Raw genomic sequence first — 57,671 nt, 5'->3', positions numbered from 1 at the left:
AAAATGTTATAGTGTTTCTCAGAAATGAATTTTGTTGTATAATACAGAAATGACGTTATGCTTATGAGTAACACAAGAAACTAAAAGGGTATGCATAGTTATAGTCGTATATGGGTGAATATAGAACCTCTAATTATGGCCAAGAAAACTATGTATTTTTTATTTTAGCATTTTTCGCTCCAAAATCGACCAAGCCTGATAGAGAAAGGGTGGAAATGAATGAAAGAAACCTTGAAATCACAATTTCAAAATGTGCGTTTCACTGCATTCGTAGCTTTAGCCTTATGGTTGAAGACATATCTTATTACACGCACAAGCTTTGATTTAAAACTTGAATCTTTCATGCAAGAATTCATTTTATTCCTTAGCCCATTAGCAGCATCATTACTGCTTGTTGGTCTTGCATTATTTGCAAAAGGGAAAAAACGTAACTATATAGCACTTGGAATTAATTTTGTCTTAACAATCGTTCTTGTTGGTAACGTAATGTTCTACGGATTCTACAATGACTTCGTTACTTTACCAGTACTAGGACAAACATCTAACTTCGGAAGTTTAGGTTCTAGTGTAAAAGAATTGTTTAACTACAAAATTATCCTCGCATTTGCTGATATTATCGTATTCTTCATTTTATTGAAGAAGATGAAGAATTTTGCACCGACAGAACGTGTAGCACGCCCAATGCGCTCCCTATACTTCGTGTCAACAATTGCTATTTTCTTCGCAAACTTAGGATTGGCAGAAGCTGAGCGTCCAGAACTATTAACACGTTCATTCGACCGCGTTATGCTTGTTAAAAACTTAGGTTTATATGTACACCAAGTATATGATCTTGGCTTACAAGCAAAATCAAGTTCACAAAAAGCATTTGCTGACGGTAGTAAGTTACAGGAAACAGAGAACTACGTAAAAACAACGCAAAGCAAACCAGATCCAAATATGTTTGGTACTGCAAAAGGGAAGAACGTAATCGTTGTCTCTCTTGAGTCATTACAAACATTCTTAATCGGTGCAACAGTTAACGGACAAGAAGTTACACCATTCTTAAACCAATTTACGAAAGAAAGTTATTACTTTGATAACTTCTTCCATCAAACTGGGCAAGGAAAAACATCTGATGCTGAATTCTTAGTAGATACTTCAATGTATCCACTAGACCGTGGTGCTGTATTCTTCACACACGGTAACAACGAATACACAGCAACTCCAGAAATTTTACGTCAGCAAGGATACTACACTGCAGTATTCCACGCAAACAACGCAACATTCTGGAACCGTAACATTATGTATCCGGCACTTGGTTATGATCGTTACTACAACGAGCTTGACTATAAGATTACGCCAGAAACGAAATTAAACTGGGGATTAAAAGATATCGAGTACTTTGATCAATCTATCGATATGTTAAAACAAGTGAAGCAACCGTTCTATACTCGCTTCCTTACTTTAACAAACCATTACCCATTCACTTATGATGACAATACAAAATTAATTGATGAATACAATTCTGGTGATGGCGTATTTGACCGTTACATGGTAACAGCTCGCTACTTAGATGAAGCAATGAAACACTTTATTGAACGTCTAAAAGCAGAAGGTATTTACGACAACTCAGTTATCGTATTCTACGGTGACCACTACGGTATTTCTGAAAACCATAACCGTGCAATGGCACAGTTCTTAGGAAAAGAAGAAATTACTGCGTTTGACCATATGAACTTACAAAAAACACCAATGTTTATTCACGTTCCAGGTCAAAAAGAAGGTAAAACAATTTCAAAACCAACTGGTGAAATTGACATTAAACCAACTATTCTAAACTTACTTGGTGTAGATTCTACGAATGACGTTCGATTCGGTCATGACGTATTCTCACCTGACAATAAAGGATTCGTTGTTCTTCGTGATGGTAGCTTCGTTACAGATAAGTACATGTACACGAACAGTACATTCTACGACCGTGCTACTGGCGAAGTTGTACAACTACCAAAAGAAGAATCTCAACCACTTATTGATCGTGCCCAAAATGAATTGAGCATGTCTGACAAAATCATTGAGGGTGACTTACTTCGCTTCTCTGAAAGCAACAAGATCAAAACTGGTGAAGTAAAGACAGCTATTAAAGAAGAAAAGAAGAGCGCTGAGTAATCTCAGCCTCTTTTTTTATATTCCTCCATACAATTACTTATATTCATTAACTTTAACATTACATAACCTTTACCAAATATTCATATAAAATTAATGAAGTATCTCTATAATAAAATATGTAAACGAGGTTCTATATATTTCTTATCTCTCATCTGTAATAAGATCCCTTAAAGAAATATGTGAATCGTTTATTTCTACTTTCTTATAATTGTCTTTCAATATGTTTTGTTTCCATACACAAAACATTCAATAAGACGATGTCCCTATGAAAGATAGCTACCCTCCTTGTGCAGCATTCCATAAGAATGTTGCTTTTTTTTATTTAAAAGCAGGATTCTTATTTCTTATTTTCGAATTTGTATATACGAAATGCTGTAAATCACTACCACTTCTCCACCATTTACAAATACATATACGTCATATGTAAAGAATTACTCACATAAAAATTACTGTAGTGATTTTTATTCCAAATGAATGAAAACTTCACTTTACTTATGCACTTACGAAAGGATGGGACGAAAATTGGCATATGAAAGATTTGTACTTTGGAATGATGCAGTTATTAATACAACGAAACAAAAAACGTACATAGACCTTGAGGAAAGAGGCTTGCAGTTTGGGGATGGTGTCTACGAGGTTATTCGTCTATATAAAGGGAACTTTCACTTATTAGATCCGCATATCACAAGATTATATCGCTCCATGGAAGAAATAGAATTAACACTCCCTTTCTCAAAAGCGGAACTGATTACCCTACTTTATAAACTAATCGAAAATAATAATTTCCACGAAGATGGAACGATTTATTTGCAAGTATCTCGTGGTGTACAAGCTCGTACCCATACGTTCTCATATGACGTCCCTCCAACAATCTATGCCTATATTACAAAGAAAGAAAGACCAGCGTTATGGATTGAATATGGTGTACGTGCCATATCAGAACCGGATACGCGCTGGCTACGCTGTGATATTAAATCATTAAACTTATTACCGAATATATTAGCTACTACGAAAGCGGAACGAAAAGGTTGTAAAGAGGCCCTTTTCGTACGAAATGGTACTGTAACTGAGGGCAGCCACTCTAACTTCTTTCTCATTAAAAACGGAACTCTTTACACACATCCAGCTAATCACCTTATTTTAAATGGCATTATTCGTCAATATGTTCTTTCTTTAGCGAAAACCCTTCGTATTCCAGTACAAGAAGAGCTTTTCAGCGTTCGTGATGTTTATCAAGCGGATGAATGCTTTTTTACAGGAACGACGATTGAAATTTTGCCGATGACTCATCTTGATGGAACCGCAATCCGAGATGGTCAAGTTGGCCCTATCACGAAAATGCTGCAACGATCATTTTCTCAGAGTTTGTTACAATCCAATATGTCATCTTCTTAAACACGAATAATTTCTATCCTTTCTACATTCAATATATGTATTTAAATGGAAATCAAGGTATAGATTTATGCCTTGATTTTTTCTTGTAATCTTTTTGTCATATTCAGATTCCCGCATAAGTCTTGACAGTAATCGACATGCTCTTTAGAATTTTTAACAGTTGGTAAATATTTCTTCACTACATTACAGACAGAAAGGAATCGACAAATTATGAAAAAATACCTTGCCGGTCTTGCGGCAGTGTCTGTAGCAGGAGGAGCAGCACCTACACTTGATAGTGTTCAAGCTGCGCCTGAACAAAATACACAAAAAGCTGCTACAACTGTCCAAGCTTCTGCATCAAACAGCTCATCTTATACGGTAAACGCTGACGTATTACATGTTCGTGCAGGATCAAGTACTTCTCACGACATCATCTCGCGCGTTTATAACGGTCAATCACTAAACGTGATTGGCGAAGAAAATGGTTGGTACAAAATTAACATTAATGGAAAAACAGGCTTTGTTAGTGGTGAATTTGTATCAAAAAATGGTGCAAGCAATTCCACTGTAAGTACAACAGGTGGAAAGAATAAAGTTACTGCTGATGTATTACGTGTACGTACCGCTCCTAACACTTCTAGTTCTGTTTCAGGACGTGTATATGAAGGACAAACATTAAACGTAATTGGTCAAGAAAATGGTTGGGTAAAAATCAACCATAATGGACAAGTAGGTTATGTAAGTGGTGAATTTGTATCTGGCGTTTCTGCTAATACAGGTTCTTCAAACAACAATACGAATAATAACAACCAAGAATCTGTAAAACCAGCAAGCGGAAACTATACAGTAAATGTATCTTCCCTTCGTGTTCGTACAGGTCCTAGCACTTCTCACACAACTGTAGGTTCTGTTACAAAAGGACAAGTCGTACAAGTTGTTGGCGAAGTTCAAGATTGGTTCAAAATCAATTATGCAGGCCAAACAGCTTACGTAAGCAAAGACTACGTAACAAAAGGCGGTTCTAGCGATAACGCTACACAAGGAAACAACCAAAATAATAACCAAAACAATAATGTAACTGTTCAAACTGGTGGTACTTACGTTGTTAACGCAACATCTCTACGCGTTCGCACAGGCCCTGCTACTTACCATAGCGTAATTGGTGGCGTATTAAATGGTACGACATTAAACGTAATTGGCTCTGAAGGTAGCTGGTTTAAAGTTAACTATCAAGGAAAAACAGGCTACGTTAGTAGCGAATTCATGAAATTCGTTAAAGGTGGCACTACTACTCCTGAGCAACCAAAACAACCTGAACAACCTAATCAAGGTGCAATTGGTGACTACTACATTAATGCTTCTGCCTTAAATGTACGTAGTGGTGAAGGTACAAATTATAGAATCATAGGCGCACTCCCACAAGGACAGAAGGTTCAAGTAATCTCTGAAAACTCTGGATGGAGCAAAATTAACTACAACGGTCAAACTGGTTATATCGGAACACGTTACCTTTCTAAAACACCAGTTGGCGGCGCAGTAGATAATAAGCCTAACAACAATCAAAATAACAATCAAAACAATAACAACAATACAGGTAATAATAGCGGCAACAGTTCTTCTATACTTGCATATGCAAAAGGAATGCAAGGCGTACCATACGTTTGGGGCGGAACTTCTGCTAACGGTGTGGACTGCAGTGGCTACATCTACCACGTATTTAAGAAATTTGGTCATAACATTAGCCGTCAAAGTGTTGCGGGATATTGGGGTAGCCTACCACAAACTTCAAATCCACAACCAGGCGACTTAATTTATTTCCAAAACACTTATAAATCGGGTCCTTCTCACATGGGTATTTACCTTGGGGGCGGATCATTTATCCAAGCCGGAGATAAAGGTGTAGCAATCGCTTCATTAAGCAATTCTTATTGGAGTAAGCACTTCTTAGGTTATACGAAAGCACCTTAAGTTATATTTTTAGAGCCTTCTAGATTACTAGAAGGCTCTTTTTAATGTGTATAACCTATTTCCCTAAAAAAATAATGTATCTATTTTCCTATTTCATACACTATATTCTACAATAATGATCCATAACGTTATCATAATGTATATTTTCACATAAAAAACATAACCTATTTCATGTCTAATCATTTTATATGTGTTTTTTTGAAGAATTTTCTTTTTATTTAAACTTTTCGTTAGACGTTTGACCTCTGATGTCCATTATGATAAGTTACTTAAGATGTTATATTTGCAGAAGTATAGACAACTGTTTTATACATTTTTTTACTATGAGGAAGGAGCATACACTGCATGAATCTTTTATGGGGAATTGGCGGCGTGATTGGAGTATTAGCAATCGCTTTCTTACTATCTTCCAACCGCAAAGCTATTAATTGGCGCACGATTTTAATCGCGCTAGCATTACAAATGTCATTTTCATTTATCGTATTACGATGGGATGCCGGAAAAGCAGGTTTAAAACACGCTGCAGATGGCGTTCAAGGATTAATTAATTTTTCTTACGAGGGAATTAAGTTCGTTGCTGGGGATTTAGTCAACGCAAAAGGACCTTGGGGATTTGTATTCGTTATTCAAGCACTACTTCCAATCGTATTTATTAGTTCATTAGTAGCAATCTTATATCATTTCGGTATTATGCAGAAATTTGTTAGTATCATTGGTGGCGGGTTAAGTAAACTTCTTGGAACTTCTAAAGCAGAAAGTTTAAACTCAGTAACAACTGTATTTTTAGGACAAACTGAAGCTCCAATCTTAATCAAACCTTACTTAGCACGTTTAACAAATAGTGAATTCTTCGCTATTATGGTAAGCGGTATGACAGCTGTTGCTGGATCGGTTCTTGTCGGCTATGCAGCAATGGGTATTCCGTTAGAACACTTATTAGCAGCAGCAATTATGGCAGCTCCATCAAGTCTATTAATTGCAAAACTAATTATGCCAGAAACAGAAAAAGTAGATAATAACGTTGAACTTTCTACAGAGCGTGAAGATGCAAACGTTATTGATGCAGCAGCACGTGGTGCATCAGAAGGTATGCAACTTGTTATTAACGTAGCAGCAATGTTAATGGCTTTCATCGCATTAATCGCTTTATTAAATGGCCTATTAGGATGGATTGGCTCTTGGTTCGATATTAAACTTAGCCTTGATTTAATCTTCGGTTACTTACTATCACCATTTGCAATTTTAATCGGGGTTTCTCCTGGTGAAGCTGTACAAGCAGCAAGCTTTATCGGTCAAAAACTTGCAATCAACGAATTCGTTGCATACGCAAACTTAGGACCACATATGGCAGAGTTCTCTGCAAAAACAAATCTAATTTTAACATTCGCAATCTGTGGATTCGCAAACTTCTCTTCTATCGCAATTCAATTAGGTGTAACAGGAACATTAGCTCCTACTCGCCGTAAACAAATTGCACAATTAGGGATTAAAGCAGTTATCGCTGGTACACTAGCTAACTTCTTAAACGCAGCAGTTGCAGGTATGATGTTCCTATAAAATAAAGCAAGTCCCCTCTTTCTAAAGAGGGGACTTTTTATTTTCTTAGTATATATTAAATACTTTATGCTGAAATATAAAAACATTATGATACAATAATTATCAAGTCTGTTTATTTTTTCTTACAAAAGAGGGATACTACTTATTGTTGCTCTCTCAAAAAGAATATAGTCATCCGGTCTATTTCTTAATAATTGCGCATACTACAAGTATCCTTGTATGAATTATCTTTAAGGAGGAAAGTTTTGTGAAAGATAACTTCTATAAAGTCCTCTCTATGTGGATTTTACAAATTTTATTTTATTTTACAACTGTACATGTAACGCAATATGAGCATGCTCTCATTTTTACAATTATATATGTAATTGTTAATGTACTATTTCTATTTTTGCCTGATAAAACTGCATTTGTTTTCTTCATATTAGGAACCATTATTTCGGTATTCTACCTGTTCTACCAAGCATGGCTTTACTTATGGAGTACATCAGAACAATGGGAATACATTATTACTCACTTCCTAATGGCAGCAAATTTCTTCATTGTATATATCTCCACTCATCTATTAAAGAAGGTTATTCATGAAAATAAAGCATTAACCGAACGTGTGAGAACGTTAGAACAATACATCGGAGAATCGAAATTATTAACAAGACAAGAATTTGAGAGACGACAAGCATTATTAATCAATGCAATGAATCGTCGTAATGAAACAGGCGTTATGATTTATTTTGATTTCACTTCCTTTAGTAAATATACGAAGGAAAGTGTTATGGACCGTGTAGCTTCCTTGTTAGTTGAAACGGTAAGAGCTGACTTTGACCTTGTTGCTAAATATGATAATAATACGCTCGTTATTTTATTACAAAATACAAATGAAGCCGGTGCTGACATTGTAATGAACCGCCTAAAGCCAAAAATGGAGCAATGGCTTGCTGCTGAAGCGATCCAAGATATAAAAATTTCACGCGAGCAAATTGGGAACAAAGGACAGACGTTATTATGATGACACTCGTTATACTTCTTTTATTCCTCCTGTTTTGCGTACTTGTTTTTTGGATTAGCATCACATTTTCGATTAAGTATGTACTTATTTTTACAGCCTTTCTATTCTCTGGCTTACTCGTTTACTATTCTTTCTTAACACTCGCAGGTTTAGTTCACCGAAGTAGGAAACGAAAAGATCGTACGCTAGAACATTACCCAAGCGTCGATATTTTAATACCAGCTCACAATGAAGGCGTCGTTATTAAAGATACTTTAGAGGCGATGGCAAAGATTGAATATCCAGGCAAACTAACTGTTTATTTATTAAACGATAACTCGCAAGATGAGACACCTGAAATTGGTGACGATTTTGACAAAGCTTATGCTCATATTCGTCACATTCGCGTTCCCCCTGGTGAACCAAAAGGAAAATCACGTGTATTAAACTATGGCCTTAGTATTTCAGATGGTGAATACTTCTGTGTTTATGATGCAGATAACCAGCCTGAACCACATGCATTGCGAATGCTTGTAGAACACGCTGAAACAACCGAGGATGCTGTTGGAGCTGTTGGGCATGTTCGTACTGTAAATGAAAAAAGAAACTGGCTAACACGAATGATTTCGTTAGAATTTCAAATCTTCCAGCTCCTTATGCAATCCGGACGCTGGTTACTATTCCAAACAGGTTCACTAACAGGAACAAACATGCTTCTTCGTCGCGCTGCATTAGAAGAGCTTGGCGGCTATGACCCTTATGCAATTGCTGAAGATGCTGAATTAACATTACGAATTACACAAAAAGGTTATCTCCTGCCAATCGTTCCAGAGTCAATTACATGGGAACAAGAACCTGAGCATTTAAAAATCCTTATTAAGCAGCGTACACGTTGGCTTCAAGGGAACTTGTACATTTTAGAAAAAATGTTTTCTTCATTCAGTTTCTTTAAAGGAAAACTGCTCGTCCATTCTTTACAACAAGTTTTAGTGTATGTTGTATTTTGGTTATTCTTAATCATTTCGAACGTTTGGTTTGTAATTGGGTTACTCGGGATATTCCAAATTCAATATAGCATTCCGCTACTATTCATGTGGTATGTCGCATACATTACATATGTTTCTCAATTATTTAGTGCCCAGAGTGTGGAACGAACCTTTACACCAACTAATATTTTTATTAGTGTGATCATGTACTTTACGTACGCACAGCTCTTTACGTACTTATTCATTCGTAGCTTAATTTTATACTTACGTGCAAAGAGCAAGAAACAAGTCATTGGCTGGGATAAAACTGTTCGATTCAAAAAAGATAAATAATAAAAATAAGCACAGAGCGCCGTATGCTCTGTGCTTATTTATTGCCGTATAAAATATATATCAGACAATACCCCTTAGCTGAAAGTAATTTCACGTCCATCCCCCAACGAACGATCGACCTTCATTTATATACGAAAAAGTGATTGCTATTTTTGTAGAACCAATTGCTTCTCTTGTTGCTCTTTACGCGTTTCAGTCTTAGGTTCCGTGCTTTCTTGGACACTACGATGTGCCACACGTTTCAAACAAATATGCTTCCACTTTCTTTCGTAACGTTTCATTATTCTAGATGTCCCCCTTGAATACGCTTTAAAACTATTTGAAATCGCTTACAGGAAATAATATAGCACATATATATAAACGTGACAACACATTTCCGACAATTTTTTGTCAAAAATACGAATAGAATTTGCAAAACATCGAACATTGTCGAAATATATCGATTTTCATTCGTATAAAAGGCATACTACTAATATAGTATGCCTTTTATTTCCCTTACTTGCAGTTCAAGTTCCTTCTATATAAAAAGAGCTGATACATAATCAGCTCTTTTTCCTTCTATTATTTATGACGCTTCATACGTCCTTCTTTTTGTAACTCTTTAAATAATGCTGCCATCATAAAGAAAATAACGAAGACGAATGGGAATGCTGCAATGATAGCTGCCGTTTGTAAGGCCTCTAAGCCACCTACATATAATAAAATAGAAGCTAAGGCTGCTAAAACGATACCCCAGATCATTTTAATGCGGTTTGGCGGATTTAAACTACCATGTGTTGTTAACATTCCTAAAACGAATGTCGCTGAATCTGCAGATGTAATAAAGAATGTAGAAATAAGAAGAATAGCTAGAACAGATAAAGCCGATCCAAAGCTTCCCATCTGGTCAAACATAGCGAATAACCCTACTTCTGTTCCCATCTCTTTCACTTTTTCAAAAATATGTGCATCACCGAACAGCTCCATATGAATACCAGTTCCACCGAAAACAGAGAACCAAAGGGCCCCAATTACGGTCGGTACGAGTAACACACCGATAACAAACTCACGAATGGTACGTCCTCGTGAAACACGAGCAATAAATGTACCTACGAATGGTGACCATGCAATCCACCATGCCCAATAGAAAATTGTCCACGATTGAATCCATTGGTTTCCACCTTCATCTAATGGACTTAATCGGAAACTCATGCTTGGTAATTCCTGAATGTAAGCACCAATTGTTGAGGTGAAGTAATTCATAATAAAGTTTGTTGGACCTGCAAATAATACAATAATCATAAGTGCAAATGCCAAAATAATATTCGTATTACTTAAATATTTAATTCCTTTATCAAGACCTGTTTGCGCAGATAACATAAATAACACTGTTACGATTGCAATAATAACTAACTGAGTCGTTAATGAATTCGGGATGGATGTTAAATAACTAACACCACCGGCAATTTGTTTTGCACCAAGACCTAATGATGTTGCCACGCCAAACACAGTCGCGAAAACAGCTAACACATCAAATAAATGAGCAATACGTCCATGGTCCCCGCCTTTAAATAACGGTCCTACTGTCGCACTAATTGTACTTGCTTTTCCTTTTCTAAAAGTAAAGTAAGCAATACAAAGCGCTACAAATGCATATAGTCCCCAAGGATGTAATCCCCAATGGAAAAATGAAAAACGCAGTGCAAGACGTGCACTTTCCTCAGTTGCACTCTCTCCAAACGGAGGTGCATACAAATGGTTTAATGGTTCCGCAACGCCCCAGAAGACTAAACCGATACCCATACCAGCACTAAATAACATAGCAAACCATGTCATATAACTATAATCAGGCTCGTCATCATCTTTACCTAAACGAATAGAACCGTATTTCGAAACAATTAAAAAGATAGACACACCTAAAATAATAGAAACAGAAATAATATAGAACCATCCAAACTTACTAACTAATGCAGTTTGAATTGCGGTTGTTACATTTCCTAGGCTACCTTTTCCAATAATAGATTCGGGAATAATCCCCCAAAGTGTAAATGCAATACATAATGTTAATGAAACGATGAATGTTTTTGTCAGTTTCCTCATCAAATCCCCCTTCGTAGGTTTCACTTTTGTAAATAACATAAATTCCGATATGTAAAATCGGATAGAAAACTATGATTTTTGTGGTGACTTTCTTACTTTCACCTTCACCAATTCGAATTCTTATGGACAGCCTTACCTTCCGTATAACCTTTTTCACTCTGCAAGAGCTATAAGATCGAAATACTGCTGTCAAATTGTGCGAGAAAAATGCGGATGGGAATGTATTTCCCCAAAAAAGGTGTGTTACAGATGTAAAAAAGGGCATTTTTCTTCCTTGCAACCCTTTCTCTTTGTAACAATTATGCGGTTTTTTTGCTAGTATATAGCACGTGTTTATAGTTTCACAAACGAAATGTTTATGTTTATATAACTATATTACCCATAAAACGGTAAAATACTCAAGGAATGTAATCGTTTAGTAAACATCATGTAACACTCCTGTAATATTTTTATTTACGACGAAAACAATATGTTGTATTAAATATTTTGAATATAAGTAGAAACCTACTAATCATATAGAATGAAAAACGCTTTCCTATATTTTTTGTTATATTACAGCATGTTAACGACTTATTACGAATGGTTTGTAATTGTGTGTTTTCCCCAAATCCGAAAAAATCTGTTGCTATAATGAGGACACGAAAACAAACGCAATGGAGGCTATCATGAAAAAATTAATTGGTATAGCAACAGCAGCAGTTTTTGGTCTTGGGATTTTCACATCATCTGCTAATGCAGAAACTGTTGTAACAACAGACGTACTAAATGTACGCGAAAACCCTACTACTGAATCAAAAGTTGTCGGTAAATTACTAAACGGTAATAAAATAGATGTTCAAAATACAGAAAACGGATGGTCAAAAATCACTTTAGATGGTAAAGACGCATTCGTAAGTGCAGAGTTCACTAAAAGCATCTACTACGTAACAGCTAACGTATTAAACGTACGTGCTGAAGCGAACACAAACTCAGAAATTCTTGGGACGCTTAAGAAAGATGATATGATTGAAACAACGAACCAAGTACAAAATGAGTGGTTACAATTCGAATATAACGGAAAAACAGCTTATGTTCACGTTCCTTTCTTAACAGGTACAGCACCTGTTATTGAGAAACAAGAACAACCTGCTCCTGCTAAAGCTGTAGCACCAGCTAAAGCACCTGCAGCACAAGCAAAACAAGCTGCTAAGCCTGCTGTAAAAGCTGCTAACACTAGCGCACCTGCTGGTGGTCGTGAGTTAACAGTTGTAGCTACAGCATATACAGCTCATCCGAGCGAAAACGGTGGCACATATGGCGGCCGTGTATTAACTGCAATGGGTCATGACTTAACAGCGAACCCAAACATGAAAATGATCGCTGTTGATCCGAAAGTAATCCCATTAGGATCTAAAGTATGGGTAGAAGGTTACGGAGAAGCTATCGCTGGAGATACTGGCGGTGCAATTAAAGGTAACCGTATCGACATCCTACTTGGATCAGATAGTGCTGCTCAAAAATGGGGCCGCAAAACTGTTAAAGTGAAAATTTTAAAATAACCAATGACTGCTAAAGCCAGTTCTCTTTGTTGAGAGCTGGCTTTTATTTTTTTATAATAGTTATAAGGAGGCTATACTCATGAATGTACAAGCAAAAGTAGACTGGATCGGTACACCAAAACCGTATATATATAAAGATGAAGTAACATATGACGCTACTTCTATTGATTTTTCACTCGCTGGCGACGACAATCGCTATAAATTAATTGTGCTCAAGTCTGAAGAAAATACACATTACAAATTTGTCCAATATGGAGTCAAACCCGGCTCACAAAAGCCATTCCCTATCGACATTCCATTTGAACAAAACATGTTACCAATTATAGAGCAAATATTACATGATCCATATGTACAAGCGATATTAAAAGAAACGCGCTTCTAATCGAAAAAAGACTATCTCAATCATGAGATAGTCTTTTGCATTAATGAGTTGGACCAGATACTTCCTCTGATTTCAACGTATTATTCGCTCCAAGAGAATGGTACAATATCTTTCCATTTCCATTCACAGTAACGATATGATCATTATTAAAGCTTTTGAACTTCACAGAGCCATCACCGTAACGAATATGATACTCTTCATATGTCGTTACTTTATATTTCGTAGCACTTTGACGCTCTACATTACGAATTTCCATTGTTAATAAATCTTCTGTAATTCCTTTTTTGTGTAAATACTGTATATAATCACGGTCTTCCTTGTACGATTTCCCGCTCTTATCATAATTATTTTCAATTAGGCTAAAATCATTTAATGAAATCGCACGCACATTATCATAAAGATGATTTCGTACAAAGTCGCCGACAGCCGAACTTGATGTTTCTTTCGGGAATTTTAAGTAATACGTGCTCTGGTCTCCGATTTTAACACTTTCAGATTTCATCACACCAAAATCAGTAGTTTTCTCTAAATGTACTTCTACTGTTTCATCTGTGGATACAGGACCAAGCTTATAACTTCCATAGCTTAATTTTCCACGTTTTTTTCCATTCACAAATACAGTTGCATCATTTTCATCAGAAGAAATGGTTACATAATTTCCTTCTAATGATAATGTCACATCCACTTTCGCCTCTTTTTCATCTGCCAAGTCCACTTCTTTTTCTGTTTCTAACTCAGTTAGTTCCGTCTTCGCTTTTGCCTTTACAACGTAAGAACCAGGGAAATATGGACCAACTTCTTTTGAAGTTTTATCACTCGATAACTCTGTCTCTTTCTTATCATTCACATATATTTCAGCGCTTTTCGCAGTTGTGCTTACATTCATATAATAAGATTTTATATTAAATTTATATTTCGGATATAAGAACCATTCTTTACCGTCTTCTATAATTTGACCATCTTTAAATGATGCTTTATCACTTGCTAGTTTTTGATCTACTGTCTCTCTTTGTAAATAAGATAGCAGTTCTTTATTATAAGAAGGATTTTCTTTTAAATAACGGATATATCCTTTAATATCGTCAACTTTCACTTTCAAACTCGGATCATCTACTTTTACAAATTCATCAATTGCATTCGCATCTTTCTTTTGGAATGCTTCAATCATAGCATTGACCTGCTTTTCTTTCGAAAACTTGCTTGCTCCAAATTTATACGCACCAAACAATATAGCAAAGATAACAACAAAGCCTATAAGTAACATTATATTTTTCTTACTTTTCACTGGCTTTATTTCTCGTTGTACTTCTGAACGAGAAGAAGTTGCCTGATCAGCAATTACATCTACCTTACTTCCACACTCGGAACAAAAGTTCAAATGATCTGCAACTTGTTTATTACATTTCCCACAAAACTTCAAATGGCTCTCCCCCTTATTTTTTCCCTAACTTCATACCGGCGAATGTTAATGCGTAAGAAAGAAGAAAACTACCTACTATTAAATACAGTGCGCTACTTTGAATAGAAAACAATGGACCGGAAATCCCAGCAAATTCTTTCATCACTTCTTTACTCCCTGAGGCCTCAACATGAATTTTGGCCAATCCATTTACACAAAGCATCATCACAGTATACACCACACTAAACACAGCGATAGTTACGTACATATTTTTCATCGGATATTGAGCCAATTTCATTCCAGCTCTAAATAGTAAAATACATGGTAATAAAATTAATAACCCCCACCAGTGCATATAGGAATTAAAGTCATCAATTTCTTTTACTCGTTGAAGATTAGCTCCGTTAGCAATTTCCAAATCTTTTAATGACGTACCATTTATTGATATTCCTGACGTATAAGATAAATGCAATGGCCCTTTTTCCATTGCGTATCTTCTCATTTCTCTATCCATATCTCCCCATTCAATTGCTGTTGGAGCAAAGTGAGCCATATTCCACATGTATGGTGTTGCTTCTAATGAAATGAATGTTTTATATGTTTTCTCTGGAAAATCAATTGGTCCCACTGACTTTGAACTGCTAAATAAAATTGTAATAAGTATAATACCAAATGTAATAAGCAATCCTTTTAATACAGTTACCACACTATAATAAATAGATGTTGCATATGGAATACTTCGACTCATAGAAGATAATAGACGGTGTGGTCCTGCCTGAATACACATACCAATAAAGGTAAATAATAAACCAAATATAATGCCATACAATAAACTACTAACATGTGAATAACCAATACTGATTGTCATGGTTTTATAGAATTGAGAAATTGTCGTAGAAGAACCTGCAATAAAGCTAACAATACACAAGAAAATTCCATATACGATACCGATAACACTCGATGTTAGTAACTTCTCACGCCAAATAGCAGAAGGGTTGCTTTTCTCTACAAAGAATCCAATTCCACCTAATATAAGTGCCGGAATTGCTAACAAGATGAACAATGGGAAATGAAGGATAAATGAAATCGTATATGCTCCGCTCCCACTAACTTCAAGGCCTATTAAATGATACATTAAAATTAATGGTGCTATGCCAATGAAAGATTGATTAACAGTAGTCTCATTCAACATACCGTCCATCTTTGTGAGCATCGTTCTCACTAGATCGTTAATCGCCGCATCGACAACTAAGCTACCAATCCAACCGGCTATAAACATACATGCAATTGCAAGCCCACCACCAAGTAAACCCTTTTTCAAAGTGCTTCCAGATGGACTTACATGCAATTGTAACCCTTCGTCTGGTAATCTTGTTTTCATTTCTTTTTTTATAATACCTAATAAGGAATCCCCGCATTTCTCACAATATGTAGCGGTCCCTTTACTTTCCACTCCACAAGTTCGGCAATACTTTGAGTCTTTCGGTGCTAACGTAACTTCACTTTCTACACTACCTGTACTTGATCCATCATGTGTACAATAATTCGCTACATCCGATTGTTCTAAACCACAAGTTTTACAATACATGTTCCTCACTCCTTACTTTTCTTCATACCACAAACTGGACAGAATGTAGCCTCTGTTGCAATTTGTTCACCACATGAAGTACATGATTCATTTTCATCATTTTTTGATTGAAGGAGTAACTCATTTTCTTTCCCACACTGTCCACAAAACTTATCATTTACTGATAAGGGACCGCCACAGCTACATTGCCCTTTCTGTCCTTGATTCTGTAAATTAGCTATTTGCTTACGTGTGTTATAAATAGCTACATCCAGCTCTTGTACTGGTTCTATAATATTTTTTAACACATCTACTCGAACTTCATCATTGCGGAGTTGCATATAGGCCATTTGACCAAGTTCCAGCAAAATTTCCGTTTTCGCCTGTAGTTTCTCTTGCGTAATTTTCTTTAATTGCGCAACCTCTTGAGCTACTTGTAATTTCATCTTCCCTTGCTCGATTCCCTCTTGCAATTTGTTCATACCGCTACCAAACTTCGATTGTAAATCTGACAAAACCTAATCCCTCCATAAATATATAGTAATATACAAAATTAACATTTTATATATTACCATGATTTTCAAGTAATGTAATCTAAATTTCATTTTTTCTGTTTTGAGCATTTTTTGTTTATAATGGTAAAGGAAAGAAATATGTGTACGGAGGAATATTATGCTGCAACACTCAATTACGAAAGATGAAATTATGATGATTGCGAATGAGTTCGTTCAAGGACTAGATCCACAGCAAACAGCTGATCAGGAACATGTCGCTACAGCTCGGCACCTATATCGTAGTGGTGTTGTCTACAACGTTGACTTTGATGGCTATACGCTATCAGGAACTGTAGATGCTGAAGGCAGCGTATATAGCGTCCATATCCCGATTCGTAACGTCGCTGAAAGCTATTGCGATTGCTTCGCACCAACGCAGTGTGAGCATATGCTCGCTGTGTTACTATCGGCAGCATCTAGTTTCGGGCAAGTAGGAGATGTATTAACTTTATTCAAAAATAATACGAAACCTTCCCTTCCTCCTATTCGAACTGCAAGACAAGTATTGCAATCATCAGCTTTTGAAGAAACGGATTATAAAAGTTGGCAATCATATTTTGATAACGAATATGAATCATTTAAAAAAGAACAAGCTCGGCTTACTTATAAACAAATGTATTTTCTTATGAGTATTTTTACGGACTTCTATACGAAACTCGAGCGGAAAGCTCCGCGTATCATTGTGATACATGAATTGTTCAGGTTACATGCAGCGCTTTATTGCTTTCAAAAATTATTAGAAGAAATTCAGGACTTTGAAGCAAATAAAACGTATTCTTATCATCAGCCTGTTAACGTCGTTCGCCTATTTGTAGATAAGGTGGAATCCATCGTTCGGGACTTACAATCAGAAGCGATTCCTTCAGAGTCCGAAGCAATTTTGCAAGAAACAGCTCGTCTCGTTCACGAAGTATTTTTCTCCACCGATGCCTATACGCAAGAGAGGTTCTTTATTTATCGTCACATATGGAGTGAACTGTTACACAATAACGAGCAACTACAAGAAGAGGAAAAACGAATCGATACGAAAATGAATCCACTTTCCAAAGCATTAGCATCTTCTCATCTACTCTTTTTAAATGACGAAGATCGATTAGCGATGGACTTACTAAAAAAACAGCCTGCTTCTGTTGTAAGTCTGTACTTCTATTGGTTAGAGGAGCTATTAAATGCAATGAAATGGGATCGTGCGAAAAACTGGCTTTCCTTTACGTATAAACAAGTGAAGACAACGATACATGAGCACGAAAATACAATTTTCATAAAAGATATCGTTCGCTTATTCGTCATCATGTATGAAACGTATGCAACCCATACAAATGAACAAGCAGGACTCGAAATGATTTTGCAAGAGCTATTACCATATAGTTTCGCAAACTATGAACAATACGTACTGGCGAAAAAGCAGTATCGCACATGGGCAGAACTTCAGCTCTTACACGGTTTTGAAGCAATTGAACTTTTGAAAGAGCCGCTGAAAGATATTGAAAAGGAAGCACCAGAAGCAGCACTTCCTCTTTATCACCTTGCTGCTACCGAAGCTATTGAAGAGCGAAATCGCAAATCATATAGACGTGCAGTTCGTTACTTAAAGAAATTACGTACATTATATAAACGATTAAAGCGTACCGATGAATGGGATGCTTTCATTATTCACATCGCAAACTTACATTCACGTCTACGTGCACTACAAGAGGAATTACGGAAAGGAAAATTAATCGATGATCAATCAAACTGAAGTAACAATTAGGCTCCAGCACGTTAGTCACGGTTGGTTCCTTTGGGGAGAAGATGATAGCGGTACTCCATTATCCGTAACAAGTTGGAAACGAAATGCATTTACATGGCACTCCACTTCCTTCTACGGCACGTTTCTAAAAGAAGCAAGCTTTGAAGGAAGACAAGGTGTTATGCTAACAAACGCACAAGCATTTGAATACATCGCGAATAAACCGATGAACTCCTTTGCCCGTATTCAAATGAACGGCCCTATTACAGCACTTACGGAAGATGCGAACGAATTGTGGGATGCCTTCACAAGCGGTAGCTTCGTACCTGATATGGAGCGCTGGCCTAAACAACCATCTTGGAAAGTTCAACATACTCCAATCGAAGATGAAACATTGGCATCTCTTTTCTCGGCTGCAGTAAATGAAAGCATATTACAAGATAACCGTTCGAACGATGGATGGGAAGATGCAAAGAGACTTTATGAACATTACGACTTTACGAAAAGACAATTAGACGCAGCACTACATGAAGAAGATTGGCTTCGAAAAATTGGTTACATTGAAGATGACCTTCCCTTTACAATCGGACTACGACTACAAGAGCCGCAAGAAGAATTTGAAATGTGGAAGCTTGAAACAATTGTTACACCAAAGCGCGGGGCACATCGCATATATGTATATGAAAGTATCGATTCTTTACCAAAACGATGGCACGATTATGAAGAACGTATTCTTGAAACACAAGAAAGCTTCAGTAAGCTCGTACCTTGGTTAAAAGAAGGGGATACATTCCGAAGTGAACTCTTTGAAACAGAAGCGTGGAACTTCTTAACAGAAGCAAGTAACGAATTACTCGCCGCAGGTATTACAATCTTATTACCATCGTGGTGGCAAAATTTAAAAGCGACAAAACCAAAATTACGTGTGCAACTGAAGCAAAATGCTACGCAAACGCAATCTTTCTTCGGCATGAATACACTCGTTAATTTTGACTGGCGCATTTCAACGAACGGCATTGATTTATCAGAAAGCGAATTTTTTGAACTCGTTGAACAAAACAAACGGTTATTCAATATAAATGGTCAATGGATGCGACTAGATCCAGCCTTTATTGAAGAAGTACGAAAGCTCATGAATCGTGCTGATAAGTATGGACTTGAAATGAAAGATGTCCTTCAGCAACATTTATCAAACACCGCTGAAACAGAAATTGTAGAAGAGGATAGTCCATTTAACGATATTGAAATTGAACTAGATGGATATTATGAAGAGCTATTCCAAAAATTATTGCACATTGGAGATATTCCGAAAGTAGATGTCCCTTCTTCACTAAACGCTACACTCCGCCCGTATCAACAACATGGCATTGAGTGGTTATTATATTTAAGAAAGCTTGGATTCGGCGCATTGTTAGCTGACGACATGGGACTTGGAAAGAGTATTCAAACGATTACTTACTTACTATATATAATAGAGAATAATCTTCAAACAGGTCCTGCCTTAATCGTGGCACCGACATCTGTTCTTGGAAATTGGCAAAAAGAATTTGAACGGTTCGCACCGAATTTACGTGTTCAGTTACATTATGGAAGTAATAGGGCGAAAGGCGAATCCTTTAAAGACTTCCTTCAATCAGCAGATGTTGTATTAACGTCTTATGCATTAGCTCAGCTTGATGAGGAAGAACTTAGTACGTTATGCTGGGATGCTGTTATTTTGGATGAAGCACAAAATATTAAAAACCCACATACGAAACAGTCTAAAGCAGTGCGAAACTTACAAGCAAATCACAAAATCGCATTAACTGGAACACCGATGGAAAACCGCCTTGCCGAGCTTTGGTCTATTTTCGACTTCATTAATCATGGATATCTTGGCAGCTTAGGACAATTCCAGCGCCGCTTCGTCTCACCGATTGAAAAGGACCGTGACGAAGGAAAAATCCAACAAGTTCAACGTTTTATCTCGCCGTTTTTACTGCGTCGTACGAAGAAAGATCAAACAGTCGCATTAAACTTACCAGATAAACAAGAACAGAAAGCTTACTGTCCACTAACTGGTGAACAAGCTTCCTTATATGAACAACTTGTTCAAGATACATTGCAAAATGTAGAAGGATTAAGCGGAATTGAACGACGCGGATTTATATTACTCATGCTGAACAAACTTAAACAAATTTGTAATCACCCTGCTCTTTATTTAAAAGAAACAGAACCGAAAGACATCATCGAACGTTCCATGAAAACGAGCACGCTCATGGAACTCATTGAAAATATAAAAGATCAAAATGAAAGTTGTTTAATCTTCACGCAATACATCGGTATGGGGAACATGCTAAAAGATGTGTTAGAAAAACATTTCGGTCAGCGCGTCCTCTTCTTAAACGGTAGTGTACCGAAGAAAGAACGTGACAAAATGATCGAACAGTTCCAAAACGGAACGTATGACATCTTCATTTTATCGTTAAAAGCAGGTGGTACAGGGTTAAACTTAACAGCTGCCAACCATGTCATTCACTACGATCGTTGGTGGAATCCAGCGGTAGAAAATCAAGCAACAGATCGTGCATATCGCATTGGTCAAAAGCGTTTCGTTCACGTTCATAAACTGATTACAACGGGGACACTTGAAGAGAAAATCGATGAAATGTTAGAAAGAAAACAGTCATTAAACAACGCCGTCATTACAAGCGATAGTTGGATGACCGAACTATCTACAGATGAGCTAAAAGAATTACTTGGTGTATAAACAAAAGGAGCTAATCTTTTCGAGATTAGCTCCTTTTTCTATTCCAAAACCAATTACTTATTATAATCCCTGTTAATCCGCCGCACGTATCTAGCAATGAATCTTGCCACATCGGTGTACGATCTCCCGTAAACCATTGATGAATTTCATCAAATGTTGCGTATCCCGCAACGAAAAGGAGAGCGTATATAAAACACCTTTTTCTCGAACAACCTGATCGATGAAAAGCGTAATACGTCAATGAACCGAGCATAAAGAACACCATAAAATGAGCACCTTTACGAAGGAAAAACTCAATAAATCCACCTACACCTTTATTTGCAATACTAACAGGTGTACCACCGCCGTAATCGATAGATACCCATGAAAAATGCTCTTTCACAAACTCCACATTTACATATTGTTCAATATCCGAACGCATATCCTGCTTTTTATATGGTTGTGCCGAGGAATAGAAAATCAGCCCCATCCATAGTAAAACAGGAATCCAAAATAACCATTTACGATTCATTCTTCCGAAACCCCTCTCTTATTCTTTTAAGAGTACCAAAAAAAAGAATAAATTTCACGCCAAAACATGACATTTGCATCCTATTTATATAGTGAAAGGGGGTGATAAACATGGCAGTCGAAACAATCGTAATGGATTTAACTTTACGTCTCGTCTTAAACAATGGATTAGATAAGAATGGAAAAACAGTTTTTAAGAACAAACAATTTAAGCGCGTAAAAACAAACGCAAACTTAGAGAAAGTACAAACCGTAGCTCGTGCTCTAGCTTCTCTACAAGCATCACCACTTCACGCTGTACAACTTGTTAGCACATCAGATCTTTCTAGCCTTTAAGGTGGCAATGTAATCAGTGGGGATGTCCCCACTGATTACAAGATAAATAAAAAGGAGGAAATAACGTATGCAAGTACTAGAATTAATTTTCGCGAAAGAAGATGGAAAAACAGTTGTCTTTTCTATCGAGAAGCCGATCACACCTATTGATGCACAAGTCGTAAATCAAGTAATGGATACGATCCTTGCCTCATCTGTATTTTCATCAATTAATGAAAATACCCGAAAAAAAGGAGCTCGTCTCGTAGAAAGGACTGTATCTGAAGTTCCTATTACCTTATAGACAAAAAGACGAATCTGCATCATTTTGCAGATTCGTCTTTTTTCTTCGGCATTTCAATTGGAATAAAGATTTTTGAAAAACCGACGCATACATATTTATAATGTTCTCCGCCGATATCAAATTCCGTCTTATATGTTGAGAAGAATATATAATCATCTCGCTTCGTATAATGATCGATTAATAATCCAACTTGTGGCTCAACATATTTTTTCGCCAACTTCTTACCAGCCGATGCTAAATCGCCAAGGAGACCCTCTTCATTTTCCTTTTGAACTTCATCTAGCTTCTTACTTACATCATTACGTTTCATAAACTGCTTCGCTGCCCAATCCGTATATTCACCTTTACTCGGATTACTATTTGCTAAATATACTAGAAGAACAACAACTAGAGCCATAATAATATACCTTTTCTTCATACTATCTCACCGCCTACTCTTTTCTATTTTCATATATATGTACAAGCGATGCAAATTAGAAAGACTATCATCTATTGATTGTAAACGAATAGCCAAAATTTACAATATGAAATAAAAGATTAACAATCAATTTACTTAATTCGTATATAATTATATATAGAATTATTACCATTTATAAAGGGGGAATCAAATTTATGAATGAAGAAAATGATATTATTATTTCTAATTCTACAATGATGCTGGAACCATACAAGCACCCTTATTATCGTACCAAAATTATCGACAGTAGCGGGAACCATCTTTACTCCTGTCAAACTGCTCTCCAACTCATCAAGCAATCTTGTCTAGCCAATGTTCATTCTACTTATCAAGGCAGACGTAATGCAGTTCAAACAAACTTTAAGTTCAAACAAAATGTTCCAATTCCAATTAATCATAGAGAATATATTTGTGCTTTCCCAACAGAATCTCCTTCTTCTCCAAACTGTATATGGCTGTTTTATAATCATATAGATGACATAGAATTTTTGAAAAAAAGTAAAAAAGCTACTATTCATTTTTCAAATGGTACTACTACAACCATACATATCAGTCCCCATAAGTTAAAACAACAATTATTAAAAGCTGGATATGTATTATCACGTATGAACATGCAAGATTCACTACAATTCAAAAACCTCTTATTACATTTACTACCTTAACAAAATAAGTAGAATGGAAAGCAATATCCCTTGCCTTCCATTCTTATGATACTATTTATCCTCTTAAGCTATTTCGCATTTTCTCAAGCGCCTGCCGATATATCCACCTCACTTGATAATAGGTCATCTCTGTCTCTAAAGCGATTTCCCCCATCGTCTTTCCTACAAAAAAACGTTCAAAAATAATATACTTCTCCTTCTCATCTAATACACTCATAAAATCCTTCACTTTCATTTCAATATCTTCAAAACGAAAGATATCCTCATACTCTCCTACACATACACACTTTTCTTGCACTGTGAATTCTTTTTTCAACCTCTCTAATATATAACCACGTACCGTTACAACTGCATATGCAGGAAAACTCCCTTTCTCCGCATCAAACTTTTCATACGCATGCCAAAGACCGATTAACCCACATTGATAATACTCTTCATAATCTTGATAAATCCCTAACTTCTTTATTTGATTTACAATCATACCTTCATACAACACAACTGCCTCCGTAAAAGTCGCTGGTTTCACACAGTACCCACTTCTAAAAGGTATACCTCTTTGTTATTCCGCCGGTACCTCCACAATATAAAAATAAAGAGGGGAATTCACTGTGAGTAATTTTAAATAGTATCGCTGAAATTTGAAATTACAATGGGTAGAATTTGAAATTTTGTTGGTGCTATTTGAAATAAGGGTAAAAATAAAAAAGGTGACTCCGAAGAGCCACCTTTTTTTATTTTATTTCCTTATTGGAACATACCTTGTAAAGCTCCCATTCCAAGAGTTAAGACAAAGAAAACAATAGTAATAATTGTTGCCTGTTTTTTAGTTAAGCCTGCTGTAATTTGAAGACCTAGCCATGTAACCACATATCCCCAAATCGTAAACACTTCAAATTTACTTACAATACCTTTTACAACACCACTACTCGAGGCGAAAATTGGTCCTAGGCCAGTGTACATTTCTTGACCCGATCCACCTAAAATATAGGCTAAAATTATATTTATTAATACACCAATTAATGAAATAACACTTGAATATACAGTAATCGCCAATAATTTTTTATAAGAAGTATCATTGCTCATAAACACCATCAATACTTTATACACTACAGCACTTATTAAGAAACTAAATCCCATACCAAGAGCACCTACACCGAATCCCATACCATATGTCATTCCAGCTGAAACAGTAACACCTAGTTCCTTATTAAGCTTAATAGCTTCAGGTGTTAGAGAATATACATAAGCAGCAAATCCCCCAACAAGTCCACCTAATAAAACAAGTATCCAAAATGCACCCCAAACTGCATTACTAGTCTTCATTCTCTCAAACTGTTCACCTGGAGAAGTAATCATTCCAAATAATGATGGCTTTTTTGAACCTGCATCTTGCGTATTAATATTCGTTTCCATTATAACGCCTCCTTATTTATACTGGCATATTTGGTAAAAATGCCGCAATTAACATAACAATTGCTGCTAAGAATAATGCTTTAATGATAAATAAAACGATAATCGGAATAGCTGCTTTTACTTTACTTACTCCCGCTGTAATTTGTAGTCCTAACCAAATTAAAACGATATTCCACAAATAAAACACTTCAATTGTATTACCGATTCCATAAGCGAGTGAACCTTGCTCAAATAGTGGTCCTAAACTTGTATATGCATTTGGTGCTTCACCTAAAATTAAAGCTATAATTCCATTAATAAATCCACCAATAATAACAACAATGTTCGCATATACAACAATCGTTACTAATTTTTTATAAGAGGTATCATTCCCATAGAACATCATAAATATTTTATAAATAGCTGCAACAATGAACGTTACCAGCATACCACCTATAGTACCCGACACAAGACTGGAAATAACGTCAGATGTCAGTGAACTCTGTCCCGCAAATTCACCTAGTTCTTTTTTCACTCTCACCATCTCAGGTGACGTATTCGTAACGTACGTAGTAAAAGCACTTAAAAGCCCTTGTAATAGCGCCATTAAGAAGAACATACCCCAAACTTTCTCGCTCGTCTGCATTCTCTCAAACTGTAAACCAGGGGAAGTAATCATTCCAAACAATGATGGCTTCTCGCCGCCTGCTTTTTGTATATTCACATTTGCCTCCATTATAACGCCTCCTTCCATTTATGTAACCCGTTCTAACGGGCGGTTCACTTCCTCATATAGAGGCTACGAACCGCCCACTAGAACGGTAGTGTGTAGTTCTACTACACGATTACTTACTCATAACGAAGTGCTTCAATTGGATCTAATTTCGCAGCTTTGTTTGCTGGAATTAATCCAAAGATAATACCGAGTGTCATAGAGAACAGTACGCCTCCAACGACAACTTCCCATGAAACGAGTGGTGGCCATTTTGCGAATGTAGAAACGATATATGCTCCGCCATATCCAAGACCAATTCCGATCAAACCACCTAGAAGCGTTAACATAACTGCTTCAATTAAAAACTGTAATAAAATTTTACTACGCGTTGCTCCAAGTGCTTTACGTATCCCAATTTCGCGCGTACGCTCCGTTACAGATACGAGCATAATGTTCATAACACCAATACCACCAACGACTAGTGAAATACCCGCGATACCACCAATGATCATCGTCATAATGTTAGTAACTTTAGAAACTCCTTCTTGGAATTCTTTCAAGTTTACTAATTCATATTTACCTGGAATTTCACTTGGCTTACGACTATTTAGTACATCAACAGCTTGTTTCCCTGCTGATTCTAAATCGTCTACATTTTTAGATTGAATTGCGATACTTTGAATTTCATCTGTTCCGTATAAAACAGGCCATAACGTAATCGGAATTAACCCTTCTTCCATTTCAAATCCCATAAACTCATTATCAGATGTATACACACCGATAATTTGCATCGGTTGTCCTTTCATCTCAATAATTTGTCCGACTGGATTCACGTCCTTAAATAACGTTTCCTCTGTCTTTGTACTAATCATCACAACGTTATTTGCATGAGAAATATCTGATTCGTTTAAAGTACGTCCCTTTACGACCTTTACTTTATTAACCGCAAAATATTCATTATCAAGACCAATAACATTCAGATTTGCTTTTTTATCATTTACATCAAGCACCTCTGTCGTCTGGTTTGTCGTAATAACATGTGAAACATCTTTCACTTGTTTTACTTCCATAATATCTTCTTCCGTTAACTTCGGTATTTCAAATCCACCTATAGCAAACTCATCATTAATATCTGGTTTAAACTGAATTGGCATAAGATTATTACCAGAACCTGCGATTTTTGACTTCAGCATCGCTTCCCCGCCTTGCCCAATTGCAACGACAGTAATAATCGAACCAACACCGATAATAATACCTAGCATCGTAAGAGCTGAACGCAGTTTATGAGCTAAAATAGAAGAGAGGGCAATTTTTATACTATCTAGTAAACTCATACCGCACACCTTCTATCTTCTGTAATTTTCCCGTCTCGCAGTACAATGCGGCGGGAAGAATACGCTGCTACTTCCTCTTCATGCGTTACCATAACAATTGTTGTACCTTCTGCATTAAGCTTCGTGAAAATATCCATAACTTGCTCACCAGACTTCGTATCAAGCGCACCAGTTGGCTCATCGGCCATAATGAACGTTGGATTATTCGCAATCGCTCTTGCAATTGCGACACGCTGCTTCTGTCCACCTGACAATTCGTTCGGTAAATGATGCACGCGATCTGCTAATCCAACTTTACCAAGCGCCTCTAAAGCACGCTTGCGACGCTCTGCCTTCTTTATGCCGCCATATACGAGCGGAAGCTCAACATTTTCGACTGCCGAAAGACGCGGAAGCAAATTAAAGTGCTGAAACACAAAACCGATATATTCATTACGAATTAAAGCAAGCTTTGACTCGTCTGCTGTTAAGATATTCACATCATTCAGCATATATTCGCCTTCTGTTGGACGATCTAAACAACCGATAATATTCATAAGCGTTGATTTACCAGAACCAGACGGTCCCATAATCGAAACGAACTCGCCGCTCTGAATCGTTAAACTAATACCATGCAAAATCGGCACTGCCAATTTTCCTTGATAATACGTTTTAGCAATATGATTTAGCGTAATCATTTCTCTTTCACTTCCATTCCGTCATACACATCGTCGGAAGGATTTTTAACCACCTTTTGCCCCACTGTTACGCCTTCAGTAATCTCTGTCCAGTCCCCATCAGTAGAACCTTTTTTCACATTTTGTTTACGAAGCTTTCCTTTATCCTCAACATAAACAAATGCATCATCATCTTTTTCTACAATGCTCTTAGTCGGAACAGCAACCATCGTCTTATTCTCTAAATTTACTTGCAGAGAAACGTGATAACCTGGAGATAAACCATCTTGACTATCAAGGCTTGCTTTATATGTATATTGAGACATATTTTGAGTCGCTTCGCCCATACCGCCTGCTTGCGCCACCTCTGCACTCGTTGGGAATTCACTTACTTCTGTAATTTTACCTGTCCACTTCTTCTTATTATTTGCTTTCGCAGTTACAGTAAATGTTTGATCCTTTTGAATTTGTGATTTTTGAAGCTCCGTTAACGTACCTTGAATTTGGAATGGATCTTTAGAAGCCACTTGTAAGAAGGCTTTCCCTTGACCACCTAACGCTTGAGATGAGCTTTGCGCCGCATCTTTATCTAACTTTTGAACAACACCAGCAAAATTACTATAAATCGTAAGCTCTTTCTGCTTTTTACTTAACTCTTCTTTCTGCAACTTCCCTTTTTCTTTCTCCAGATCCGTTGTCTTTTGCGCCATCTCCAACTCACTTACTTGCTCTTCCATCGGATCTGTTACTTCTTTCCCAGCTCCGCTATCTTTCGCTTTCTTAATTTCTTTCTTCAGCGAATCAATTTTCTTCTTCCCTTGATCATAACGCATATCTGCCATCTTCTGATCAAGCTCAGCTTGCTTCATTTGAAGATTAATCTCTTCATTATCATAAGAGAATAACTTCGCACCTTTCTCAACCTCTTGTCCTTCTTTTACCTGAATATCTTTCACTTTTCCTTTAGTCGGATCCGCATAAAAACTTTCAATATTCCCAGGTTTCACCTGACCAGAAATTAACTTCGTATTATTCAGCTTACGCTCCGTTACCTTCTCGAAACTTACAGCATCAGCAGATGTTGATGCCCCCTTCTTCTTACCTTGCATAACAAAAATATTAACTGCTGCTACAATAACAATTAGTGCAATAACCCCGATAATAATCCATTTCTTCTTCTTGTTTGGAGTACGAACCGTATTTGGTACCATAGTCTCTCTCCTTTTTATAACTTAATAGTTTAATATAAAATTGTATAAAACTTTCTGAAAATGAATTACATATTATTACATTCTTTTTACAAAGTTTTACACATCCATTTATATTGTAACAAAAATTCCAATGATTAGAAATATGACATTATGTCTTTTAAGATAGATTTAAGGAAAGATTATAGTAATATAAGAAAAGCTATCGTTTATTAATAAACTACTTACCAAGATAAATTCTTAAAATCATTTTCCTAATTGCACCACTGCCATTTTTGTCATATATATTTGACATTTAATTTATTCAATTATAAAATGTCACATATACATGACATTCTGGTACACAAGGTCTACAACTATTAATAGGAGGTTTATATTTGAATAACGTTAAACAATATCGAAAATCTGAAGGTCTATCGCAGCTAGAATTAGCTAAAAGAGTTAAAGTGGCGAGACAGACAATAAACTTAATTGAAAACAATAAATATAATCCCTCTTTAGCCTTATGTATCGAATTAGCAAAAGCACTAAAAACAGATTTAAACAGTTTATTTTGGGAGGGAGAGTAAATGATGAAAATTGAATGGAAAGAAAGAGTTTATAATAGTTTTGTTGGAACAATGAGTGAACGAGATGAATATCAAAAACAAGAAATCAATAAAGAATTATCTGTAGCTGGAATTGGTTTATGGTGGTTAAATATGTTGGTCATGCTTATTATGTTACTTGTTGATACTATGAACCATACAATATCTATAGGAACTATATTAGTTTTTCTGCCTAATATGATTTATGCTAATTATTTAGCCTTTAAATTTAAGAAAAAAGGTTTAAGTGATACTGAATGTGCAACAAAAGAAGAATATTTGCAACACAAGAAAAAATTAAGAAAAGCTGGCTTAAAAGCAGGTTTGCTTTGGGGCTTTCAAATGTTTGTTTTTATGAATTATATCCTTCCCTATGTAGGTTCAGAGGAAATCTCTATTTCTTTATTTGATGTTGTACTTTGGAGTTGTGCCGGTGGATTTTTTGGTCTAACTATGTACGTAATTGGTTTATTAAATCTAAAAAAATTATATTAATGAATAAAAATCATTTACATATTAAACTGCAATTTTACATACTTATTTTCCTCGTATAAAAATATAAAAGCTATCCAGTATATAAACTGGATAGCTTTTTAAAATGAAATATTATGCTACTTTAGAAGCTTTTCTCTCATGTCCTATTTGAACAATCAATAAGAATATTGTTGATAAAATACCACCTGCTAACAGTAACATGAAGCAACCATCCCAACCAGAACGATCAACAATAATACCAATTGCGGCGTTTGCTATGAAACTTCCTCCAACATAACCGAACAGACCACACATACCAACTGTCGTACCTACTGCAAATTTCGGTACTAATTCCATTGCACTTAAACCGATTAAGAATTGTGGTACATAAATTAAACAACCGATAATAGAAACTGCAATACTCACAACTATAATATTAGTTGCTTGCCAATACACGATTGTTCCAACAACAACCCCAGCCATACTTATAACACATAACGGCATACGTTTCCCTTTGAATAATTTATCACTTAAAAAACCGACAATTAAAGAACTTGGAATCGCTGCTGTTTCAAATATTGAATAAGCAAAATGCGCCTCTGTTTTTGTAAAACCTTTAACTGTTGTTAAATAAATTGGTACCCAGTTAATAACACCGAAACGAATTAAGTAAACAAATGCATTCGCAATACATAAGAACCATACAAATTTATTTTTCACTACATACTTCATTAAGATTTCTTTTGGTGACATCTTGTTAGCGTTATCTACTTTTTCAAGCTCTTCATAGTCATTACGATATTCATCAATTGGCGGAAGACCTTCTGATTCTGGTGTATCTTTCGCATTAATCCAAACAAGAACTGCAATTACCATTGCGATAATCGCTGGGAAAATAAATACGCCACCTTGCCAATGACTTTCCCCAAAAATACCTACACCAATTCCAATGAATGGCGGAACAAGTAATGCTCCAACGTTATGTGAAATATTCCAAAGACCTGTTTTCGTACCGCGTTCTTTCTTTGAAAACCATTTCGTCATAACGATACTACAAGGTGGTGCACCCATACCTTGCACAATACCGTTTAGAACAAGTAATGTTAAAATCATCCCAAAGGAAGATGCATAGCCGAAACAAATATTAACAAGTCCAGATAAAAATAAACCTACTGCAATAAATCGTTGAGCAAATGCCTTATCAGATAAATTACCCATAAAGAATTTACTAAGTCCGTAAACAACAGCCATTACTGCACCCAATAACCCAATTTGTGTAGTGCTAAATCCGAACTCATCAACTAAATATGTAGTAGATAAATTAAAATTACTACGAACTAAATAATAAGCAGCATATCCAACTGAAATTCCGATTAACACACGAATACGTAGTAATCGATATACACGGTCGATCATATCCGCAGGCAATCTTTCAATTGCAGGTGCTGGCTTGAGCCATTTAAACATATTCTTTCGTCTCCTTTTCTCACTTCTGAGAGAGACGTTGTCTATTCCATATCTCGATTATTCCACTATTTGATATATGTTGGTTCGTTCTTCTAACCGGCTGTCCTTCTAGTTCTTTCTCGTTCTTCGCAAACATCGTTGGCACGCCAAACGAAACCTTTTCTAAAATGTGACCCGCTTCTTCTGATAAACAATAATCAATAAATAAATCCGCAATAATACCGTTCGGTGCACGTTTTAGTTTCGAAATCGCATTAACAGATAGCCCTGTTTGCTCAGGTACGATACTTACAACTGGAAAGCCTTGTTTTTGAAGCATTCTTTGATCTCCCATGAAGTTGATGCCTATCATATATTCACCACTCGCAACAAGCTCTACTGGCATGTAACCATTTACCGTTACTTCACCAACTTGCCCTGCAAAGTTCTTAACATATTCTTTCGCTTCCTCTTCACCTACAGTATCAATAAGCGATTGAAAAAACGTATATGCTGTTCCTGAAACATTTGGATCTGGCATAACAATCTTTCCCTTATATACTGGATTTAATAAATCTTGCCACCTTGATGGATAAGGAAGTCCAAGCGGTGCTAATTCTTCGTTCCACCGCTCTTTATTGATTGCAATTGCCAGCTTCTCTACTTCATAACCGTACCAATAACCATCTTTATCTTTCACAGTTTTTGAAATACGGTTCGCATGCTGACTCGTAACAGGAATAGATAGATTTTTTTGCTTCATCATTTGATGCGCGTCTACCGTACCGCCAATAATAATATCCGCTTTCGGATTTCCAGCTTCCTCTTCTACCCTCCGAAGAAGCTCTTCTGTCGAAAGACGAATAAATTCATACGTACAGCCGCGTGGTTTACAAAATGATGAAAGCAACGCTTCCCCAACTTCCTCGCGAGCCGCTACATACGCAACAAGATGACGATCATTCAAAATAGGGAGACCACTTTTATTATATTTAATAGAGGTCGTATCTCGAGAGCAACTAGACATCGCTCCTCCAATTACTAGCAAAAAGAAGAAAAAGGCTATCTTTCTCATGACACATTCTCCTTTACAAATACATTTGCGAGGGAGCTTTTCATATACATGACATTCCCATTATTATCACCGAGATATTGCACAACAAAATACGATGGATACACAGAAATAGTAAGAATGTCTTCACGCTCATTCTTTATACGCTTACCAGTTTTATAAGCGGTAATATAAGCAATCGGTTCATTCTGCGATTGTAATAACTTCTGAATTTCTCCGTAATCTGTAATTTGCTTTGCATACCGAATCGAATCAAGTATGTGCGTAACATTCACCGCACGTTCTACATCACCTTGACGTACTATGACATCCTGTGCTGACGCAAAAAAATCATGAATACGTTCTGGTGTGTAATACAGGCTTAACAAATACGTTTGCAATGCTGAAATCATTGGATCCGTACCATTCTTTCCGTACATATCAGCCCCGTACTGGAACAAGTCACCTACTGCAAAAGTACGTTTCTGTCCATTCAAGTACGTTACTTCTCCAGTAAATACTTGTTCTTGATTCTTAACTTCGCTCGGATTGATTTGAATTCGGTCAAAGAATGAAACAATCGTATGCAAACGAACTTCATCCGTTATAACAATTTCTCCCCACTTTTCATGCCTAACCTTCATTTCAGTAGGCAGGGATTCATTCACTCTTTGTAAAACAGCTTGTTTGTCATTCACGATTGTGATCCGATTATATATTTGCTTCTCCATCACATAAAACAAAATAAGAGAAACAATTATACAAAAGACAAACATAAGAATTTGAAATGATAGCCTTTTCATTTCTGCCTACCTCCAAGATAAAAAAACGTTGTTTCGAAAATACCGCATAATTGTTTCATAAATGTATCATTTAACCGCTTTCAAGTTTTTTATGTCTTCCATCCGTCTCGGAAGTAAGAATGTAATAAATATGGTAGTACCAACCTCTTCACTACTCTCAATTCGCATACTTCCGCCCTGCTTATTCATAATCTCCTGACAAATATACAAACCATACCCATTCCCGTAACTAGAAGAAAGTACCTTCCCTTCTGGCGATTCATTCCACTCTGCCAGCACCCCTTCATCGATACCAATGCCATCATCATGAACAAACACCTTCGCCTCACGTTCATTTACAATGACATTCATACGAATTTGCGTAGCATCGCTATATTTTATCGTATTATCAAGCACATTTAAGAAGATCTGTTTCGTCTTATCGAAATCTGCAACAACATGTACATCTGTTAACTCATTGATAACTTCAATCTCAAATTTCTGCAGGCGAGGTTTCACAATTGAAACTGCTTCTTCGGCTAATTCCTTTATATTCACAACTGTAGGTGATATTTCAAACGTACTCGTTCCGTACTTTGAAGACTTAAGTAATTCCTCTACAAGTGACAATAAACGCTCACTTTCTACAGCCACATAACGCAAGCTCTCCTTTACATCTTCCTTCGCTTTTAACTTCGGAATTAAATCCACATAGCCAATAATTGCCGTTAGCGGTGTTTTCAGCTCATGCGTAATGCGGTCTAGGAAATCTTTCTGCTTCTCTTTCTCCTCTTTCAATTGCTTAATATGCAGTTCAATTCCATCGGCCATCGCATTAAAAGATGCGGACAGCTGAGCAATTTCCACATATTCATTTAGCTCAATCTTACTTTTATAATCACCATTCGCAAGCCGGTGTGCCATTTGTCTTAACTGATCAATCGGCTTATGGAGAGACTTTGCCAAACGAATTGCAAAGAAAATACCCGCAGCTACGAGACAAAGAGACGTCATTAAGAACGTCCAACCGACATTTGTTAAAACTTCCTTCTCACCCGTTAACTCGTTTATAAAACGAACACTTCCAATGACATCGTTTCCATAATACACTGGGCTTGAAAACAAAAGAATTGGAGCCGGGTCTCCCTCTTCAAAAACATAAGATTTCTTCCCCTTCAAAGAGCTCTCAATATCAATATTCCGATGAAGAAGTGCTCCTTTTTGTGTATCCGCCACAACATCTCCATTCTTCCCAATCATCTGTACACGGACATCCATGCGCTTCGCTAAATACGAAGCAATTAAAAGTGAATTCGAACCGAGCGTCTCTACCTCTGCTTCCTTCTCTAAATAATTCATCGTATAAATTTGTGCTTCTACACTTAACTTTTCTAAAGAATTTGCCGCATTATGATACATATTCTTTTCTAACGTAATATAAACAACTGCGTACAAAAGGACAAAAATCGGGATTAACAGTCCAACGATTCCAAACACCATATTTCTTTTTAAAGACATACCATCACCACTTAACAATCCAGTTTATAGCCAACGCCATAAATCGTCTTAATATATTCCCCGCTCTTCCCGAGCTTCTTCCGCAATCTTTGCACCATAATATCAACCGCTCTCGTATTTCCGATATACTCAAATCCCCATACTTTCTCAAGTAACTCATCTCTCATAAATACACGCTGCGGATTAGAAACAAACAACTGACATAAATTAAACTCTCTGTACGTTAACTGAATCTCTTGCCCACTCACATGCACTTTTCTTTCCTTAGGACAAATCGTTATCTCTCCCGCTCCGATTACTTCATGGCTTACCGTTACCTCTTTCTTCTTCACGCGGCGCGTCATATTCTTAACCCGAAGAATAAGCTCCGCATAATTAAACGGCTTCGTCACATAATCATCTGCACCAAGCTGCAAACCGAGCAATTTATCATTCATCTGACTCTTCGCAGTTAACATGAGCACTGGAATATCCCGATCCTTCTCCCGGAACAAACGAAGTAACTCATACCCATCTGTATCCGGAAGCATAACATCCAAAATCAAAACATCCGGCCCTTCATTCCATCTCTCTAAAGCTTCTCTCCCGTCAGCCGCCGTAAGCACTTCATATCCTTCCATCTCAAGCTGCATCCGAATCAAATTACGAATACTCGACTCGTCATCCACTACAAGTATTTTCATTGTTCTCCTCCTTCCATCCTGTATTATAGTACAGTTTAGTATAGCAAAAATCTTATAAAAAAAGAGAGGGTATTGTCGAACATATTTTGTCGACGATACCCTCTCCCCTTTTATTATTTAGCTACAAAATAATCCGTTACATATTGTGCCCAAACTTCATGACCTTTAGCAGTTGGGAAACCAAACTCTTCTTTTAAGTATGGTAGGATAGCCTTTGTTGTTGCATCTGGCCACGCTCCCCAATGATCAATATATGTATAATTATTTTGCATCGCAAATTGTTTTAACGCTTCAATCGCTTTCGGATAATTCTTCGCACCATACACTGGGTTTGGTGGTTGAATCATAATCGTAGCACCCTTCGCACTAGTAGAAAGTGCTTGTACAAATTTCTGCGTACTCGGAACTGAGTTTCCATTACCAGTCTTACCATTGTCGGTAATAAATGGTGGCTCGAATAAAATCACATCTGGATTTTCTTTCGCAATCTCTTTATCACGCTTATTTGCGATTAACTCTTCTGTACTTTCACCCTTATATTCTTTGACTGTCACATTCCATAACCCTTTACCATAAGAAGCATCTAGGTTAGCAGTTAACTTAGCTGCCCAAGCATCTTTTGCAGATGAAGAAGCTTCATCACCAACAATAACAAGATTTACTGCCTTTTTATCCTCAGCAGCTTTCTTTACCTTCTCTTTCACTTCATCTGGTAAATTCTTCGCATATGCTTCATTAAAAGATGACTTTGCATCTTGTTTCTTCTCTGCTTTCTTCGCCCCACTATCTTTCACTTCAGACTTCGCTTTCGTTACTTCACTCGTCTGTCCCGTCGCATTCGCAATCTTCTTATTCCAATATAATTTACCACTCACAACCGAAGCGACAAACAATACAAAAATAACTAGGACAAGTACTGCTTTCTTATTCATCGATTCACCTCATCTATTATTCTCACAACATATAATACTAATATAAATTCACGCAAAAATAAACCCAACTCCTACCAAAGGAGTTGGGTTATTACATATTACTTAGTCACTTCAAGATGCGCTCTTAACTTATTCGTTAAATCTTGTTTCGCTGCATCTGGAACATAGTAGTACCAAATACCATCAGCGGCTTTGTGACCGTCACCTGGAATTTGAATATCCTCACTATTTTTCAAGCAATCTTTATAATTCTTTTGCATATCAAACATTTGATCTTGTGTTAAGTTTGTCTTCACATTCTTTTGAATCGCTGTTAACACATCACCATAACTTGATAAAGAGGAGAAACTTGCGCCTTTCTTAATAACAGCCTGCATCACTTGACGTTGACGCATTTGACGCCCGAAGTCGCCGCGTGGATCTTCTTTACGCATACGTGTGAATGCTAGAGCTTGATCACCAGTTAAGTGGATATTCCCTTTTTGGAAGTGCTTTCCTTCTAGAGAAAACTCTAAATCATTATTTACATCTACACCGCCTACTGCATCGACAATATCCTTAAATCCTTCCATATTCACTTCAATATAGTAGTTAATAGGTACATTTAAGAACTTTTCTACAGTTGCGACAGACATATCTACTCCACCAAATGCATAAGCATGGTTAATTTTATCACTTTTCCCTTTTCCAACAATTTCAGTATACGTATCACGAGGAATACTTACAGTTTTCATTGAATTATTTTTAGGGTTTAATGTAATAAGCATTAAAGAATCTGAGCGGCCTTTATCATCACCACGTTCATCGGCTCCTAATAATAGGATTGAAACTGGTTCAGATTTACTAATCTTTTCTTCTTGTTTATTATCTTGATCACGTTTTAATGGTTTATGAACTTCATCTAATGTTTTTGAGACTTTTGAATATACATTATAGGCATATACTCCACCGCCTATAATTATTACTCCTATAATCCCCAGTATCCATAATAGGATTTTCTTTTTCACTATCTTAACCTTCTTTCCACTTGTAAATTAAAGATTTTGTTTATATTCAATTAAATTACTATACCACCAACAAACCTTATTATATAACAAATCTAAAATCTCACTAGTAACCAATCCAAATTTCTTTCTTAACCTTATCACCAAAATCAATTATTTTTTACTCGCTTAAAAGATAACTTAGGGCTAAAGTATGGGCTTTGGCAATATCAACTATATGAATACTATCTTTTTTCATCGTAATATATCCCTTATCCCAAAATTTCCCCAGCTGTGTATTCGAGCTGACAAACATCGCTGGAATAAAATTATATCCCTTACTTATTCCATCACCCTGAACATTATAATAACGCGTTAATACATACCTTAAATTATATACCTTATAAAAACCTTCTAATATTTGTTCAGCAGTTAGACTAGTACCACCTAATCCTATGGAATATTGTTTATACTTTTCCATCATAAGATTTTTATAAGACATATGCATAGAAACTATTTCTTCAGAAAAGATAAAATATTCCACCTTATATTCTAACATTTTATGAATTAAACCTACCATACTATCCTTATCATCCTTTTTACAATACACAACAGCTTCAATACTATATCGAGAAAATATCAAATCCAATTCTTCAATATTATGGAAATTACACCTTTCGAACACTACCTTATGATCAATCCCGTCTTGATAATTAGCAGTTGTCTTTCCTAACACTACAACCCTGTATTGCTTTGTTCGTATTTCCCTCACAATATGCCTACCTATATAATCGGTACCACCAATTACTAATATCATATTAATCCCCTAAATAATAAAGGTGATAATACAGTTTCTTGTACTATCACCTTTTATTTTTATAAACTACTTATTTATCGTAGCCAGGCTTAATCTATTTTTAATTACGCCAATAACTCTATCCTGATCTTCAATTGTCATGCTCGATCCTGATGGCAAACATAACCCTTCGCTAAATAATTGCTCCGAAATATTTTCGGTTTCACTATGCTGATAGTACTTTGTACCTTGGAATACTGGTTGTTTATGCAATGGCTTCCAAACTGGACGTGCTTCAATATTCTCATTTGATAAAGCCTCAATAATATCGAGATATGTAACCCCTGTTATTTCACTATTAATAAGTAGCGTTGAAAGCCAACAGTTTGGTACAGCATCCTTAAATTCCGGCATAAATGTAACGCCTGGTATCTTACCTAAAGCCTTATTATATCCTTCAAAGATATTGCGACGGGCTTTTACACGCTCATCTAATACCTCTAATTGTGCTCTACCAACCCCTGCAACAATATTACTCATTCGATAATTATATCCAATATGACTATGTTCATAATGAACAGCTGGATCGCGGGCTTGCGTGGATAAGAAACGGGCCTTTTGAATAGCAGCTTCATCATTTGATACTAACATTCCCCCGCCAGATGTAGTAATTATCTTGTTACCATTAAAAGAAAAAATACCAAATTTACCAAATGAACCTGTTTGTTTTCCTTTATAAGTTGTACCCAAGGACTCAGCTGCATCCTCGACAACAGGAACTCCATATCTATTACAGATCTCCATAATTTCATCCATCTTTGCACTCTGTCCAAATAAATGAACCACAATAACTGCTTTAGGCAGTCTTCCAGCTGCTTGTTCCACTTCAAATGCCTTTTCAAGGGCTAGCGGGGACATATTCCATGTTTCAGGTTCAGAATCTATGAAAATAGGTTCTGCTCCTTGATATGCAATTGGATTTGCACTTGCTGCAAAAGTTAAAGAAGAACAAAAAACAGTATCTCCTCGACTAACTCCTAATAACTCCAAAGCTAAATGTATAGCCGCTGTGCCCGCACTAACCGCTGCCGCACTTTTTACACCAATGTACTCAGCAATTTGATGTTCAAAAGCATCTACGTTAGGACCTAATGGTGCAATCCAGTTCTGCTCAAATGCCTGATTTACATATTTCTGTTCATTTCCACTCATATGTGGTGGTGATAAAAAGATTCTTTTCTTTTCCATGATTCCATTACACTCCTTAACGTAAGGTGACTTATTTTATAACCTTTGCCGGTAAACCTACTGCTGTACAATTAGATGGTATATCATGAATGACTGTTGCCCCTGCACCTATTATACTCCATTCACCAATTTTCCGATTTGGTATAACTATTGCTCCTGCACCTATTTGTGTACCTTCATCGACATAAATGGTTCCCGTTAATGTAGCATTTGGAGAGATATGCGCAAAATCGCCAATCTGATTATCATGTTCTATTACTGCAGCAGTATTTACAATAACATGATTTCCAATGATAGTTTCTGCATTAATAACGGCTTTAGGCATAATAACAGTCCCGAATCCAATTGAAGCAGACTCGCTCACTACAGCAGTTGGATGAATGATTGTTTCATAATTTGTTTCTTTCAATGCTAGTTGCTTAACTATTTTTTTTCGTACAGTATTATTGCCAATTGAAATTACAAGTTTAAATCCAATCTCTTCTATTGTTTCTTTAATAGAAGAAACTGGACCATAGTATATCCCTTGCTCTTCAACTAAGCCTTCGTATTTATCATCAAATACTGCAACAATCTTATAACCTATATTTGCATGCAATATATCTGTAATAACTTTTGCATGTCCACCTTGACCAACTAAAGCTATTTTTTTCATTTTACCACTTCTTTATTTGGATTTGATCCTGTAAACTTTTGCATCGTTACATGACCTTGTTGACTAATACCCTCCGATTTAAAAACCTTTACAACTGTTAAAAATAAAATTTTTATATCTAACCAGAAGGATTGATTATCTACATACCAAACATCTAATTTAAACTTCTCTTCCCAAGAAATTGCATTTCGACCATTTACTTGAGCCCATCCAGTAATACCAGGGCGTACCTCATGACGCCTAGCCTGTTCAGCTGTATACAAGGGCAGATAATCCATCAGCAATGGACGAGGGCCCACTAAACTAATATCCCCTTTAACTACATTAATAAGCTGTGGCAATTCATCTAGACTTAACTTCCTAAGTAGCTTACCAAATGACGTCAAGCGAACATCATCCGGTAAAAAATTTCCTTCCTTATCTTTTTCATCTGTCATTGTACGAAATTTATATACATAGAATTTTTTCCCGTATAAACCTGGACGTTGTTGTTTGAAAATAATAGGACTTCCTAACTTACTCCTAACTAGAATAGCAATTATTAAAAAAGGTACACATAACAGAATACATAATATACTAGATATTACAAAATCAAAAAATCTCTTCATTTGCATCACCTAACTAAATCTCTCTTAAAATTTCATATAATTTTTTTGATAACTTTATAGAATCATATTCTTTCTCTGCTAAAGCTTTAGCATTTTCACTAGTTTTTTCATACAAACCCACGTTTTCCTTTAATTCTTTTAGATAAGAGTAATATTCCTTTTTATCCTGATATCTAAACCCTTTTCCCGCATTCCCCTTTCTCAAAACCTCATTTTGCCAGCCCAAATAATTTAATATAATAGGCTTTCCTGCCGCAAGGTAATCAAAAAATTTATTAGCACTATTATCTTGTAATATCGCATAATCACTAACTGACATAATACCCACATCACTAAATTTCACTAATTCCAAAACCTCTGTCTTAGGCATCTGATTTAAAATATATACATTATCTATGTTATAGCTTTCTTTGATTTTTTTTAAATTCTCTTTCTCTTTTCCCTCTCCTATTAACAAATAAACTATATCTTCGTCTCTATAATCATTTGCAATATCTAATATATGTTCTAAACCATTTACAAATCCCATAGTTCCTGAATGAATACATACAAACTTATCTTTTAAAAATGGATATTGCTTAAGGATTCTTTCTTTGTCCACATCAATCTCTTCCATCAAACGATTATTAGCTAAATTGGTAATTACAGAAATTTTTTCTGAGGGAACCCCTTTTCCTATTAAATTATCCCTCATTCCTGTTGATAGGACAATAATATGAGCTGCATGCTTATAAATTACTAATTCTAGTTTACTTAACATTTTTATTAAAAATTTATTTTTGATAAATCCTAACTGAATTGGTATATCCGGCCAAACATCCCTTACTTCAAAAACATATTTTTTCCTTAAAATTTTTGATACCAATAAACCTGTTATCCCAATTGTTAATGGTGTCGATGTGACAAAAATTATATCTGTATCTTTTTTTTTGATGCCTAAAAGGATACTTTTTATCATAAAATGTAAAAAGGCATATACCCTCTTTAAGAAAGAATAACCTTGCTTGTACTCTGTATTCGTTGAAATAATATTAATTCCATTATATTGATTTATATCAACTTTATTACCTGTTAATACCGTTACCTTATTTCCCTCTTCCGCAAGGTACTTTGAAAATTCAAAGGATCTTGTACCACCAGAGTTCACCTGAAAATATTGATGTATATACAAAATATTCATTAGTTTTCTCCTAAAATATGTTCATATAACTTTATTAACTTCTTCTCTTCAACGTTCCAATTATATTGTTCTTGATATGCTTTAAAACCGTTTTCTCCAAATTGCATACTCAATTCTTTATCACTTAAAATCTTATAAACAGCTTCTGTTATCTCTTTTACCTCAAGAGGGTTAACAACTATACCACTTTCACTGCTTTCAATTAATTCTTTCCAATCTGGAAAATTAGAAGCAACTACCGGGATACCAAATGACATGTATTCAAATATTTTTGTTGCTAAAGATTGAAGGTAATTTTTTTCCGGATGCAAAATGGCCAAACCTACATCTGATTTATCGTAATATTCAAATACTTCATGCAATGGTAGTCTACCCGGAATTTCAACATACTCACTAAGATTATTCATCTTTATAAAATTCAAGGTATCTTGCTTTAATTGTTCTGAAAAACCCCCAATTAAAATCAACTTGAATTTTACATCTTTATTCTTTAATTCCCTTGCCATTTGTAGCATCTCTTCCAAACCTCTAGTTCTACTAATAGCACCTGCATAAATAATATTAGGTATTTTATTTCGAGTAATATGTAGAGTATTATTATTATCTAATGGATAGTTTAAAATATCTTCTTTTACAATACTTATATTAGTGTAGTTATTCTTATAATATTTTTCTGCATAAATAACAGCGTCACACTTTTTTATTAAGAATTTCTCTATACGCCCTACCACCCTAGATAACTTCCCTCTAATAAATTTAGGAATCCACGGTTTACTTTTTATAGCTGCTGGAAAATCCTCATGCATATCATAAATAACCTTAGATTTAGTGAATACTTTTAAAAAATACCCTACTACCAATAATTCTGGGTCATGGAAATGATATATATCTGCCTTTTCTCGCAGCGCTTTAATAAACAAACGTATCCATAACAATGGTCTTGATAATCTTTTCACCTTAGGAAGATACTCAATTGTTAAATTTTCATATGTCCCCTCATATTTCACGTCATTTTGAACTGCACATAATTTCACTTCATATCCTTGTTTCGCTAAACTAATTGTTTCCTTATAAAATACTCTCGTATCATTCCATGGATGAACTGAACTAAAAATAAATACTTTCAAAATATCCCTCATTCCTAATAAAAAAGAGGTATTTTTATAAAAATACCTCTTTTTTATTATTTATTGCAATTGAAGAACCTTTTTCGGTTTTTCATTAGCACCTATCTTAATAATTTTCGCATCATCAAACTCTTTAAATGCATTTCTTGTATCTACAATTAATTTACTGTTTTCAACTATCATATTATTATCATATGCTTTATGATTTGTAATTAAAATTATACAATCATATTCCATTAAACTTGAATAATCCAATTCAACCGAATCAATTCTTTCACCATATTTATCCTTAAATGAATGAGCATGTGGATCATTATATTCTACACGAGCTCCACCGTCTCTTAATAACTCATAAATTTCTAAACCTGGTGATTCACGTAAATCGTCAATGTCTGGTTTATAAGCCATACCTAATAATAACACCCTTGAACCCATTACAGATTTTTGGTGAGTATTCAAAGCATAGCTCACCTTATTATAAACATATTCTGGCATATGTTTATTAATCTCTTGTGCAGTTTCAATAAATCTGCTAAAGAAATTAGAACCTTTTGCCTTCCAAGCCAAATACATAGGATCTAGTGGAATACAATGTCCGCCAATCCCAGGACCAGGCGTAAACTTCATAAATCCAAATGGTTTTGTATTTGCTGCATCAACCGTTTCCCAAATATCAATACCTAATTTATCACATAACATAGCCATCTCATTAATAAAAGCTATATTTACACTACGAAACGTATTTTCAAGAAGTTTACTCATCTCTGCTACCTTGGGTGATGAAACCGGAACAATAGTATCTATAAAGTTGCTATATAAATTAACACCTAATTCTGTACATTTCCCAGTAGTTCCACCTAAGACTTTAGGCGTATTCTTTGTATTATAGTATTGATTTCCCGGATCAACTCGTTCTGGTGAAAAACAAAGGAAATAATCTTCACCTACCATATATCCTTGAGCATTTAATTCTTCTTCAATTAATTCTTCAGTGGTTCCAGGATATGTAGTACTTTCTAACGTAATCAATAAGCCTTTATGCATATATTTCTTTATTTCATTCATTACTGCAATAATATAACTCATATCCGGTTCCTGTGACTTAGTTAGAGGCGTTGGTACACAAATACTAATTGCATCTAACTCCTTAATAATTTCAAAATTACTCGTAGGAGTAAAGTGACATGATGTATTAATAAATTCGATTTCATCATTACTAATGTCAATAATATAAGAATTATTATTAGTAAGTTGATTTATTTTTCGAGTATCTAAATCAATTCCATATACATCATATCCTGATTTCGCCAACTCTACCGCTAATGGTAGACCGACATAACCCAGTCCAATAACACCTACTTTAGCATTTCTATTTTCTATTTTCCCTTTTAATTGTTCATAGTAATTATTCATTTAATTTATACTCCTTCATCAACAAAAATTGATAGCTAGACTCATTTAAAATCTTAATATAACCAAGTAATTATTTAATTCTTTATAACTATTTTTTATGAAATTCCATTTCAAAGTCCCTATTTAACACTATAACTAGTAATTAACCTGTAAAAACAATATTAAGCATTGCACTTAATTTATAAAATAACATTACAAAAAACAGCTAATTTTATTGCTATGTTTTTCTATCTACTTTTAATTTTTTTGTGTTGACCCTTGAATCAAATCATTATTTAATTCTTTTTTTCTTTTTATAGTTAATAATTTTTTGGCAACACCTCTCCCAATTCTAATTGATGGCTCTTCTAAAAACCTATTAGATAAATAGGAACAAACAAAAATACATAAGATACATAACAAAATAATTATAAAATTAGGTAACAAACCGTAAGTATTGTGAAATACTATTAATAAAATTGGAACATGGCATAAATACATGCTATATGATATTCTCCCATTAAATAATAGAATTCTTTTGTTTAGCACCTTTGAAATCTTATTTGAACCCAAGGCTGAAATTATTATTAATAAAGAGCCTAACATTACACCCCAATCTATTAATATTAATTTCACATCGTTATTTAAAATATAATAAATACCCTTAGAATACGTATAGAGTACCAGCCCTAAACAAAATAATACTATCCGTAGCCTAGTCGATAACCCTGCCCAAGTTTCTTTTACTTGTTTTAGTTTTTTTGCTAATAGTGCACCCATTATAAACATGGAAGTATAGTGTAATGTATCAAAATAGCTATTCTTATAACCTAATCCCTCATTTAAATGCATACTATCCCCTAAGAATCCAACAATAGAACAAGAAACAGCTAATACAATTACATATGTTGATTTGATTCTTTTTATAATCAATACCAATAAAGGAAATATTATCGAAATTCTTATTTCATGCACTAAAGACCACACTACAGGATTTACTTCTGTTGTAGGAAAATTACCAATTAAAAATAAATGTTGTAATAATAAACTCCAATCAAACTCCAGGCCCCATTTTCCATTAAACCATTCTCCCAATTCCGGGATATTTACTCCTAAAAAGATTGAACTCATATAAAATGAAAAAACAAGCCAGAATATATACGGGGTATATATTCTAAAAAATCTCTTGATTAAATATTCCTTATATAAAAACTTACCTTTAATATTGTAAAGAGGAAGTGATAAAACTAGTCCACTTAAAATAAAAAATAAAATTACAGCTTCCCCTCCAGCCCAAAAAATCCTAAGAGGGGAAGCCTCTATATATGTAGATGCAAAGGGAACAATCAATAATATATGCCCTATTACTACAGATATAGCTGCTAATCCTCTAATAGAATCCAGTTCTTGAAGTCTCATTCTCACGCTCCTCCCAACCGCAAAATTTTCGATTGCATCTTATTTTCCATTATTAACATTTGGCGCAAATATAGCTAATAAAACCACTAAAATCAAACCATGTGTTATTAAAACTGTAAATAATGAACCATTAGTTAGATCTATTGAAGCCATTCCTAAAAACAGGCCATATAATACTATATCTTTTCGACCTACTAAATTATCATATACCCATAAAATCATTCCTAATATGAAGGTAACTAAAAATACCCCTAGTATACCTAGATTTGCAAAACCATCAGCCCACAAATTTGCATTTGCTGACATGTTAATTTTATGAAAGTATATATAACCTATTAAAAATGGTGGTGTGACATCATATGGGTAATCAAAAAAACCTTTTAAAAAACTATAAGCCCAATATCCTTTTTCATTTAAAGAGAAGAATTCAAAATATAATCCGGTTAAATGACTTGGTACAATTAAAAATCTCCTCACAAATAATGTACTAAAAATTGTTGATTGTAATAATTGATCTATTATAAGAGTAGATGCTACTAGCGCTAATAAACAATAAGTCATCTTCATGCCAAAATTTTTCCCTTGATTTTTTAGACAATAAATTAGACCTATCAGGAAGACGAAAGAAAAGATAAAAGTTTTATGCCCAGAGATCATAAACAACAATAGCTGTCCAAATAAAGCTATTACTAATAGTGATTTCTTCCTGTACACTAATCCAATTGCAATAAGTAATATATTAAATACTTTCGACTGCCAATTAATTAGATACATAGACAACTTGGTACCAGCTTCTCTAAATCCCTCTCTAAGGTCATAAGCATTTGAAATGTCTGCAAATACCCCCAGGTTAAATCGAAATCCAAATACAAAAAATAAGTAACAATAATTTACCAAGCTAACACATATTATTAAAAATACAAAAACACTCAACTTTATCTTAATAATAGGCAATTTAATTCGAGGTAAACGACACATTAAGTTTAATACTAATATATTTACTATTAAAACACCTTGTATAAATAGGATGTTGATATAATCCAAATATAATGTATATAAAGAGACGTAAGTATTAGGAATAATAATTACTAAATATAATATCCATACGATAACTTGAGATGGTCTACTTATAGAGTTCGGCAAAAATAAAATAGGAACCAATGAAAGTAAGGTTGCAATCAATAAAATATATAATGGTACTTCCTTATAAATTAGACCCATATAGTTAAATTCAGGATGAATAATATATATATACGATATATTAATAAAAACAGAATATAAGATAACCCCTAAAAATATTTTTAATTTAGCTATATTCATAGCCCCTCCTCATTTGCACCTTTAAATATATTATTAATAGACTTGTATACTATTAATAATAACAATAAATATGTAACCGCCATAACAAACGAGTACAATATTATTGCATTATAAATAGAGATATTAAACAAATATACTACACTAAAAATTGTTATTACTAATACTAAACGTAATAAATCCCATATGAATTGTTTTTTTTGCATTTCTAATATGTTTAAGGTTTGTGAGATAGGAAATACAATAAAAAAGGCTAAATACATAGGGGACATTAGTTGTAAAAAGTATCCAGCTTCCCCCCACTCGCTACCAAAGACTATACTAAATAACAATCTACCACCTACACTTAACACCACAATTGGAACTATTCCAATTAAAAACAGCTTTTTTATAGTATTTACAAAAAAAGGTTTGAGCTCTTTTTTCTTTCCCTTAACAACCTTAGACACTTCTCCAATGTAGACTTGAGCCACCGCTTGACCCAGTACCATTAACGGAATAGTGATCATTTTGTGTCCAAAAGAATAGAGACCCGCTTCTCTTTCCCCGAACAAAAGTACAAAAGCTATTGGTGCTATCTGTAAACCTAAAATATTAATTACCGAGGAAACACTGGAAATTAAAGGGAATTCTTTGTATCTTTTACCTACTTTAATAATTTCTTTTATTTTTATAGATTTAAAGAGGTTTTTGTTCTCTTTTAAAATTAATGAACAAAAATTTCTTACTCCGCTAGTTTTCCCTATAATATCACCTAGAATAAGACCTATCGGCCCTGATTTGAATAAACCCACACTAATATAAGTTGCTACCTGACTAACATTTTGCGTAATTTTAGTCTTTGCAATTAATTTATATTCGCTTTTGCGTATTGCCCAATAGTTCAACACTTGATAGCTTCCCATTCCCAAAATACTTATAGGGATTAACCATTTATAAAGGCCTAATTTATTCAAATAGATACGTGTTATCTCCAAATTACTCATTATCCAAATTACTATTCCTGAAAATAAACTTAGTATTATCACTATAATTAAAGATAAAGTTACTAAATTAATTGCATCTTCATCTCTCTTAGGTAACGAAATAGCAAATTCATACCTTAATGAAGCAATTACCAGAAATACAGCTAATATTGAAGAGTACACAGATACTATCCCAAAATCACTTGGAGAATATATTCTTGAAATAATAGGTGAGGCAAGAAAAGCTATTAGTTGTCCAAGTGCTGTTCCACTAGCAATAATAAATATATTTTTCAAATATGAATTACTGCCAATTCTTTTCTTTATATTTCCTAAAATCATTTATTATATATACCCTCACTTAATTTTTATTTAATTAGCTACCTTGCTTTTGTCACCTTGAGTAGCTAAAGATATTAATTTATTCCTCAAAAGAGAAGATTCTAGATTTTTTTCTTCCAGCAAACTAAATATTTTTTCAAGTGGTATCTCACATGGATGTCCCACATAAATCTTAGGATATACTTGATTTTTCTGTACTTCATCTTTAGCTAATAACTCTTCAAATAACTTCTCTCCCGGTCTAATTCCACTAAATTCAATTCCAATATCCTCAATTTTATAGCCTGAAAGCGTAATAAGATTCTTTGCCAAATCTACAATCTTTACTGGTTCACCCATGTCGAGTACAAAGATTTCTCCACCTTTTGCTAGAGAACCAGCTTGAATAACCAAGCGTGAGGCCTCAGGGATAGTCATAAAATAGCGAATCATATCAGGATGGGTTACCGTAACAGGTCCGCCCTTTTGAATTTGTTTCTTAAATAAAGGGATTACACTCCCCCTACTTCCAAGTACATTACCAAATCGAACAGCAACAAAACGAGTATCACTTACAGTATCCATATGTTGTACGATCATTTCAGCAATACGTTTTGTCGCACCCATTACACTTGTTGGATTGACAGCCTTATCCGTCGAAACCATAACAAAAGTATTTACTCCAAATACATCAGAAGCCTCTGCCACGTTTTTTGTTCCAATAATATTATTTTTTACAGCTTCTTCAGGATTACGTTCCATAAGCGGTACATGCTTATGCGCTGCTGCGTGATACACAACATAGGGTTTATGCTTTTCCATAACTTCAAATATTTTATTTCGGTCTTGTACATCTGCAATTTCTGTAATAATTTTAATAGAATCTTTATATAAAGAACATAATTCCATTTCAATTGTATAAATACTATTCTCTCCATGACCAAGTAATACAATTTTACCTGGTTTAAACTTCATAATTTGACGACAAAGTTCTGATCCAATAGATCCCCCTGCTCCTGTAACTAAAATTGTTTTTCCATTAATTTTTTCACCAATACCTGCATCATCTAATTTAACAGGTTCGCGTCCTAATAAATCTTCTACTTGCACATCTCGAAATTCATTTACTGAAACTTTTCCATCTAAAATATCTTCTAACATTGGTATGATTTGCGTTTTCGCTTTAGTTTGAATACATTTTTCAAAAACTTCATTAATTCGTTTTCTATTTAAAGAAGGGATTGCAATAATAATATGCTCTATTTTATACTCCTCCACAATTGATTGAATATCTTCTGTTGTACCAACCACTGGTACACTATACAATTCTAATTTTTGCTTATTCAAATCATCATCTACAAAAATAATTGGCTGTAAATCCGCTTCTTTATTTTGTTGTAACTGCCTTACAACCATTGCACCAGCCGCACCCGCTCCAACGATTAATGTATGTGTTTTTTCACCATGCTTCTTAAAGTTCTCATCTCTACAAACGCGCCACACAAAGCGTGATCCACCAATTAATAACATATGTATCATCCATGCTATTGCTAAAATCCTCACATAAACGCTTTGATTAATAATTTCTTGTATTACTGCAGTAATGATAATTGAGCCAGTAATAGCTTTAAAAATTTGGGTTAATTCTCCTACACTTGCATATTCCCATGCCTTATTATATAACTTATACCTTGATGCGAAAAAATGATGCGAGCATAGTAAAATAATTGAACTAATAATAAGTGGTTTAGGTAAACGTTCCAACAAATTTGGGTGTAAAAACCAATAACTTAAATAAACTGATGTTAGCACAATTAAAGAGTCTACTAATACTAAAAATGAAAATCTTTTTTTGTAACTCAAAGCACCTATTCCTTTCTCTATTTAATTTAGAAAATAAAAAATCCTAATTATATTCATTTATATAAATGAAAAAGAATATAATTAGGATTTCTTTTAGCAATACAATATTTGGGCATCTAACCCATCCTCACGTCATACCCCCGACGACAAGCGTCTAAGGTAGGTTCGAAATAAAAATTTTTACCCACAGCACGACCGAGTGCCCCCGTTGATAACGGTTAGGAGACATCACCAATTCTTTATTTAAAAAATACCAAATAACTTTTTCCGACGGATTTGTTCCGGATCTTCTTTATAAATCGCTTTCCCGCTAATTAATAAATATGGATTCTCTTTTAAATCACTCATAACACTCATTCCAAATTCTTTTTCAATTAGTTCATAGCTTTCTGCTAGATGAAATCCTCTTGTTGTTGTGTTATGTGCATCTGATGCGATCATATGGGTTAAATTATATTCCACAAGCTGCAATGAAATTTTTTTGATTTTTTTACCAAACTTACCTAGTAAACTACCTGCTGTCACTTGTGTTAATGCACCTTTATTGACAAGGTTATATAACTTATCTGGCCGCTCGATTAACTCGGCATTACGTTCGGGGTGAACGATAATTGGGATCATTCCTTTTACACGTAGTTCATAGAATAGTTGTTCTGTATAACGAGGTACATGATTAGATGGGAATTCAATGAATATGTATTTGTTTGTTTCATTTAAAGTAACGATTTTACCAGCTTCATAGTCTTCTAATAAATCACCGTATAACCTGACTTCTTGTCCTGGTAAAACTTTCAGTGGGATTTCATGTTGCTCTAATTCATCATTTAATTGCTTCACTTGATGAATAATAGAAGTACGCTCATTTACATATTTTCCATTTTGATGATGTGGTGTTGCGACAATTGTATGTATTCCTTCTGCCACAGCTTGCTGTGCCATTGCTAAGCTATCAGTTACTGTTTGTGCACCGTCATCGATACCAGATAAAATGTGGCAATGTAAATCAATCATCTGTTTTGTCCTCCCTCGCTTATAGTAATCTTTTTTCCCTTGAATATGAGGCATCCCTCATATTCAAGGGAAAAAAGGAGATATGTTCTTCCCATATCTCACTCTTTTCATTAATTTGCACCGTAGTAATAATATAAGCCATGTTCTCGTTCACGATCGTTCAGAACAACACCTAACAATTTACCTTTTGCAGATTCTAATAATCCTTTTGCTTTTAGCGCCGTTTCCTTTTCTGTTGCTTCACTACGTACGACAAGAATAGATGCATCACATACATTTGCCATAATTTGCGCATCCGTAACAGCTAAAATCGGTGGTAAATCGAAAATAACTAAATCGTACGTACTGTATGCTTGTGCCAGAAGCTCCTGCATTGATTTTGAGCCTAACAATTCTGCTGGATTCGGTGGAATTGGTCCACACGCTAAAAAGTGTAAATTCTCTACAGATGTAGTTTGTACACATTTTTCTAAACGCTCACTATGTGTTAATACGTTCGTCAATCCAAAAATATTATCAACTTGGAACATTTGATGCATCGCCGGTTTACGCATATCTGCATCAATTAATAATACTTTCTTACCTTGTTGAGCAAATACAACTGCCATATTCGCTGTCGTCGTTGTTTTCCCTTCACTCGGGTTTGCAGACGTTACCATTAATGAATGTAAATTTGTATCAACAGACGCAAACTCAACATTCGTTCGAATATTACGATACTGTTCGGAAATTGGTGATTTCGGTTGTTGATGAGCAATTAATTGACGACGTTGACGATGATTCTTTTTCTTTTTAAATAAATTAAGAGCCAATTGTTTGTCCCCTCACTTTTCTTGATGATGGAGCGTGCGATTTCACACTTGGTGTTTCTTCATCCATGCGAGCTACAATACCTAACACTGGTAAACCAAGTAAGTTTTCTACATCTTCTTCTTTTTTCACTGTGTTATCTAAGTATTCTAGTAAGAATGCAAGACCAACTGCAGCCATTAAGCCAACAACGAAGGCAATTGCTACATTTAACATTGGACGTGGTTTAATCGGAGATTGATTTTCTGCAACTTCTGCTTTAGATAGTACTGTTACGTTATCCACGTTCATAATTTTTGCAACTTCACCTTTAAATACATCTGCAGTAGCATTTGCAATATCACGAGCTAATTTTGGATCTTTGTCCTCAGCTGTTACAGAGATTACTTGTGAATCTTTTTCATTCGCAACATTAATCTTTCCTGTTAACGCTTGCGCTGTCATATTTAAATTTAATTTTTCATTTACTTGTTCTAAGATTACTGGACTTTTAATAATAACCTTATATGTATTCGTTAATTGAATATTCGTTTGAATCTCACCAGCTTGGAACATTGCACCCTCTTGCTTCTTCTGGTTAACAAGAATTTGCGTCGAAGATTGATAGATTGGTGTCATAAAGAAGAAGCTAATGATAGCACTTACAATGGCTGCACCAAAGGCGATTACGAGGATCATTGCTAAACGTTTTTTTAAAATATGAAATAACTCTTTCAAACTAATTGTTTCTTCCATAAGTTCCTCCAACTTTCTAAAATTTGCACATAAGAAAAATTATAACATATAAATCTTACATTTTTTATTTTGATTGATTTCGTTCGACATTTATTCACATCAAGCACATATAATCTTACAAAATAATCTTAAATCTGACAACACATTCCAACAAATTTCCAAAATTTCCATTATATCATGTTTTTTATATAATGCAATTATATACTTTACAAAAATTCGAAAAAGCCGATAAAATTATTTATCAGCTCCGAATTTACTATTCTACACATTATTTCCTAATAATATCCATATTGTTCCTTTTCTTCTCTCTTATCGTTTAAAACGACACCAAGTTGTTTACCAGATGCCTTGTCTAATATTTGCTTCGCCTTTACGATTTTATCTTTTTCTGTTTTTTCACTACGTACGACCAGTACAATTCCATCACATTTATTTGCAAGTATTTGTGCATCAGTAACCGCAAGGACTGGTGGTGTGTCGATTAAAATAATATCAAACATGTTATATGCTTCTAGTAATAGCTCGTCCATCGCCCGGCTACCTAATAGTTCAGCCGGGTTTGGCGGAATTGGACCTGAAGTCATTAAATATACATTCTCTATATCTGTTTTTTGAATACATTGCATGAATTTCGCTTGTCCTGATAATAGGTTCGTTAAGCCATTAGGGCTATGAACAGCAAATAAGTTTTGAATTGTTGGCTTACGTAAGTCTGCTCCAATTAACAATACCTTTTTCCCTTGTTGACCGAAAACAACTGCTAGATTGGAAACGGTCGTTGTTTTTCCTTCACCCGGATTTGCCGAAGTGACAACAATAGAACGGATACTGCTATCTATAGATGTAAACTCAATGTTTGTACGGATGTTACGGTACTGTTCCGCAATACGTGACTTAGGCTCTTTATGTGTAATTAATTGTCGTAATGGTTTTCTTTTTTTTCTCCCGAACATGGTATGATCTCCTCTTTTCAAAATGCGACACTTTCCCCTTTATCTCTCTATGTTCGATATGCTACGCTCATTTTTCATTTTTTTATACTGTTAATTTCCCCCATCACTTTCCTCTACACTTCATCATAACCAATCATAATAAGCTTTGTCCTAGCTCATACCCTTTATAATGTGACAACCGCGTCTCTATTTTTATCGCGCTATCATTTATCCCGCTTTAATGGGCAGTAAGACCCCCACCTCAAAATTCAGCGAAAGCAACGAAATTAGGTGGGGGATCAACTGCCCATAAAAGTCCGATTGGTTCAACTAATAATCAGTGGGGGATGAAGAAAACCCCCACTGATTAAAGTTTCACTTTATCTTAATTTCAAGATATTTATAGCGTCATTATATACGAACTTCCATTCATTTACAACAAGAATTCTGATTAATCTGTATTTTAATATTTCGGATAAAAGATATATGAATTAAAAAAATTCTCCTGCATGTTGCAGAAGAATTTTTTTAATTCACATCTATTCTTTTTTATCACCAATCGCAAATGTAATTTCAGCTTCACAAGCAATTTCACCATCTACTGTTGCGATTGCTTTTCCTTTTCCGATTGGACCACGTACACGTGTCATTTCAACTTCTAGGCGAAGTTGATCACCTGGACGTACTTGTTTTTTGAAACGACAATTGTCGATACCTGCGAAGAAAGCAAGTCTTCCGCGGTTTTCTTCTTTCTTTAATACAGCAACTGCTCCAACTTGTGCCAATGCTTCTACAATAAGTACACCAGGCATAACTGCGTAGTCAGGGAAGTGCCCGTTAAAGAATTCTTCGTTTGCGGATACATTTTTAATTCCAACCGCTCTTTTCCCTTCATCTACTTCTAATATTTTATCAACAAGTAAAAATGGATAGCGGTGAGGAATGATTTCTTTAATTTGTTCTATATTTAGCATATAACAATCGCCCCTTTTGTAATATTGGTCTTACCACTTGGACATATTGTCTATTATCCCATTTTGTTTATTGTTTGTCATTATAAAGTGAAACTTTAATCAGTGGGAGATTCACCCCCACTGATTATCAGCCCTCACCAATCGGGCTTTTACGGGCAGTTGATCTCCCACCTAACTCCCTTGTATTCTCCAAATTTAGAGGTGGGAATCTTACTGCCCGTTAATGCGGGGTAAAGTGAAACTTTACTTCCTATTTATAAAAAAATGCATACACTCTATCCTCTTAAAATAGTTGCATATCCTTGCAACTGACACGGAGGTAGAAAAGAGTGTATGCCCAGATTAGGGAAAGGCAATATGTATTAACACATGATTTGCCTTAATGTCGTATTCGACTCATTATATTATAAACGTTTTCAAATACGGAAATATTAAATTTAACCATATATATGAATATTTTACCTATATTCTTCGTTTTTCTTTATTTTCCTTCTATTTTCTCAAAAAATCGAAATAAAAAAATAAAAATACAAAAAAAAGAACTAAGGTTTACACCTTAGTTCCTTTCACTTTATCGTAAAGCACGCTTTGGTAATCTATCGATATTCTCTAACATAATACCTGTACCAACCGCAACGCAGTGCATTGGGTTTTCAGCAATTAATACTGGTACTTTTAGTTCTTCTGCTAGGAGCATGTCAATGCCGTGTAGTAAAGCTCCACCGCCTGTTAGAATGACACCGCGGTCGATGATGTCCGCTGATAATTCTGGTGGTGTGCGCTCTAGTACGCCTTTTGCAGCTTGTACAATAACAGCTGCATTTTCTTTTAATGCTTCTGTAATTTCTTCTGAGCATACTGTAATTGTGCGTGGTAAACCTGTTACCATGTCACGTCCGCGAATTTCAAGTTCTTCGCTACGTGCACCTGGGAATACTGTACCAACTTTAATTTTAATATCTTCTGAAGTACGTTCTCCGATTAATAGCTTATACTTACGTTTAATGTAGTTTAAGATCTCCATATCAAACTTATCGCCAGCCATTTTGATAGAGGAAGAGGTAACAATATCACCCATAGATAGTACAGCGATATCTGTTGTACCTCCACCAATATCAACAACCATGTTACCGCTTGGTTGGAAGATTTCCATTCCAGCTCCAACTGCGGCTACTTTTGGTTCTTCTTCTAAAAATACTGTTTTACCACCTGAACGTTCAGCAGCCTCACGAATTGCTTTTTGTTCTACTGATGTGATATTTGTTGGACAACAAATTAAAATGCGAGGTTTTGAAAAGAAGCTCTTTACGTCCAATTTGTTAATGAAATACTTTAACATTGCTTCTGTAATTTCGAAATCTGCGATTACACCATCTTTTAGTGGACGAATGGCTACAATATTACCAGGCGTACGTCCCACCATACTTCTTGCTTCTTCACCTACTGCTAATACTTTACCTGTGTTACGATCAATAGCAACAACAGATGGCTCATTTAATACAATACCCTTACCTTTAACATGGATTAATACGTTAGCCGTACCTAGGTCAATTCCGATATCTCGCGCAAACATTCCCGTTTTTTCCTCCTCGATATTCAAAATCAGGTTACACCCGAATTCTTTTACACCTAATTTCTGATTTTATCATAAATTTAACAGAAACGTAATATTCGCAAAAAGAATTCTTCTGAAAAATATTACCGAATTGAAACGGAATGTTTGCGATCGCATACTTATTGACGTACCGGCTTTTCTACATCTTCTTTTCTATACTTTTGCTTTGTTGCTTCTCCGCCTCTTAAATGACGAATAGACTTATGATAATCAAGAATTTCTTTCACTTCATTTGCGAGCTCTGGATTAATTTCTGGTAGACGTTCCGTTAAATCTTTATGGACTGTACTCTTTGATACCCCAAATTCCTTTGCAATGACACGCACTGTCTTTCTTGTCTCCACGATATACTTACCAATCTTGATAGTTCTCTCTTTGATGTAATCGTGCACACCACTCGCCTCCCTAAATTGGATGTGAGAAGGGTGAAATGAGCCTCGCTGCATACGACTTAGAAGTAAGTGTGAGTGCTGTTTGTAAGCGTTAAACATTCTTGGATTTATAATGAAATGATTCACGATTTCTCACCTCAAACACTCTCTTTGCTTTGGTTTATACCATTGTATTGCCCGCACTACTGATATATGCTACATGTTCACTATTTTTGCGGACTAAGTTAAGAAAAATTACGTTTTTTTGTGAGAAATACGTTAACAGTGACTATTTTGGCGAAAAAAATGACACCTTGTATACAAGGTGTCATTCTTCTCGTTCTAACTCTTCTTCTAACAATTGATGGTGGGGAACCTCTTTCTTACCGGCAATGTAATAATATAAAGTAAATAAAACAAACAATAAAATAATAGCAGTCGACAGAACAAACAAAAATGACACAGTATCCCCTCCTTTTTGTAATATATATTCGAGAATCTCGTCATTTTTCCTTGTTATTGCAACTTTTTTCTCGAAATTGAGTATTTTTATATGGAAATAAAAAAATCAGCTCTCCTAGTGAGAACTGATTTTTTCACTTTCTTATTCTTGTGAAGAAGAACTGTTAGATGATTCTGTAGAACCATTTGTTGATTTTTCTTCTTTCTTCGGTTCTTCTTTTTTGTCACTAGTTGAACCGCTAGTTGATTTCTCTTCTTTTTGAGACTTGTCTTCTGTTTTACTTTCTGGTTTCGTGCTCGTTGACTTTTCTTCTTTTTGAGATTTGTCATCAGCTTTTTTACCAGAAGCGTTCGTTGCCTTTGCAGCACCTGCATCAGCTTTAATTTCTGCTACTGATTTATTTAAGTAACGCTCAGGGTTCACAGCCACATTGTCTTTACGTACTTCAAAGTGAACGTGAGAACCTGCTTCTTTATTCATTGCACTTAGACCGGATTTTCCTAATACTTCAC

General features: G+C 35.2%; 55 protein-coding genes (1 of these 55 running past the window's edge). 15 read left to right on the top strand and 40 right to left on the bottom strand.

Annotation, left to right across the window (positions count from 1 at the left end; translation table 11 throughout):
* Positions 1-219: 219 nt before the first annotated feature.
* The 6 genes from ACTFNE_RS18855 (at position 220) to ACTFNE_RS18830 (ending at position 9,351) form a co-directional block, all read left to right on the top strand.
* On the top strand, positions 220-2,148 hold the full coding sequence (locus ACTFNE_RS18855; protein WP_000665331.1) for an LTA synthase family protein: 1,929 nt from the start codon (positions 220-222) through the stop codon (positions 2,146-2,148).
* 510 nt (positions 2,149-2,658) lie between these two features.
* A complete protein-coding gene (locus tag ACTFNE_RS18850; RefSeq protein WP_270705781.1) occupies positions 2,659-3,543 on the top strand; it encodes a D-amino-acid transaminase in 885 nt (294 codons plus the stop codon).
* Between the two features lie 210 nt (positions 3,544-3,753).
* On the top strand, positions 3,754-5,493 hold the full coding sequence (locus ACTFNE_RS18845; RefSeq protein ID WP_270705779.1) for a C40 family peptidase: 1,740 nt from the start codon (positions 3,754-3,756) through the stop codon (positions 5,491-5,493).
* 345 nt (positions 5,494-5,838) lie between these two features.
* Positions 5,839-7,050, top strand: coding sequence for a NupC/NupG family nucleoside CNT transporter (locus tag ACTFNE_RS18840; protein WP_001051024.1), 1,212 nt, complete (start codon positions 5,839-5,841; stop codon positions 7,048-7,050).
* A 247-nt stretch (positions 7,051-7,297) separates the two neighbouring features.
* On the top strand, positions 7,298-8,053 hold the full coding sequence (locus ACTFNE_RS18835) for a GGDEF domain-containing protein (protein WP_270705777.1): 756 nt from the start codon (positions 7,298-7,300) through the stop codon (positions 8,051-8,053).
* On the top strand, positions 8,050-9,351 hold the full coding sequence (locus ACTFNE_RS18830; protein WP_229143159.1) for a glycosyltransferase family 2 protein: 1,302 nt from the start codon (positions 8,050-8,052) through the stop codon (positions 9,349-9,351). Before ACTFNE_RS18835 ends, ACTFNE_RS18830 begins: the two co-directional genes overlap by 4 nt.
* Positions 9,352-9,497: 146 nt before the next feature.
* Here the strand turns inward: ACTFNE_RS18830 and ACTFNE_RS18825 are convergent, their stop codons facing one another.
* The gene (locus tag ACTFNE_RS18825) at positions 9,498-9,632 is read right to left on the bottom strand and encodes a hypothetical protein (protein WP_000833067.1); all 135 of its coding nucleotides are present in this window, start codon (positions 9,630-9,632) and stop codon (positions 9,498-9,500) included.
* A 280-nt stretch (positions 9,633-9,912) separates the two neighbouring features.
* Positions 9,913-11,430: a glycine betaine transporter OpuD gene (opuD, locus tag ACTFNE_RS18820; protein WP_001230127.1), complete on the bottom strand. Its 1,518-nt coding sequence runs from the start codon at positions 11,428-11,430 to the stop codon at positions 9,913-9,915.
* Between the two features lie 665 nt (positions 11,431-12,095).
* Between opuD and ACTFNE_RS18815 the strand changes: the two genes are divergently transcribed.
* Positions 12,096-12,968 (top strand): cell wall-binding protein EntA, encoded by an 873-nt coding sequence (locus ACTFNE_RS18815; RefSeq protein ID WP_000733324.1) that lies wholly within the window; start codon positions 12,096-12,098, stop codon positions 12,966-12,968.
* A 79-nt stretch (positions 12,969-13,047) separates the two neighbouring features.
* On the top strand, positions 13,048-13,350 hold the full coding sequence (locus tag ACTFNE_RS18810) for a DUF3910 family protein (RefSeq protein WP_001102524.1): 303 nt from the start codon (positions 13,048-13,050) through the stop codon (positions 13,348-13,350).
* Between the two features lie 40 nt (positions 13,351-13,390).
* Here the strand turns inward: ACTFNE_RS18810 and ACTFNE_RS18805 are convergent, their stop codons facing one another.
* The 3 genes from ACTFNE_RS18805 to ACTFNE_RS18795 are packed head-to-tail and all read right to left on the bottom strand — an operon-like array spanning position 13,391 to position 16,831.
* On the bottom strand, positions 13,391-14,770 hold the full coding sequence (locus ACTFNE_RS18805) for a zinc ribbon domain-containing protein (protein ID WP_270705775.1): 1,380 nt from the start codon (positions 14,768-14,770) through the stop codon (positions 13,391-13,393).
* Positions 14,771-14,783: 13 nt separating this feature from the next.
* Entirely contained in the window at positions 14,784-16,337 is a 1,554-nt protein-coding gene (locus ACTFNE_RS18800; RefSeq protein ID WP_270705773.1) for a hypothetical protein, read from the bottom strand.
* Between the two features lie 5 nt (positions 16,338-16,342).
* The gene (locus ACTFNE_RS18795) at positions 16,343-16,831 is read right to left on the bottom strand and encodes a zinc ribbon domain-containing protein (RefSeq protein ID WP_270705771.1); all 489 of its coding nucleotides are present in this window, start codon (positions 16,829-16,831) and stop codon (positions 16,343-16,345) included.
* Between the two features lie 157 nt (positions 16,832-16,988).
* Here ACTFNE_RS18795 and ACTFNE_RS18790 point away from each other — a divergent pair, with 157 nt between their 5' ends.
* Both ACTFNE_RS18790 and ACTFNE_RS18785 read left to right on the top strand, forming a co-directional pair.
* On the top strand, positions 16,989-18,608 hold the full coding sequence (locus ACTFNE_RS18790; protein ID WP_270705770.1) for an SWIM zinc finger family protein: 1,620 nt from the start codon (positions 16,989-16,991) through the stop codon (positions 18,606-18,608).
* Entirely contained in the window at positions 18,592-21,348 is a 2,757-nt protein-coding gene (locus ACTFNE_RS18785) for a DEAD/DEAH box helicase (RefSeq protein ID WP_270705769.1), read from the top strand. The genes ACTFNE_RS18790 and ACTFNE_RS18785 overlap by 17 nt, the downstream gene beginning before the upstream one ends.
* A 25-nt stretch (positions 21,349-21,373) precedes the next feature.
* Here ACTFNE_RS18785 and ACTFNE_RS18780 read toward each other — a convergent pair whose 3' ends face one another.
* Complete coding sequence (locus tag ACTFNE_RS18780) at positions 21,374-21,859, bottom strand: VanZ family protein (RefSeq protein WP_001080713.1); 486 nt, start codon at positions 21,857-21,859, stop codon at positions 21,374-21,376.
* Between the two features lie 110 nt (positions 21,860-21,969).
* Here ACTFNE_RS18780 and ACTFNE_RS18775 point away from each other — a divergent pair, with 110 nt between their 5' ends.
* Entirely contained in the window at positions 21,970-22,194 is a 225-nt protein-coding gene (locus ACTFNE_RS18775; protein WP_000257702.1) for a DUF1659 domain-containing protein, read from the top strand.
* Positions 22,195-22,261: 67 nt separating this feature from the next.
* Complete coding sequence (locus ACTFNE_RS18770; RefSeq protein WP_001197597.1) at positions 22,262-22,477, top strand: DUF2922 domain-containing protein; 216 nt, start codon at positions 22,262-22,264, stop codon at positions 22,475-22,477.
* 19 nt (positions 22,478-22,496) lie between these two features.
* Here ACTFNE_RS18770 and ACTFNE_RS18765 read toward each other — a convergent pair whose 3' ends face one another.
* Positions 22,497-22,895 carry a DUF4359 domain-containing protein gene (locus tag ACTFNE_RS18765; protein WP_000747726.1) on the bottom strand — a complete coding sequence of 133 codons (399 nt, stop codon included), beginning with the start codon at positions 22,893-22,895 and terminating at the stop codon, positions 22,497-22,499.
* 194 nt (positions 22,896-23,089) lie between these two features.
* Between ACTFNE_RS18765 and ACTFNE_RS18760 the strand changes: the two genes are divergently transcribed.
* The gene (locus ACTFNE_RS18760; protein WP_001001401.1) at positions 23,090-23,596 is read left to right on the top strand and encodes a competence protein ComK; all 507 of its coding nucleotides are present in this window, start codon (positions 23,090-23,092) and stop codon (positions 23,594-23,596) included.
* Between the two features lie 55 nt (positions 23,597-23,651).
* Here ACTFNE_RS18760 and ACTFNE_RS18755 read toward each other — a convergent pair whose 3' ends face one another.
* The 6 genes from ACTFNE_RS18755 to ACTFNE_RS18730 all read right to left on the bottom strand — a co-directional run bounded on the left by ACTFNE_RS18755 (position 23,652) and on the right by ACTFNE_RS18730 (position 28,904).
* On the bottom strand, positions 23,652-24,122 hold the full coding sequence (locus tag ACTFNE_RS18755) for a sigma-70 family RNA polymerase sigma factor (RefSeq protein ID WP_046198036.1): 471 nt from the start codon (positions 24,120-24,122) through the stop codon (positions 23,652-23,654).
* A 218-nt stretch (positions 24,123-24,340) separates the two neighbouring features.
* Complete coding sequence (locus ACTFNE_RS18750) at positions 24,341-25,009, bottom strand: Yip1 family protein (protein ID WP_000449614.1); 669 nt, start codon at positions 25,007-25,009, stop codon at positions 24,341-24,343.
* A gap of 16 nt (positions 25,010-25,025) precedes the next feature.
* Positions 25,026-25,724: a Yip1 family protein gene (locus tag ACTFNE_RS18745; RefSeq protein ID WP_270705766.1), complete on the bottom strand. Its 699-nt coding sequence runs from the start codon at positions 25,722-25,724 to the stop codon at positions 25,026-25,028.
* A gap of 113 nt (positions 25,725-25,837) precedes the next feature.
* Positions 25,838-27,037, bottom strand: a complete 1,200-nt coding sequence (locus ACTFNE_RS18740) for an ABC transporter permease (RefSeq protein ID WP_000054376.1) — start codon at positions 27,035-27,037, stop codon at positions 25,838-25,840.
* Entirely contained in the window at positions 27,034-27,714 is a 681-nt protein-coding gene (locus tag ACTFNE_RS18735) for an ABC transporter ATP-binding protein (RefSeq protein WP_000631600.1), read from the bottom strand. The genes ACTFNE_RS18740 and ACTFNE_RS18735 overlap by 4 nt, the downstream gene beginning before the upstream one ends.
* Positions 27,711-28,904, bottom strand: coding sequence for an efflux RND transporter periplasmic adaptor subunit (locus tag ACTFNE_RS18730; RefSeq protein ID WP_270705763.1), 1,194 nt, complete (start codon positions 28,902-28,904; stop codon positions 27,711-27,713). The genes ACTFNE_RS18735 and ACTFNE_RS18730 overlap by 4 nt, the downstream gene beginning before the upstream one ends.
* Before the next feature lie 374 nt (positions 28,905-29,278).
* Here ACTFNE_RS18730 and ACTFNE_RS18725 point away from each other — a divergent pair, with 374 nt between their 5' ends.
* Positions 29,279-29,470, top strand: coding sequence for a helix-turn-helix transcriptional regulator (locus ACTFNE_RS18725; RefSeq protein ID WP_061131837.1), 192 nt, complete (start codon positions 29,279-29,281; stop codon positions 29,468-29,470).
* Complete coding sequence (locus tag ACTFNE_RS18720) at positions 29,471-29,983, top strand: DUF3278 domain-containing protein (RefSeq protein ID WP_270705761.1); 513 nt, start codon at positions 29,471-29,473, stop codon at positions 29,981-29,983. It abuts the gene before it with no gap.
* Positions 29,984-30,094: 111 nt separating this feature from the next.
* Here the strand turns inward: ACTFNE_RS18720 and ACTFNE_RS18715 are convergent, their stop codons facing one another.
* The 27 genes from ACTFNE_RS18715 to ACTFNE_RS18585 all read right to left on the bottom strand — a co-directional run.
* Positions 30,095-31,429 carry an MFS transporter gene (locus ACTFNE_RS18715; protein ID WP_000477581.1) on the bottom strand — a complete coding sequence of 445 codons (1,335 nt, stop codon included), beginning with the start codon at positions 31,427-31,429 and terminating at the stop codon, positions 30,095-30,097.
* A 19-nt stretch (positions 31,430-31,448) separates the two neighbouring features.
* Positions 31,449-32,483, bottom strand: coding sequence for an ABC transporter substrate-binding protein (locus ACTFNE_RS18710; protein WP_074543805.1), 1,035 nt, complete (start codon positions 32,481-32,483; stop codon positions 31,449-31,451).
* Entirely contained in the window at positions 32,480-33,262 is a 783-nt protein-coding gene (locus ACTFNE_RS18705) for a DUF3919 family protein (protein WP_270705759.1), read from the bottom strand. The genes ACTFNE_RS18710 and ACTFNE_RS18705 overlap by 4 nt, the downstream gene beginning before the upstream one ends.
* Positions 33,263-33,328: 66 nt before the next feature.
* Entirely contained in the window at positions 33,329-34,759 is a 1,431-nt protein-coding gene (locus ACTFNE_RS18700; protein ID WP_270705757.1) for a HAMP domain-containing sensor histidine kinase, read from the bottom strand.
* Between the two features lie 11 nt (positions 34,760-34,770).
* A complete protein-coding gene (locus ACTFNE_RS18695) occupies positions 34,771-35,442 on the bottom strand; it encodes a response regulator transcription factor (protein ID WP_086405274.1) in 672 nt (223 codons plus the stop codon).
* Between the two features lie 113 nt (positions 35,443-35,555).
* The gene (locus ACTFNE_RS18690) at positions 35,556-36,374 is read right to left on the bottom strand and encodes an SGNH/GDSL hydrolase family protein (RefSeq protein WP_109631340.1); all 819 of its coding nucleotides are present in this window, start codon (positions 36,372-36,374) and stop codon (positions 35,556-35,558) included.
* Positions 36,375-36,472: 98 nt separating this feature from the next.
* A complete protein-coding gene (tagU, locus tag ACTFNE_RS18685; protein WP_270705755.1) occupies positions 36,473-37,381 on the bottom strand; it encodes a polyisoprenyl-teichoic acid--peptidoglycan teichoic acid transferase TagU in 909 nt (302 codons plus the stop codon).
* A 157-nt stretch (positions 37,382-37,538) separates the two neighbouring features.
* Entirely contained in the window at positions 37,539-38,174 is a 636-nt protein-coding gene (locus tag ACTFNE_RS18680) for an NAD-dependent epimerase/dehydratase family protein (protein ID WP_270705754.1), read from the bottom strand.
* Between the two features lie 66 nt (positions 38,175-38,240).
* Positions 38,241-39,401, bottom strand: a complete 1,161-nt coding sequence (locus tag ACTFNE_RS18675) for an aminotransferase class I/II-fold pyridoxal phosphate-dependent enzyme (RefSeq protein ID WP_270705753.1) — start codon at positions 39,399-39,401, stop codon at positions 38,241-38,243.
* 31 nt (positions 39,402-39,432) lie between these two features.
* Positions 39,433-40,056 (bottom strand): acetyltransferase, encoded by a 624-nt coding sequence (locus ACTFNE_RS18670; protein ID WP_270705750.1) that lies wholly within the window; start codon positions 40,054-40,056, stop codon positions 39,433-39,435.
* Complete coding sequence (locus tag ACTFNE_RS18665) at positions 40,053-40,664, bottom strand: sugar transferase (protein WP_270705748.1); 612 nt, start codon at positions 40,662-40,664, stop codon at positions 40,053-40,055. The genes ACTFNE_RS18670 and ACTFNE_RS18665 overlap by 4 nt, the downstream gene beginning before the upstream one ends.
* A gap of 13 nt (positions 40,665-40,677) precedes the next feature.
* On the bottom strand, positions 40,678-41,844 hold the full coding sequence (locus tag ACTFNE_RS18660) for a glycosyltransferase family 4 protein (protein ID WP_270705746.1): 1,167 nt from the start codon (positions 41,842-41,844) through the stop codon (positions 40,678-40,680).
* Positions 41,844-42,971 carry a glycosyltransferase family 4 protein gene (locus ACTFNE_RS18655; RefSeq protein ID WP_270705745.1) on the bottom strand — a complete coding sequence of 376 codons (1,128 nt, stop codon included), beginning with the start codon at positions 42,969-42,971 and terminating at the stop codon, positions 41,844-41,846. The genes ACTFNE_RS18660 and ACTFNE_RS18655 overlap by 1 nt, the downstream gene beginning before the upstream one ends.
* Positions 42,972-43,031: 60 nt before the next feature.
* A complete protein-coding gene (locus ACTFNE_RS18650; protein ID WP_270705742.1) occupies positions 43,032-44,384 on the bottom strand; it encodes a nucleotide sugar dehydrogenase in 1,353 nt (450 codons plus the stop codon).
* A 237-nt stretch (positions 44,385-44,621) separates the two neighbouring features.
* Positions 44,622-45,782, bottom strand: a complete 1,161-nt coding sequence (locus ACTFNE_RS18645) for an acyltransferase family protein (RefSeq protein WP_270705740.1) — start codon at positions 45,780-45,782, stop codon at positions 44,622-44,624.
* A 39-nt stretch (positions 45,783-45,821) separates the two neighbouring features.
* Positions 45,822-47,102 carry an O-antigen polymerase gene (locus ACTFNE_RS18640; protein ID WP_270705739.1) on the bottom strand — a complete coding sequence of 427 codons (1,281 nt, stop codon included), beginning with the start codon at positions 47,100-47,102 and terminating at the stop codon, positions 45,822-45,824.
* Positions 47,099-48,406, bottom strand: a complete 1,308-nt coding sequence (locus ACTFNE_RS18635; RefSeq protein WP_270705737.1) for a lipopolysaccharide biosynthesis protein — start codon at positions 48,404-48,406, stop codon at positions 47,099-47,101. Before ACTFNE_RS18635 ends, ACTFNE_RS18640 begins: the two co-directional genes overlap by 4 nt.
* Before the next feature lie 30 nt (positions 48,407-48,436).
* Positions 48,437-50,248, bottom strand: coding sequence for a polysaccharide biosynthesis protein (locus ACTFNE_RS18630; RefSeq protein ID WP_270705736.1), 1,812 nt, complete (start codon positions 50,246-50,248; stop codon positions 48,437-48,439).
* Between the two features lie 243 nt (positions 50,249-50,491).
* Positions 50,492-51,259, bottom strand: a complete 768-nt coding sequence (locus ACTFNE_RS18625; protein ID WP_270705735.1) for a tyrosine-protein phosphatase — start codon at positions 51,257-51,259, stop codon at positions 50,492-50,494.
* 110 nt (positions 51,260-51,369) lie between these two features.
* A complete protein-coding gene (locus ACTFNE_RS18620; RefSeq protein WP_001207188.1) occupies positions 51,370-52,071 on the bottom strand; it encodes a CpsD/CapB family tyrosine-protein kinase in 702 nt (233 codons plus the stop codon).
* Positions 52,061-52,804, bottom strand: a complete 744-nt coding sequence (locus tag ACTFNE_RS18615; RefSeq protein WP_063246651.1) for a YveK family protein — start codon at positions 52,802-52,804, stop codon at positions 52,061-52,063. The genes ACTFNE_RS18620 and ACTFNE_RS18615 overlap by 11 nt, the downstream gene beginning before the upstream one ends.
* Positions 52,805-53,079: 275 nt before the next feature.
* On the bottom strand, positions 53,080-53,757 hold the full coding sequence (locus ACTFNE_RS18610; protein ID WP_000467927.1) for a CpsD/CapB family tyrosine-protein kinase: 678 nt from the start codon (positions 53,755-53,757) through the stop codon (positions 53,080-53,082).
* A 518-nt stretch (positions 53,758-54,275) separates the two neighbouring features.
* Positions 54,276-54,710 (bottom strand): 3-hydroxyacyl-ACP dehydratase FabZ, encoded by a 435-nt coding sequence (gene fabZ, locus ACTFNE_RS18605; protein WP_000931956.1) that lies wholly within the window; start codon positions 54,708-54,710, stop codon positions 54,276-54,278.
* 571 nt (positions 54,711-55,281) lie between these two features.
* Positions 55,282-56,283 (bottom strand): rod shape-determining protein, encoded by a 1,002-nt coding sequence (locus tag ACTFNE_RS18600; RefSeq protein WP_000457987.1) that lies wholly within the window; start codon positions 56,281-56,283, stop codon positions 55,282-55,284.
* A 161-nt stretch (positions 56,284-56,444) separates the two neighbouring features.
* Complete coding sequence (spoIIID, locus tag ACTFNE_RS18595) at positions 56,445-56,717, bottom strand: sporulation transcriptional regulator SpoIIID (RefSeq protein ID WP_000544012.1); 273 nt, start codon at positions 56,715-56,717, stop codon at positions 56,445-56,447.
* A 307-nt stretch (positions 56,718-57,024) separates the two neighbouring features.
* Entirely contained in the window at positions 57,025-57,159 is a 135-nt protein-coding gene (locus ACTFNE_RS18590) for a hypothetical protein (protein ID WP_000008903.1), read from the bottom strand.
* Positions 57,160-57,300: 141 nt separating this feature from the next.
* Positions 57,301-57,671: the end of a M23 family metallopeptidase gene (locus ACTFNE_RS18585; protein ID WP_001214941.1), read on the bottom strand. Its footprint extends 535 nt past the window's final position; 371 of the gene's 906 nt are visible here — the last part of the coding sequence; its start codon lies beyond the right edge, outside the window — the gene reads right to left on this strand; its stop codon occupies positions 57,301-57,303.

It is taken from the genome of Bacillus cereus group sp. MYBKT111-2 (genome assembly GCF_051915205.1).
Lineage (GTDB): Bacteria > Bacillota > Bacilli > Bacillales > Bacillaceae_G > Bacillus_A > Bacillus_A paranthracis.
Note: the sequence above shows the minus strand (reverse complement) of the source record. Positions and strands in the feature narration are given on the sequence as shown.

Excerpts from the sequence above, each read along its gene's own strand:
- ACTFNE_RS18855 (WP_000665331.1), top strand. The coding sequence starts at position 220 with ATGAAAGAAACCTTGAAATCACAATTTCAAAATGTGCGTTTCACTGCA.
- ACTFNE_RS18850 (WP_270705781.1), top strand. The coding sequence starts at position 2,659 with ATGGGACGAAAATTGGCATATGAAAGATTTGTACTTTGGAATGATGCA.
- ACTFNE_RS18845 (WP_270705779.1), top strand. The coding sequence starts at position 3,754 with ATGAAAAAATACCTTGCCGGTCTTGCGGCAGTGTCTGTAGCAGGAGGA.
- ACTFNE_RS18840 (WP_001051024.1), top strand. The coding sequence starts at position 5,839 with ATGAATCTTTTATGGGGAATTGGCGGCGTGATTGGAGTATTAGCAATC.
- ACTFNE_RS18830 (WP_229143159.1), top strand. The coding sequence starts at position 8,050 with ATGATGACACTCGTTATACTTCTTTTATTCCTCCTGTTTTGCGTACTT.
- ACTFNE_RS18825 (WP_000833067.1), bottom strand. The coding sequence starts at position 9,632 with ATGAAACGTTACGAAAGAAAGTGGAAGCATATTTGTTTGAAACGTGTG.
- opuD (WP_001230127.1), bottom strand. The coding sequence starts at position 11,430 with ATGAGGAAACTGACAAAAACATTCATCGTTTCATTAACATTATGTATT.
- ACTFNE_RS18815 (WP_000733324.1), top strand. The coding sequence starts at position 12,096 with ATGAAAAAATTAATTGGTATAGCAACAGCAGCAGTTTTTGGTCTTGGG.
- ACTFNE_RS18810 (WP_001102524.1), top strand. The coding sequence starts at position 13,048 with ATGAATGTACAAGCAAAAGTAGACTGGATCGGTACACCAAAACCGTAT.
- ACTFNE_RS18800 (WP_270705773.1), bottom strand. The coding sequence starts at position 16,337 with ATGTATTGTAAAACTTGTGGTTTAGAACAATCGGATGTAGCGAATTAT.
- ACTFNE_RS18790 (WP_270705770.1), top strand. The coding sequence starts at position 16,989 with ATGCTGCAACACTCAATTACGAAAGATGAAATTATGATGATTGCGAAT.
- ACTFNE_RS18785 (WP_270705769.1), top strand. The coding sequence starts at position 18,592 with ATGATCAATCAAACTGAAGTAACAATTAGGCTCCAGCACGTTAGTCAC.
- ACTFNE_RS18780 (WP_001080713.1), bottom strand. The coding sequence starts at position 21,859 with ATGAATCGTAAATGGTTATTTTGGATTCCTGTTTTACTATGGATGGGG.
- ACTFNE_RS18775 (WP_000257702.1), top strand. The coding sequence starts at position 21,970 with ATGGCAGTCGAAACAATCGTAATGGATTTAACTTTACGTCTCGTCTTA.
- ACTFNE_RS18770 (WP_001197597.1), top strand. The coding sequence starts at position 22,262 with ATGCAAGTACTAGAATTAATTTTCGCGAAAGAAGATGGAAAAACAGTT.
- ACTFNE_RS18765 (WP_000747726.1), bottom strand. The coding sequence starts at position 22,895 with ATGAAGAAAAGGTATATTATTATGGCTCTAGTTGTTGTTCTTCTAGTA.
- ACTFNE_RS18760 (WP_001001401.1), top strand. The coding sequence starts at position 23,090 with ATGAATGAAGAAAATGATATTATTATTTCTAATTCTACAATGATGCTG.
- ACTFNE_RS18750 (WP_000449614.1), bottom strand. The coding sequence starts at position 25,009 with ATGGAAACGAATATTAATACGCAAGATGCAGGTTCAAAAAAGCCATCA.
- ACTFNE_RS18745 (WP_270705766.1), bottom strand. The coding sequence starts at position 25,724 with ATGGAGGCAAATGTGAATATACAAAAAGCAGGCGGCGAGAAGCCATCA.
- ACTFNE_RS18740 (WP_000054376.1), bottom strand. The coding sequence starts at position 27,037 with ATGAGTTTACTAGATAGTATAAAAATTGCCCTCTCTTCTATTTTAGCT.
- ACTFNE_RS18735 (WP_000631600.1), bottom strand. The coding sequence starts at position 27,714 with ATGATTACGCTAAATCATATTGCTAAAACGTATTATCAAGGAAAATTG.
- ACTFNE_RS18730 (WP_270705763.1), bottom strand. The coding sequence starts at position 28,904 with ATGGTACCAAATACGGTTCGTACTCCAAACAAGAAGAAGAAATGGATT.
- ACTFNE_RS18720 (WP_270705761.1), top strand. The coding sequence starts at position 29,471 with ATGATGAAAATTGAATGGAAAGAAAGAGTTTATAATAGTTTTGTTGGA.
- ACTFNE_RS18715 (WP_000477581.1), bottom strand. The coding sequence starts at position 31,429 with ATGTTTAAATGGCTCAAGCCAGCACCTGCAATTGAAAGATTGCCTGCG.
- ACTFNE_RS18710 (WP_074543805.1), bottom strand. The coding sequence starts at position 32,483 with ATGAGAAAGATAGCCTTTTTCTTCTTTTTGCTAGTAATTGGAGGAGCG.
- ACTFNE_RS18705 (WP_270705759.1), bottom strand. The coding sequence starts at position 33,262 with ATGAAAAGGCTATCATTTCAAATTCTTATGTTTGTCTTTTGTATAATT.
- ACTFNE_RS18700 (WP_270705757.1), bottom strand. The coding sequence starts at position 34,759 with ATGTCTTTAAAAAGAAATATGGTGTTTGGAATCGTTGGACTGTTAATC.
- ACTFNE_RS18695 (WP_086405274.1), bottom strand. The coding sequence starts at position 35,442 with ATGAAAATACTTGTAGTGGATGACGAGTCGAGTATTCGTAATTTGATT.
- ACTFNE_RS18690 (WP_109631340.1), bottom strand. The coding sequence starts at position 36,374 with ATGAATAAGAAAGCAGTACTTGTCCTAGTTATTTTTGTATTGTTTGTC.
- ACTFNE_RS18680 (WP_270705754.1), bottom strand. The coding sequence starts at position 38,174 with ATGATATTAGTAATTGGTGGTACCGATTATATAGGTAGGCATATTGTG.
- ACTFNE_RS18675 (WP_270705753.1), bottom strand. The coding sequence starts at position 39,401 with ATGGAAAAGAAAAGAATCTTTTTATCACCACCACATATGAGTGGAAAT.
- ACTFNE_RS18670 (WP_270705750.1), bottom strand. The coding sequence starts at position 40,056 with ATGAAAAAAATAGCTTTAGTTGGTCAAGGTGGACATGCAAAAGTTATT.
- ACTFNE_RS18665 (WP_270705748.1), bottom strand. The coding sequence starts at position 40,664 with ATGAAGAGATTTTTTGATTTTGTAATATCTAGTATATTATGTATTCTG.
- ACTFNE_RS18660 (WP_270705746.1), bottom strand. The coding sequence starts at position 41,844 with ATGAATATTTTGTATATACATCAATATTTTCAGGTGAACTCTGGTGGT.
- ACTFNE_RS18650 (WP_270705742.1), bottom strand. The coding sequence starts at position 44,384 with ATGAATAATTACTATGAACAATTAAAAGGGAAAATAGAAAATAGAAAT.
- ACTFNE_RS18645 (WP_270705740.1), bottom strand. The coding sequence starts at position 45,782 with ATGAGACTTCAAGAACTGGATTCTATTAGAGGATTAGCAGCTATATCT.
- ACTFNE_RS18640 (WP_270705739.1), bottom strand. The coding sequence starts at position 47,102 with ATGAATATAGCTAAATTAAAAATATTTTTAGGGGTTATCTTATATTCT.
- ACTFNE_RS18635 (WP_270705737.1), bottom strand. The coding sequence starts at position 48,406 with ATGATTTTAGGAAATATAAAGAAAAGAATTGGCAGTAATTCATATTTG.
- ACTFNE_RS18625 (WP_270705735.1), bottom strand. The coding sequence starts at position 51,259 with ATGATTGATTTACATTGCCACATTTTATCTGGTATCGATGACGGTGCA.
- ACTFNE_RS18615 (WP_063246651.1), bottom strand. The coding sequence starts at position 52,804 with ATGGAAGAAACAATTAGTTTGAAAGAGTTATTTCATATTTTAAAAAAA.
- ACTFNE_RS18610 (WP_000467927.1), bottom strand. The coding sequence starts at position 53,757 with ATGTTCGGGAGAAAAAAAAGAAAACCATTACGACAATTAATTACACAT.
- fabZ (WP_000931956.1), bottom strand. The coding sequence starts at position 54,710 with ATGCTAAATATAGAACAAATTAAAGAAATCATTCCTCACCGCTATCCA.
- ACTFNE_RS18600 (WP_000457987.1), bottom strand. The coding sequence starts at position 56,283 with ATGTTTGCGCGAGATATCGGAATTGACCTAGGTACGGCTAACGTATTA.